The sequence below is a fragment of the Vibrio sp. A37 genome, assembly GCF_059777565.1.
Genome location: NZ_JBLNLI010000008.1, coordinates 173014 through 230684 on the forward strand (window position 1 = coordinate 173014; position 57671 = coordinate 230684).

Below are 57671 nucleotides of genomic sequence, written 5' to 3' on the forward strand. Positions count from 1 at the left end.
GAGTAATATCGGTAGCTTGGCCTTTTTCCATAACGTCCTGCTCGACCAAACTTTCAAATATACGAACATTGTCTGACCATTCCGTTAACTTCGGCTTTTCAGCACTAAAGTTAAGCACCAAATACTGGGCAAGGAATTCAATGTCAGTAATACCACCACTATCTTGCTTGAGTAAAAAACGACCCGGTTTTTGAGAAGCTAAGTGCTTGTACATTTTCTCGCGCATCTCCACCACTTGCGTTTTTAACTCACGTTGATCACGTTGTTGAGTTAAGACATCTTTTCGCGTCTTTTCAAAAGTTTCCGCTAGTTGCTTATCGCCCCAAATCACTCGCGCTCTGATCAAAGCTTGATGTTCCCATGTCCAAGCATCTTGTTTTTGGTACTCATCGAAGGCTTGTGCTGAACTGACTAGCAACCCAGAACTACCTGATGGCCGTAATCGGGTATCTACTTCATATAATATCCCAGAAGACGTTCTAACAGAAAATATATGAATGATGCGCTGAGCCAAACGCAAATAAAACTGTTTCCCATCAATCTCTTTCTTACCGTCGGTGTATACGTTGGATGGGCAATCGTGCATAAATACCAAATCTAAATCAGATTTGTAACCAAGCTCCCACCCACCTACTTTTCCATACCCAACAACAGCAAACCCTTGCCCTTCGCGATCTTTTATATGCGTTGGCTCACCATACTTTTCCGCCATTTGCGACCAAGCTTGCTGAACGACTTCTCCAACGATAGCTTCGGCTAAATAGGTAAGATGGTCGCTTACTTTCATGATCGGTAGCACGCCTGCAATGTCAGCAGCAGCGATACGGAGCATACTAATCTGCTTAAACTGTCGCAGTGCCTCCATCTGCTGTTCCATGTCACCTGCGGGAATACGAGCTACATAGTCACTCAGTTCTGATTTGTAGGCGGAAAAAGGTGGTGGGTTATAAAGATGTTGAGGGTCTAGCAGCTCATCGAGCAGAATTGGATATCGGCCAAGTTGACGTGAAATCATAGGGCTAGCAGTACAAAGCTTAACAAGTTGACCAAGTGCAGCGCTATGTTCATCTAACAGCTCTAAGTAGGTTGTTCGAGTCGCTATCTTATTGAGCAGGTGTAGTACGCGCTCAAGGCCAAACTCAGCATCTTGGTTGCTAAAAATAGCCGCAAACACCTTAGGCATTAGGTGGTTTAACACTTCTCGACCACGAGGGCCCAACGTTTTCTTGGCTAAATCTCGCTTAAATTGGACGATTTGGTCGGCAAGTGCTTCACTTTGAGCAACTGCGATATCGTGTTCCAACACCTGTCGAATGGTTTCTAGCTTATCTGTCATATCCCACAAATCGTGGAATTTTGAATCAACATTTGATCCTTCTTCAGGTTCTTCGCCAATTAATTGCTCAAAAACCTTATGTACACCAGCCATATGATTTGCTGTTTCTTCTGCTAATTGAGACCAACCTTGGTAGCCCATTGCAGTGGCTAATTTAAGCTGTTCTAGAGAATCTTCGGGTAGTGTTTGAGTCTGTTTGTCATCGAGCGCTTGAAGTAAGTTTTCTAACTTGCGCAAATAAAAGTAGGCGGATTTAAGAGTATCGAACTCTTGGTCTTCAATTAACGCAAGGGTTTGGATTCCATCTAATGTTTCAAGCAAACCTCGTTGTCTTAAGCTTGGCTCTCGTCCGCCTCGAATCAGTTGAAATACCTGCGCGATAAATTCAATCTCTCGTATGCCACCAGCTCCGAGCTTTATGTTGTTTTGCATACCACTACGGCGAACTTCGCGGCTGATCATCGACTTCATTCTTCTAAGGGATTGAATGGCACTAAAGTCAATATAACGCCGGAAAACAAATGGGCGAAGTAGTTGCCTGAGCTCTTGGTATTGAGAGTACATTTCTTTTCCCATTACTCGAGCTTTGATCATGGCATATCTTTCCCAGTCTCTTCCTTGCTCCTGATAGTAATCTTCTAATGCGGCATAACTCATAACCAAAGGACCGCTCTCACCAAATGGACGCAAGCGCATGTCTACCCGGTAGCAAAAACCATCCACTGTATGATGAGAAAGCGCTTTGATAATCCGCTGACCAAGCCTTGTAAAAAATTGCGCATTGGCAATGCTACGACGAGCACCTATCGTTTCGCCGTTTTCAGGGTAAGTAAAAATGAGATCGATATCAGAGGAAAAATTTAGCTCGCCACCACCAAGTTTTCCCATGCCAATAATGAGCATTGGCTGCGCTTCGCCTGATGAATTAGTCGGTGTTCCCCATTCATGACAGCAAACTTGATATTGCCATTGATAGGTTTCAAATATCAGCGCTTCAGCCAGCAGTGATAAGTGTTGCAGGCTGTCTTTGAGTGACCAAGATTGGGTAAAATCTCTCCAAGCGATGTATACCATTTCCCTATTACGGAATCGCCTCAGAGCTCTGTACGCTTCATCGTCATTATTACACTGCTTAAGTAGCTCTTCTAATCGACATCGATACTGTACTGTTCTTGATTCATCTTCCAACATCTGAGGCAGCAATATGGATAACTCATCATCTTTGACTAACGTATCGCCAACAAATTTGCTAAGCCCCAGGACATACTTTAGTTCTTGTAAACGCACTTTTGACCAATTTGATATCGATTGGCTGTGAGTTTGCATGATAGCCTCTAGGGCAGCTTCTGAATCAGAAAGGAGTGGCTTCGGAAGTGACATTTTCTATCCTTGATTCTAAGCACCGTCGTGCCTGAGTAAGTGAGAGTATTAAAGCACTATACCCAAATAAAAGGCATTAAAAAACGCCCATAATGCTATGAGCGTTTGTTTCTTTTACAATTTGATTAAACTATCTCTAGGTGAGGGTTTAGACGGTAAAGGAGGTAATTTTCTGATCGAGTTCTTCGGCATTCCTCTGCATGATCTCTGACGTTTCGAGAAGTTCCCCAACCACAGTCACCGAAGCTTCAACCAGCCCTCTCACATTGGTTAGGTTTTGGTTCATTTCCTCTGCGACGCTACTTTGCTGGCTTGCGGCCGTCGCTATCTGGAAGTTCATATCGTTAATTTGATTTACTTGGTTAACGATACCATCCAACTCATTGCCTGCGTTGGTAACCAAATCTACACCCTCCGCCGCCTCTTCAACGCTTTTTTCCATCAAAGATACTGCAGACTTAGCGCTCGCTTGCAGTTGACTAATCATCTCTTGAATTTCGACCGTCGCTTGCTGAGTACGTTGGGCTAAGTTACGAACTTCATCTGCAACAACAGCAAAACCGCGACCAGCTTCACCTGCACGCGCAGCTTCGATTGCGGCATTGAGTGCTAACAAATTGGTCTGTTCGGAAATACCTTGAATTGTTCCAACAACACTACCGATCGACTCTACACTTTCTTCTACTTGATTAACCGCATTGGCAGAAGACGATATATCGTCTGAGAGCTCACTAATTTTTGAGACAGTGCTTTGCACAAACTCCTGACCAGTTTGTGCTTGCTGTGAAGCATTTTCTGTCAGGGACGAAGCGTTGTTTGCGTGATCGGCCACAGTTTGCACCGTTGAGCTCATTTCACTCATGGCCGTAGCAAGTTGGTCGATTTCGTTAAATTCTTCCTGAGCAGACTCTTTTGTTTCCGACATGCTCATCGTCATCGTTTCCGTCAGGCCAGCAAGTTGGTTTGAAGCGTCAATTTGCATCTTGATCATTTCTTGTAGCTGCAAACGAGTTTTTTCAAGCTCACGCGAAACATCACCATATTCGTCTTTACATTCCATACTAATTGGAACAGACAAATTTTTGCTCGCCATTTGACGAATAGATTCACTGATATAACGAGTTTGCCTCAGCATAATGTTGGCGGCGGCCATGAGTAGAACAACAAAGATAACGATTAAGAAAACCGTTTGCCAAGCTCCTTGGATGAGGTAGGCTTCATAATGTTTCTGTGCTAATTCAGGATCTTGTGTCGATGCAAGGAGCGAACTGTAAAAAGTACTGGCATCCCAAAGCTGTTTAATAATAATAAGGATTGTGCTAAAGACCATTAACATAACCATTTTGGGAACTAACCGAATATCTGTGATCAACCGTTCCCATGGCTTAAATGACATCGTTGCCATTGCTTTTCTCCAAGTAGCTGAGATTCAATGCTTCATTCTTACACTGATAATCCATTGATATAAATTATACTTTGATGTACTAAAAAAGTAAGGTGAGACTTCAAGCCAAAAAACACCAGTCACACTATTTTATAGTGAACGTAAATAGATGCTCTCTAATCTTGCTACTTAGGTATATCGGCAATAAATCGGAAACTTGAGTAAGATATGCAATAAAACATTGATTATTAGATCAAAGTACCAGCGCTACTCTAACTATTCTATCGTCAATTTTTTTCTATCGCAGTTAGAATTTCTACTCTACCAAAATTGGCTGTTCTTAGTGCTGCCAATAGCGAGTCGCTTCTAAACAAATCTGCCTAGTTTGCTCCATTGCATGAAGAATCGAGTTCGTTTTTCTCTCCAGCCACTTTTCCAACTGCATCTGATCATCACTTTCTAAATTGGGAACTTGTTGCTCCATTGGCTCGAGCATAAGAAGATCATCAATACCTTGCAATAAGTCAGCCCAAGGTAAACGGTACTGCTCACGCTCTTCAACATCAAACAAGCTGGCAAATGAAATTCCGGTATACAAATTACGTCGAAGAAGTTCTTTTTGCTCAATATAATCCTGCTTCGAAAGGTTGAGCTCTGGAGCAAACTTCTCAGATAGTTCGCCCCACGCTCTATCAAGCTGACGAATCGCAAATACGTAAACATTACTCGACATCTCAAATTCAGAACGATCGTCTAAAAATGGTCGCCAACCACTCGTTAAAACCCAACGACTGAGATCTAAAAGTAAACCGGTGTAGCGTGCTGAGCTCATGAGTTCCAGAATATCTTCTTCGGGCGGGAACCGTAAAGATTGCTCGCTCAAAGAAGCAAGTATGCCTTTACGAGCATCAAGCTTACGCAAGGTATGACCCTTTTCTGCAGTAAGTTGTTCTAAATAAACACGCTCATCTAACCACTCAAACTCTCGTTCTAACCACTTAAGCTCTTGGCGCAAAATAGCGCTGGCTTTACGCGGCACAACAGAGGCAAAAGTCGATAAGATTTGCCGAATAAAACTGACCGAATGGCGAACCTGTAAAAGAGCTTCAGTTGTCGGTTTATCGCTGTACAACTGTTCGTGTTGCTGCCAATGCTTCAACCCATGTTCTAAGGAATTGATAAAGCATTTTTCAATGCTATCGCTTTCTTGGGTATTCACTAAACCGATGGCTTTGGGCTCATTTGGCTTAGCACCTAATGCTAAGCGATAACCTTTGGCCGCTTTGCTGACACTACCCAGTCGAGCACCACCTTGATCGCATATCGATCTTGCTAATGCGAATAGTGCATCGGTTTGGCCCGATCTTAGCTCTAATTCAACCTCACAAATTGGAACTTGCTTGTCACCTGCCACGACACTTCCGCTGTCGAACGCCACCTCAATTTGACTGCCATCTTCCATCGCGATTAGCCATTGCTCACGAGTGAAATCGGTCGTAAATAGCGGAAGTAGTGCATCATTAATCGAATCCACTTGCTTGCCTGCGGGCCAAATGTCTTCAGGGTGTAATGAGAGATCTGGGATATTGCTACTATGTTCAGCATTATATTCAGGCCTTTGATGTAAACCAGCCACCACTCGACCAGAGGTTTTTACTGTCTGCACGTATACATCATCAAAGCGACGGATTCTTAGTCCAATATCGTGTTGACGTAGCCAGTGCTCTGGCGTATCAAAGTAGGTGTTTTCCAGCTGTTTGACACTATGCTGTAATAGCTTTTTTTGAGAAATTTTGTTGCGTAAATATTGAGAAAAATCCTCAGAGACCAAAAACTTTAGCTCTATCTCAGTTTCCATAGTCATACCTTTCCAAGCAGTTAAAAACAGGATATGGCCAATCTTGCCAGTGAGCAAGTAGAGAAATATCTTCGATAAGATGATTTAAAACTATTTTAATGATCGATTTTATAGGTTACCATGCGCGCCTTTATAGCCATCGCTCAACATTTCGCCATGAGTTGGTGTATGTTATTTTAAGGTTATATTTATCAGGTTGAACAACCATGCCAGTAAATACAATTTTGGGGTTATTTGCAAAGTCCCCTATTAAGCCTTTGCAACGTCACATTGTTTGCGTAAATGAATGTGCTTCACACCTAGTTAACTTTTTTGAAGTGAGTTCAAAAGGTGACTGGGAAAAAGCTGGAGAGATCCGCGCACAAATTTCTCATTTAGAGAAAGAAGCTGACGTCCTAAAACGTGAGATTCGCTTGAAGCTTCCTCGCGGCCTATTTATGCCCGTAGACAGAAGCGACATGCTTGAACTTCTTACTCAACAAGACAAACTTGCCAACCTATCAAAAGATATTGCAGGCCGAGTATTCGGTCGTCAGTTGGTGATCCCCGAGCCACTTCAAGAAAACTTTATTGCTTATGTAAAGCGTTGCCTAGATGCAGCGGATCAAGCTCAGAAAGTGATCAACGAGCTCGATGAATTATTGGAAACTGGATTTAAAGGCCGTGAAGTAACGCTTGTGGCTGAGATGATCCATCAACTGGACGTGATTGAAGACGACACCGATGCTATGCAAATTGAGCTTCGTCAGCAACTGATGGCGATTGAATCAAAGTATAACCCTATCGATGTCATGTTTTTGTACAAAATTTTGGAATGGGTTGGTGGTATTGCCGACCAAGCACAGCGTGTTGGCGCTCGCTTGGAAGTAATGCTTTCTCGTTCTTAATTTTTGTAAATTAACCACTTAAGCAACAGCTTGGCCTAAATCAGTAATTAGAGTGAGGAAAACTTCGCTCGTGGTTTATTCGTGCCCAGTTTTGCTATTTATGTTTTTAACAACTAGGTAATACGATGGAAATCCTTGCGCATTACGGTTCTGTCCTGATTTCATTGGCAGCAATTTTCGGTCTTTTAATGGCTATCGGTATTGGTGCAAATGATGTGGCGAATGCTATGGGCACTTCAGTGGGCTCAAAAGCACTAACCGTAAAACAAGCGATCTTAATTGCAATGGTCTTCGAATTTGCGGGAGCTTATCTCGCAGGCGGCCAAGTCACCGACACCATCCGAAAGGGTGTTATTGAACCTTCTCTTTTTGCTCATCAACCTCAAGTTCTTGTATACGGAATGCTTGCAGCCCTACTTGCCGCCGGCGCATGGTTGCTTATCGCTTCCTATATGGGCTGGCCTGTATCAACGACTCACTCAATCATCGGCGCCATCATTGGTTTCGCCTGTGTTTCTGTGGGTTCTGACGCAGTCAACTGGAGCTCATTTAAAGGCATTGTAGGCAGCTGGATAGTGACGCCTATCATTTCTGGTTTCCTCGCCTATCTAATATTTGTCAGTGCCCAACGACTAATATTTGATACTGAAAAGCCTCTGCAAAACGCAAAAAGATTTGTACCTGTGTACATGTTCATCACTACGATGGTTATCGCATTAGTTACTATAAAGAAAGGTCTAACCCATGTTGGCTTGCACCTTACTAATGTAGAAGCTTGGATTTGGTCGGTTGGTATATCTGCACTCGTGATGCTTGGTGGCTACCTGTACATCCATAAGAAATTTGCGCACCGTGAAGACGATCATGGTTTCGCTGGTGTAGAGAGCATCTTTAGTATTCTTATGGTTGTCACCGCTTGTGCGATGGCATTTGCTCATGGTTCAAACGATGTGGCTAACGCGATTGGTCCACTAGCAGCGGTTGTTTCTACTGTTACTCAACTTGGCGCTGTGGCAGCAAAAAGCTCTATCGCTTGGTGGATTCTACCACTAGGTGGATTCGGTATCGTTGTTGGCTTAGCAACAATGGGGCACCGTGTTATGGCAACAGTAGGTACTGGTATTACTGAACTAACGCCAAGCCGAGGCTTCGCTGCTCAGCTTGCAACAGCTTCAACCGTTGTATTAGCATCAGGTACTGGATTGCCAATTTCAACCACTCAAACACTCGTTGGTGCTGTTTTGGGTGTGGGCTTTGCTCGCGGTATCGCGGCTCTAAACCTTGGCGTGGTGCGCAACATTGTTGCTTCGTGGATCATTACACTGCCTGCCGGAGCTCTATTGTCCGTTATCTTCTTCTACGCGATTCGCGCAGTATTTGGATAAATCAGGTCAATGCAGTGTAAACACACTGTCATTATTGACTCAAACGCACAGAAAGGGAGGTTTTGCCTCCCTTCTTTGTTGCACAACCTCAAGAAACTTCTTACTATTTCTGCACAAACTCAACACCCAAATAAATAAGAAATATACCTAAGTAACATAAAGGTATGGCTAGCACTATTCGAAAACTCTTTTCGCTGCTAAAGTACAAGGCAGATTAAGTACCTCGAATATAAAATTTGAAGAAAAGTTAAAGGATTTACCGTGAACAAGCTGATTTGCGTCGTTTTAGTCTCAATGCTAACTGCCCCTCTTGCATTCGCTCAGGACCGATATATCGCAGACAAATTATTTACTTATATACACTCAGGCCCGAGTAACCAATATCGAATCATTGGTAGTGTTGATGCTGGGCAAAAAGTGCAATATCTTAAAACCGATAAAGATACTGGCTACACAGAAATTGTCGATGAGAAAGGTCGTACTGGCTGGGTAGAAAGTCGGTTTGTTACTACTCAAGAAAGTATGGCTGTCCGTCTGCCTAAGCTTGAAAAAGAGCTAACAGATGTGAAAACTCAGCTAGCCAATGCGAAAACCAACTCTGACAATGAAAAAGCAGGCTTAATTGAATCCTTAGATGCTCGTAACCAACAAATTTCTGAGTTAGAGCAAAACTACAGTGATATCAGTCAAAAACTTACTGCGTCTCAGTCTGAAATCCGCAAACTACGCGCACGAATTGATACACAAAAAGAAGACTTGTTGATGAAGTACTTTATGTATGGCGGCGGTGTTGCTGGTGGTGGCTTACTCTTTGGCTTACTTCTTCCGCACTTGATTCCTCGTCGCAAGAAGAAGCACCCAGGCTGGAATTAATCTTAGAAAGAACAAACCATCGAATAGGCTACAATATCGTGGCCTATTTTAATTAGCTTACCTCTTTTTCTCGCTAGGTCGAATTTACGTATTACCTATACTTGAAGTACCTTTAGCTCCATGCAATTTCAGGAGACAGTATGAAAACGTATTTAGTTGGTGGAGCCGTTAGGGATAAACTTCTCAACCTCAGTAGCCATGATAGAGATTGGCTAGTCGTAGGTAGTACACCTGATGAAATGCAATCACTTGGCTACTCATCTGTTGGTAAAGACTTTCCTGTATTTCTACATCCAGAAACAAAAGAAGAACATGCCCTTGCCCGCACAGAAAAAAAGGTTGGGAAAGGATATAGCGGATTTGAATGCTACTTTTCTCCAGACGTCACTCTCGAAGAGGATTTACTTCGACGTGACCTGACCATCAACGCCATTGCTCAAGACTCATCCGGAAAAATTTATGACCCATATAATGGACAGCAAGACATTGCGGATAAAGTGCTACGCCACGTCTCCACAGCCTTTAGTGAAGACCCTTTAAGAGTACTTCGAGTCGCTCGGTTCGCTGCAAAGCTTCATCACCTTGGTTTCAAGGTCGCTGACGAGACAATGTCGTTAATGCGGTCTATGAATCAAAGTGGAGAACTCCGCCATTTAACCGCTGAACGAGTATGGCAAGAGTGGCACAAGTCTCTATTAACGCCTGCCCCCCAAATATTTCTATCGGTCCTTAGAGAGTGTGGTGCTCTGTCTACCATTCTGCCAGAATTAGATAGGCTATTTGGTGTTCCTCAACCTGAGAAATGGCATCCAGAAATCGATACAGGAATTCATACATTAATGGTTGCGGAACAAGCGGCAAAATTGAGCCAATCCACCACCGTTCGCTTTGCAGCGCAGATGCATGACTTAGGCAAGGCTGCTACCCCTCAAGCGGAATGGCCAAGCCACAAAATGCATGAATTACGTGGTCTAGAAATCATAAAGCAGCTCTGCGAACGTTTACGCGTACCGAAAGATCACAAGCAGCTCGCATTGCTTGTATGCGAGCAACACACCAATATACATCGTGCAAAAGAGCTTAAAGCCACCACCATAGTCAAAGTCCTTAATAAACTCGATGTCTGGCGCAAGCCCGAACGTTTAGAAGAAGTGTTGACTTGCTGTCAAGCTGATCATGCAGGCAGACTCGGTTTAGAAGACTTGCCCTACCCACAAAAACAAATATTTTTAAATGCTTATCAAACGGCTAACTCGCTTACCGCCAAAGAAATCATTGCGGATGGGGTTAGTGGCTCTGAAATACGTACAGAATTGGACAAAAGGCGAGCAAAAGCTATTCAGTCAAATAAAGCAAATTGGTGAATCATCATTCAATGTTAAGAATGTAAAAGATTTCTACCTCTTTGTATTTTGCTTTTTTCAACATAAAAAGAGATTTTTATACGAGCTTAACAAACTTAAATGCTCATTTTATTTTTAAATAGATTCAATCCGTTAGGCTTAATTTATATTTTATCTAGGTATAAAAAAATAAATAAAAATAAATAACCCCTCTCTATGACAATGAATCAATGTATACTCCTTCGGCTAATTTTCAATAAACTTGTAACAGAGATCAAATAATGAACCAAGGTCGAGAACAGCTGCGCGATCATGAGCAAGAAGTGAGGCTCTTTCGCAGACGTGCTTTCATGGCATTTTTCGGTTTGATCTTGCTAGTTGTTGCACTCATCAGCAACCTATATAAATTACAAGTTGATGACTTCAAAAGTTACACGACCCAGTCAAACGATAACTGCATTCAGATTTTACCCGTACCTCCTCCACGAGGTCTGATCTATGACCGAAATGGCCATGTATTAGCGAAAAACATAACGGTTTATAATTTGGACGTCATCCCAGATAAAGTGGTCAATGCAAAAGAAACTATTCAGCGCTTACAAAAATACATGACCCTTACGCCTGATCAGGTCAAACAGTTTTATACTCTAACCCACAGCTGGCATCGCCGATTCAGCAAAAAAGACTTTTTAACCGATCTAACGGATAAACAAGTCGCTGAGTTTTCTGTACACGAATACGAATTCCCTGGTCTATCTATCGTAGCGGGCCTAAAACGTTATTATCCATATGGTGAAGTGCTTACTCATGTACTTGGCTATGTAGGACGAATTAACGACCGTGAGGAAGCTGAGCTCGAAAAAGAGGGCAAAGCTGACAATTATGAAGGCACCAAATACATCGGTAAAATCGGTATTGAAAAGTACTATGAAGATATGTTGCACGGCAAAAAGGGCTATGAGAAAGTCGAAGTAAATAGCCATGGTCGTATTGTTCGTGTACTTCAATACGTGCCGCCCGTTCCAGGTAAAGATATCGTGCTGAATATCGATATCAACCTTCAGGAATATATTTACAAACTGATTCACGAGAAGAAGCACCCCGGTAGTGCCATCGTAATAGACCCTCGCGACGATAGTGTATTAGCTATGGTTTCTAGTCCAAGTTATAACCCTAATCCGTTTGTAGATGGCATTTCGAGTAAAGCGTACCGCAAGCTATTAGATGACCCTCAACATCCACTTTTAAACCGAGCGACTTTGGGGATTTACCCTCCTGGCTCTACGGTTAAGCCATATATTTCGGTAGCAGCTCTCGATACGGGAACCATTACACCATCAACAACACGTGATGACCATGGTCAATGGCGCATACCACACTCGAAAGACAAACACATCTACCACGATGCAGATAGATGGGGCTATGGCAAAGTAAATGTGACTAAGGCAATAGAAGAGTCTGTCGATTCCTTCTTCTACCAAATCGCTTATGATATGGGAATTGACCGACTGTCTAAGTGGATGAACAAGTTTGGCTTTGGTGAAAACACTGGGCTTGATATCGACGAAGAAAGCAGTGCGAACATGCCAACAAAGGCTTGGAAACGAGCAAGACACCACAAACCATGGTATGTAGGGGATACGATCCCAGTTGGTATCGGTCAGGGCTACTGGACTGCGACAAACATGCAGTTAGCTAAAGCGCTCGTCACTTTAATTGACCATGGCAACATCGAAGAGCCTCATTTACTGCGTGCTACCATCAACCACGGCGCTCAGTTTAAAGACTTAACCATGACTAAATATAAAACATTACATCTGATGCAAAACGTTCCAACTAAAGATTGGGACATTGCATTAAATGGCATGCGTTTAGTTGATATGGGACCACTAGGTACAGCGAGAAGAGTATTTAAGGGCGCACCATACTCGAGTGGTGGTAAAACGGGTACCTCTCAGGTGTTTAGTTTGAACAACAAAAACTACGACGCGAAGAAAATAGATGTTCACCTACAAGACCACTCATTGTTCGAAAGCTTCGCACCTTTCAAACACCCTAAGTTCGTTGTCACTGTTATCATTGAGCACGCAGGTTATGGTGTTCAATCTGCCGCTCCAATGGCAAGAAAAGTACTCGATTACTGTATGGCAAACCTAGATGGTAAAAGTGCAGGTATGTAAGAGAGAAAGCACCTAAGCTATCTCTCTTTTAGAAGCAAACAAGCGTCAGGCCGAGTGACCATGACTAGACATTGGTGCATTACTTGGCGTTTTTTTGTTGACTAAATGCTTGTAAATCCAAGCATCAATTGAAAAACGCCCTGGGCCACACAACAACACCGATAAATAAACAAACATATAAATCGCGGCGTCTTCAGCCCCCATTAAACCACCTTTCCCTATCGAGAACCAAACTGCGATGAACATGGTAAACGTCACTGCAATCGCAGAAAGCCTAGTAAACACACCAAGTAAAACCGCTACCACACCCACTGTCTGACAGAATGCAGCCATCCAAAGTGACACCGGTGAGCTAATACCTAACGGATCAGGGAACGTTGCAGCCTTTGCCGCATAGTGTGAATATTTATCCCAACCATGAGTAAAAAGATACAGCCCAGGTAGTACTCTCAAACACAGTAGACCTAAATCATTAAGTGTATCTTGCGATTTGTTCTTAAAATCAAAACGGTAAATCAACTGCAATAGATTTTTCATAATTTCACCTTCCACGTTGTAAAAGCCAATCAACCCATTACTACGGATTCATTGCACTACATGCAAAAAGGTAAAATATTGAGGTGAATTAAAAGCAGTCGAATTACATTCGGTATCTGTTGGGGAATTGAACTGTGCGACAAATTTATACCATTCTAAGTAAGAATATGATCTAAGTGAATAAGCTTCACAGACCAATGCTTTTCTCGATTGGTATTGGACCTATGCCAGCAAAAATTACTGGCACAAAAAAAAGCGCCCCTTGAAGGGACGCTTATCAATTAGTATGAGGTAGCTAAATCAGATGATTAAGCTTGACCTTTAACTTCTTTAAGACCGTTGTAAGGAGCACGCTCACCTAGTGCTTCTTCGATACGGATTAGTTGGTTGTACTTAGCAACACGGTCAGAACGGCTCATAGAACCAGTCTTGATTTGACCTGCAGCAGTACCTACCGCTAGGTCAGCGATAGTTGCATCTTCAGTTTCGCCAGAACGGTGAGAGATTACAGCAGTGTAACCAGCATCTTTAGCCATCTTGATTGCAGCTAGAGTCTCAGTTAGAGAACCGATTTGGTTGAACTTGATAAGGATAGAGTTAGCAACACCTTTCTCGATACCTTCAGCTAGGATCTTAGTGTTAGTAACGAATAGGTCATCACCTACTAGTTGAAGCTTGTCACCTAGTAGTTCAGTTTGGTGCTTGAAGCCATCCCAATCAGACTCGTCTAGACCATCTTCGATAGAAACGATTGGGTATTGGTTAGCTAGTTCAGCTAGGTAATGGTTGAACTCTTCAGAAGTGAAGATCTTACCTTCGCCTTTCATGTTGTAGTTGCCAGCTTCTTTGTCATAGAACTCAGATGCAGCACAGTCCATAGCTAGAGTAACGTCTTTACCTAGTACGTAACCAGCAGCTTCTACAGCTTCTTTGATTGCAGCTAGAGCAGCAGCGTTAGACTCTAGGTTAGGAGCGAAACCACCTTCATCACCTACAGCAGTGTTAAGACCTTTAGCCTTAAGAACTTTAGCTAGGTTGTGGAATACTTCAGAACCGATACGTAGACCTTCTTTAAGAGTAGAAGCACCAACTGGTTGAATCATGAATTCTTGGATATCAACGTTGTTGTCTGCGTGCTCACCACCATTGATGATGTTCATCATAGGTAGAGGCATAGAGAATTGGCCTGGAGTGCCGTTTAGTTCAGCGATGTGCTCATATAGAGGCATGCCTTTAGCAGCTGCAGCTGCTTTAGCGTTCGCTAGAGAAACAGCTAGGATAGCGTTAGCACCGAAGTTAGATTTGTTTTCAGTACCGTCTAGGTCGATCATTAGAGCGTCGATTGCTGCTTGATCTTTCGCATCTTTACCAACTAAAGCTTCAGCGATTGGACCGTTTACAGCAGCGATTGCTTTAAGTACGCCTTTACCTAGGAAACGTGACTTGTCGCCATCACGAAGCTCAAGAGCTTCACGTGAACCTGTTGATGCACCAGATGGAGCAGCAGCCATACCTACGAAACCGCCTTCTAGGTGAACTTCAGCTTCTACAGTTGGGTTACCACGTGAGTCGATAATTTCACGACCTAAAACTTTAACGATCTTAGACATCAATGTTTCCTCTCGTTCTATAAATGTCAATTCAATTGGGTAGCAGCATATAAGATGCGGCTACCTGTATCTAGTTATTTTTCCATCTCATCACGCTGGAATTCACCTGCCGCTTTTACAAAGCCTGCGAATAACGGGTGTCCGTCGCGTGGAGTGGAAGTAAATTCTGGGTGGAACTGAGCTGCAACAAACCATGGGTGGTTTGGGTTCTCAATTACTTCAACCAGTTTCTTGTCCGCGGATAAGCCTGACACTTTCAAGCCCGCTTTTTCGATTTGCGGACGTAATATGTTGTTCACTTCATAACGGTGACGATGACGCTCATGAATCTTAGTATTGCCGTAAAGCTCATGCGCTTTGCTGCCTTTAACTAAGTGACATAGTTGAGAGCCTAGGCGCATTGTGCCACCAAGATCAGACGCTTCTGTGCGCTCTTCAACTTTACCTTCACCATCAACCCACTCAGTGATCAAACCAACCACTGGGTATTTTGTCTCTTTATCAAACTCTGATGAGTTTGCGCCTTCCATTCCCGCAACATTACGAGCATATTCAATCAGGGCAACTTGCATACCCAAACAGATACCTAGGTAAGGTACTTTGTTTTCACGAGCATACTGTGCAGCACGAATTTTACCCTCAATGCCACGATCACCGAAACCACCCGGAACTAAGATTGCATCTAAGCCCGCTAACGCTTCTTCACCTTTACTCTCAACATCTTGAGAATCAACGTATTTGATCTTCACGTTTAGACGGTTCTTAAGCCCTGCGTGTTTTAGCGCTTCGTTAACTGATTTGTATGCATCTGGAAGTTCGATGTACTTACCAACCATCCCGATAACGACTTCACCTGTCGGGTTCGCTTCTTCATAGATAACTTGTTCCCACTCAGAAAGATCAGCTTCCGGAGCGTCGATACCAAAGCGAGTACAAACTAAGTCATCAAGACCTTGTGATTTGATTAGCTGTGGAATCTTATAGATAGAGTCGACATCTTTCATCGAGATAACGGCTTTCTCTGATACGTTACAGAAAAGCGCGATTTTCTTACGTTCATTCGCAGGGATCATGCGATCAGAACGGCAAACCAAGATATCTGGTTGAATACCGATAGAAAGAAGTTCTTTTACAGAGTGCTGCGTCGGCTTAGTTTTTACTTCACCGGCTGCTGCCAAATATGGAACTAAGGTTAAGTGCATAAACATTGCACGCTCACGTCCTAGCTCAACGGCTAGCTGACGAATAGCTTCCATAAATGGTAGAGATTCGATATCACCAACTGTACCGCCTACTTCAACGATAGCCACATCGTGACCTTCGGAGCCAGCAATCACACGATCTTTGATCGCATTAGTAATATGAGGGATAACCTGAATAGTCGCGCCTAAATAGTCTCCGCGACGTTCTTTGCGTAGTACATCTGCGTAAACACGACCCGCTGTAAAGTTGTTACGCTTAGTCATCTTGGTGCGAATAAAACGCTCGTAGTGACCAAGGTCTAGGTCAGTTTCTGCGCCATCTTCGGTCACGAAAACTTCACCATGCTGAGTTGGGCTCATTGTACCCGGATCAACGTTGATGTAAGGATCAAGCTTCATCATGGTCACTTTAAGACCGCGAGCTTCTAAGATCGCTGCTAACGATGCTGCTGCAATACCTTTACCTAGTGAGGATACAACCCCGCCAGTAACAAAAATGTAATTTGTCGTCATGTTTAACCTGAAATTGGTTGAATGAGGGAAATGGGTTTCTTCTGGACGGGATGTAACTATACCAGAAGCCCTTTATCGCCACAACGTGAAATCTATCACACTGCTGTTAATTATTTTTTGCTTCAAATCAATTTGTCAATCAACCCAAGCAAGGTAAATTTCTCAATACATATTTAATCTTTATGTTTCACAGCGTTAACATCTTCTTGGCTCTTCACCTTATCCCAAATCTCGTCCAATTCTTGTAGATTGAGCTGCTGTAATTGTTTGCCATCTTGCTTGACACACTGCTCCAAAGACTGAAAGCGACGCGAAAATTTCTGGTTCGCCTTGGTCAAAGCGACTTCAGGATCTTTACCTAAATGACGAACTAAGTTCACCGTGGCAAACAGTAAGTCACCTAGCTCTTCTTCTAGTTTGTCCGAGTCATCTGACTCCACTTCTTGCAACACTTCGTCAATTTCTTCTCTGACTTTATCGACAACCGGAGGCAGTTCAGCCCAATCAAAACCTACTTTGGCACACTTCTTTTGGATTTTGTTTGCTTTTGAAAGCGCAGGAAGCGACTGAGGAATCGAATCTAAGATACTCTCTTCAACCTGACCTAATCGCTGTTTTTCTTTCCGCTTTTCTTGTTCCCAGTTCGCATTTAGTTGCTCTTCATTTTGTACATTCAGATCAGCAAACACATGCGGATGACGCCGAGTCAGCTTTTCATTGACTGTCTCAACAACCTCTTGAAAGTTAAACAGTTGCTCTTCTTTTGCCAGCTGACTATAAAAAATTACCTGAAACAGCAAATCACCCAACTCTTCTTTTAAATTGTGCCAATCTTTATTGCAAATGGCGTCAACGACTTCAAAAGTTTCTTCAATAGTATGGGGAATAATGGTGTCGAAGGTTTGCTTTTTATCCCAAGGACACCCACTTTCTGGGTCTCGGAGTTGGGACATAATTTCTTCTAGTTGTTCGATAGGGTGATTCATATAAATTTCCTAGAAAAAAGACGAGCTTTCACTCGTCTTTACACTTAATTCAGGTTGTTGATGACGCTAACCAAGCCTTTTGACTGTCATAACGTCTTTGATTTGTTCAACGCGCTTAGTGACTCGTGATAACACTTCCACATTGGTCACTTCTAAATCAAAGTCCATCACTGACAGTTGGCGCTTATAATCCGTTCGGCTGCGCATGCTAGTGATCTTCATTTTTTCATTGGCTAGTAAAGTGGTGATATCTTTCAACAGCCCGCTACGCTCCATCGCCTCCACTCGAATAGTCAGAATATAAGAACCAACAAAGCCACTGCCCCACACTGTATCAATGATTCGCTCTGGCGCATGATGACTCAGCTCTTCAAGCTGCTCACAATCACTGCGGTGTACAGAAATGCCGCGCCCTTGGGTAATGTAGCCTTTGATATCATCGCCTGGAATTGGCTGACAACACCTTGCTAAGTGGGTCATTAAGTTATCGACACCTTCAACCACAACCGCGTCTTTTTTAGGTCTACTGACTGGCGCCGCTTTTTGCTCGGACTCTTGCAGTTTCTCTAGGGCTTGCTGATCTTCCTCTTCGGCTGTTGGCTTATTCACCAGCGCATTAATATGATTAACTATCTGGTTAATACGTAAATCGCCAGTGCCTACACCCGCATACAACTCATCAGGTGTATTTACATTGAAGCGCTTCAATGCATATTCATCAGCATCTTTTAACGTAGCACCAATCTTCTGTAATTCGGTCTCGAGGATTTCTCGCCCAGCTTCAATATTCTTCTCGCGGCCCTGCTTTCTAAACCAAGCGTTAATTTTCGCCCGAGCACGACCAGAATGAACAAACCCCATTGATGGGTTTAGCCAATCACGAGAAGGGTTGGGTTCTTTCGAAGTGATAATTTCAACTTGATCGCCCATCGACAGTTTGTGAGTAAATGGAACGATTCTGCCAGCCACCTTAGCACCAATGCAGCGATGCCCTACCTCAGAGTGAATGTGATAAGCAAAATCGAGCGGCGTTGCGCCCATCGGTAAATCGACAACATCACCTTTTGGCGTAAAGGCGTATACACGATCATCAAAAACTTGGCTGCGAAGTTCATCGAGCATTTCGCCAGAGTCTGACATCTCTTCTTGCCAATCAATCAGCTTACGTAACCAAGTAATTTTCTCATCGTAACCGCTTCGACTGCTACTGCCTTCTTTGTATTTCCAGTGTGCCGCAACACCAAGTTCAGATTCTTCATGCATCTGTTTGGTGCGGATTTGGATTTCGATGGTTTTGCCTTCCGGCCCTAGTACCACAGTATGAATTGATTGATAACCATTGGGCTTGGGGTTCGCCACATAATCGTCAAACTCATCAGGAAGGTGTTTATATTTGGTATGGACAATACCTAAAGCGGCGTAACAATCTTGTAAGCGGTCGGCAATAATTCTTACTGCACGCACATCAAACAGCTCATCAAACGCTAAGCTTTTCTTCTGCATCTTACGCCAGATGCTATAAATATGTTTCGGCCGGCCGCTGACTTCCGCTTGGATATGCGACTCCTTCATTTCGGCAGAAAGATCATCTACAAAGTCATCGATGTACTGCTCACGAACAATACGCCTCTCAGAAAGTTGCTTGGCAATTTGTTTGTAAGTGTCAGGCTGTTGGTAGCGAAACGCGTAATCTTCAATTTCCCATTTAAGCTGACCGATACCTAGTCTGTTGGCAAGAGGAGCATAAATATTGGCACACTCTTTTGCTGCTGCTCGGCGAACCTCATCAGGCTCTTTTTTAACTTCAATCAGATTACAAATTCGTTCAGCGAGTTTAATTACCACGCACCTAAAATCATCCACCATGGCAAGTAGCATGCGACGAACATTATCCACCTGCCCAGAAGCGGCAGATCCTTCTAATGTCGCATTGAGCTGACCGATAGCGGCCATCTCTTCAACACCATCAATGAGTTTGATGATCTCTTTACTAAAACGCTCTTCAAGCAACTCTCGGTCGTAAATACCACTGGTCACGATAGGAAACAATTGCGCTGCAATTAGCGTTGCACTATCCATCGACAAGGTGATTAAAATTTCAATCATCTCTCGACCACGCCAAAGCAATACCGCTCCCTGTTCAAGGCCTTCTACCATAGCTTCACATTGACGATATACCGCCGTTAGCTTATTCGCTGTTTTACTATCTTGCCCGAGACTAGAGATCCATTTCTCTAATTCAAATTGTTCGTCTTGGATTAAATGCGCACTTCGTACCGCGACCATTGTTCTATCCTAGTGTCATAGTTCGTTTTCATAGCCAACCAAATGTTTTGGTTCAAATATATTATTGGGTATTATTTTTAACAAACAAGGCCATCGATTCTAAGTGGCTGGTATGTGGGAACATATCCAGCATACCAAGCTTTTTCAGTTGAAAACCTTGCTGATATAGAGTCTGGCTATCTCTGGCCAATGTAGCAGGATTACAAGAAACATAAACGACTTTTGAAGCACCTAGTTTGCCAATTGAATCAACAATACCACTTGCGCCAGCTCTTGCCGGGTCGAGCAGTATTTTATCAAATTTTTCTTTCGACCACTCGGCTGTGTCGATATTTTCTTCTAAGTTTGCATGGAAGAATTTAGCATGAGTAATAAGGTTAAGTTCTGCATTGGCACTTGCTTGTTTGACCATTTCAGGGACGCCTTCCACTCCCACTACTTTTTCCACTACTTTAGCGATTGGCAAGCTGAAGTTTCCCACACCACAGAATAGATCCAGTACCTTGTCCTGCTCTGTCAATGCAAGCCATTCCATCGCTCGGTTTACCATCTTTTGGTTTATTCTTTGGTTTACTTGAATAAAACTGTCTGGGCTAAAAGCAACTTTGCAACTGTTCTCTTGATAATATGGTTCATCACCAGTTATTTGAGTCAACTCGCCAGAATTTGGAATAAGAAACAGAGATAGCTGATGGGTTTCAGCAAAAAGTGTCAGTAGGTTAAGATCTTTATTGGTAAGTGCTTTGGTATGTCGAACTATCAGTACATTACCATTGTCTGCTTTTACTAACTCAACATGTCCTAGCGATTCTTGCTTGCTAAATTGGACCAGGGTCTGTTTTAAACCGGGCAACAGTGCATTCAGTGATGGTTCTAAAACAGGGCAATCAGTAACTTCAATAATTTGGTTACTCGATTTTTTTCGAAAGCCAAATTGGAGTGTTGACACCTTTTTGTTGAAAAAGACGCTAATACGAGCGCGGCGACGATAACCTTTATCTTCATCAAAAATAGTAGGTTCCAAATCCTGACAGGAAAAAGAAGGCACATCCATTAAATGTTTTAAGGAAGCTTGCTTGTATTCGATTTGAGACTTATGGTCGAGATGCTGCATGTTACATCCACCACATTGGCTATAGTGTGGACAAAAAGGCTTCACACGCTCAACACTTGGTTTTAGAAGCTTAATCAGCTTGGCTCTCGCATACTTCTTTTTACTTTCAGTGAGCTGCATCACTACTTGCTCATTTGGTAATGCTCCTTCAATAAAAACTGGTTTTCCAGACAGATAACCAATACCTGCTCCATGATGATCCAATTTTTCAACTAATATTTGTTGATGTTTAGTGTTTAACTGCGCTTTTTTAGGTTGAAAAAATTGAGCCATGGTTTTGCCTGAAATTGTCATAAAGTTTGGTTAAATCATCTGCGAACTGCTACTGGTCTTAGGTTGATTGTCGCACAACCCTAACTTGATTAAGCTAAGCATCTAATTTAATGTTTCGTATAGACCCTCCAATCTCCTTTGTAGAGAAAGTTTGGGCATAGAGCGTTATTTTCCCATATCCAAGAGATGATGTTTAGACAATAATGACAAGATACGGCTTACGTGCCCGCGTAATTACTCTAACCCTTGCGCCAACCCTAATCATTGGTTTGCTTCTGAGTGCATTTTTTTCCTTCAGTCGTTATCACGATCTAGAAAAGCAAGTGATCAATGAAGGCCTAAGCATTATCGAACCTTTGGCTATTGCCAGTGCCGAAGGGTTAAAAACTCAGAACCGAGAGTCCGTACGCCGGTTGATCAGCTACGCTCATCGCAAAAACTCTAAATTTGTTCGCAGTATTGCTGTTTTTGATTACAACCACGATTTATTCGTAACGTCTAATTTTCATCCAAATTTTCAGGAATTAACCTTCCCTAAAGACAAACCTATACCTTTGGTAGGCACCTCTGAGCTACACGACAACACGCTAATATTAAGAGCTCCGATACTGGCAGAAGGAGGCTATATTTCCAACCTATCTGGGCAAGCAGGACCAAATCAGGCGTTGGGTTATATCGCAGTAGAACTCGATCTTTCGTCGCTGCGATTACAACAATATCAAGAAATATTCTTTGCATTCTTGGTATTACTAGCGGGTTTAGGGCTTTCGAGTATCTTTGCCTTTAGGCTGCTTCATGATGTAACCCGACCAATCACACACATGAAAAATATGGTGGACAGGATCAGGCGTGGTCATTTAGATGTTCGAATAGAAGGTAAGTTACATGGTGAGCTAGATGCACTTAAAAATGGTATCAATGCAATGGCAGTGTCACTGTCGGAATACCATATTGAAATGCAGCACAGCATTGACCAAGCAACGTCAGATCTTCGCGAAACATTAGAACAGTTGGAGATTCAAAACGTTGAGCTCGATATTGCTAAAAAGCGCGCTCAAGAAGCGGCAAGAGTCAAATCAGAGTTTTTGGCCAATATGTCTCATGAATTAAGAACCCCATTAAACGGTGTGATTGGCTTTACTCGGCAGATGCTTAAAACCAGCCTGACTAACAGCCAAACTGACTACCTTATTACAATTGAAAAATCAGCAAATAACCTGTTAGCCATTATCAATGACATATTAGACTTCTCTAAGCTCGAAGCAGGAAAGTTAGCCCTCGAGAATATACCTTTTGAGTTCCAAGATAACTTAGAAGAAGTCATTAGCCTACAAGCGACTAGCGCACATGAAAAAGGCCTAGAGCTCACCTTAAAAGTGGATCCAAAAATCCCTTCTGGCTTGGTTGGCGACCCACTACGTATCCAGCAAATCATGACCAACTTAGTCGGCAATGCTATTAAGTTTACCGAGCATGGTAATGTAGATATCAGCGTGGAAATGCGTTCGCAAAAAGACGAATTTGTAGAGCTACAGTTTATGATTCGAGATACAGGGATCGGTATCTCAGAGCGCCAACAAGCACAGCTATTCCAAGCCTTTAGTCAAGCAGATGCCAGTATTTCGCGCCGCTACGGAGGTACAGGGCTAGGACTCGTAATCACGCAAAAATTGGTGACGCAAATGGGAGGTGAAATCAGCTTAACCAGTCGTTTACACCAAGGATCAACGTTCTGGTTTACTGTGCGAATGCTGGCAACCGACATGCCAGTGAGTGATTTCCTTCACTCTGAAACGTTAAAGGATAGATCATTACTTCTGATTGAGCCCAATACCCAAGCCGCTCTAGCAACTCGAATGCAGCTTGATCAGTTTGGACTGCGTGTTACTCATATATCTTCTATTACTCAAGTTGAAGATCACTTCGACTACATCTTACTATGTTTGTCTCCTGCCACAGACCACCAAACAGACAATATAGAAAAACAAATTGCATGGGCACAAAGCCTTGCGACAACCGTCATTGTTAGTACACCAAGTACGACTTTAGCTTTAGCCGATCACTTAGTACAGAATTACCAGATTCCTTGTGTCACAAAACCTTTGCCAAAGAAAAAACTGCTTCAAGCATTGGTTTCAGACAAACCCATCATACCTCCACCAGCCGTTGTTAAGCAGGTGAAGCAAGAAAAGCTAGAAAAAATGCCAATTTCCGTTATGGCCGTGGACGACAATAAAGCAAACCTCAAGCTAATTGGAGCTCTACTTGAGGAGCGCGTTGATCTTGTTGTGGTATGTACCAGTGGCCCAGAAGCCATAGAACAGGCAAAGGAGCAAAAGTTTGACGTGATACTGATGGATATCCAAATGCCTCAAATGGATGGTGTCACCGCATGTAAGCATATTAAGCAGACAGAATTTAATGCCAATACTCCCGTAATTGCGGTTACTGCGCACGCGATGAGTGGGGAACGAACTCGGTTACTTGATGCGGGAATGGATGATTACCTAACTAAACCTATAGAGGAAAGCCGCCTACAGAAAACGTTAGATTACTGGAGCAACCAATCCAGCAATATTGGCGACAATGAAGTTGAACCAATGCCTGTAGAAAATGAGCCAGAAAATACGCAACAAAATGAAACTGAATCAGCGAATCCCAATCAGGTAATCGACTGGCAACTCGCGTTGAAACAATCAGCATTTAAAGAAGACTTGGCAAGAGATATGCTGAAAATGTTGATTGATTATTTCCCTGAAGTTGTGCCAGTAATAGAAGAGTCACTGTCTAATGCAAAAGAAGCGGACATCGACGACCTGTTGCATTATATCCACAAACTGCACGGCAGCTGTGCCTATAGCGGTGTTCCTCGCCTGAAGTCTGTTTGTGCAACGATAGAGAGGGCTCTACGTTCAGGCTCAAGTATCGAAGATATAGAGCCTGAGCTTTTTGAACTACAAGATGAGATTGATAAAGTGAGTGAAAGCTCAGTGGAATACTTAGCTTAAGACTCAAAAATCACGGTTGCCACAGCGTAGTGCCTTTCATCGGACAATGATAAATGAAAGTTTATTGCACCTTGCTGCTCTGCGATATCCTTAGCCTTATTACTAAGAGTCAATATGGGCTTACCTTTGGCATCATTTGAGACTTGAAAGTCTTGAAAAGTCACCCCACCAGCGATACCTGTCCCTAGAGCTTTTGACGCAGCTTCTTTGGCGGCAAAGCGCTTAGCTAAAAAGCGGCTTTTGTTGTTCAAATCTATATAGGTAGCGTACTCAAAGTCCGTCAGAATCCGACGAGCAAAAGACTCCCCCGACCTTTCCAGTGCTTTGTCGAATCTTTCAATTTCAGCGATATCAGTACCTATCCCAACAATTGCCATAGTTCTTATCTCCGTGCGGCATCCATCGTTTCTTTCATATCTGAAACCGCCTTGGCAAGCCCATCAAATACAGCTCGGCCAATAATCGAATGCCCAATGTTTAATTCATAAATCTCTGGCAGCGCCGCAATTGGGGCTACATTATGATAGGTTAGACCATGACCTGCGTTAACGGTAATTTCCAAGTCTCGCGCATAACTGGCAGCAGCAGCGATTTTCTTCAGCTCATCCTGCATATCTTCTTCTGTTTCCGCGTCCGCATAATGCCCGGTGTGAAGTTCAATAAACGGTGCCCCGCAAGCTTTGGCTGCATCAATTTGCTCTCTATCAGCATCGATAAATAATGAAACTCGAATTCCTGCAGCGGTCAGTTTTTCAGTGGCAGCTTTAATTTTTTCTAATTGTCCGACGACATCGAGACCACCCTCAGTAGTCAGTTCTTCCCTCTTTTCGGGAACGAGACAGACAAACTCAGGCTGAGTGTTCAGCGCGATTTCAACCATTTCATCGGTAACAGCCATCTCTAGGTTCATTCGTGTTTGCAGCGTTTCACGAAGAATGCGGACGTCTCTGTCGGTAATATGACGACGGTCTTCGCGTAGGTGAACTGTGATCCCGTCTGCGCCTGCTCTTTCTGCTATCTCAGCTGCATGCACTGGATCGGGATACTTTGTCCCTCTAGCATTACGCAAAGTAGCAATGTGATCGATGTTAACGCCAAGAAAGATTGGGCTCATTTTAGTTACTCCGTAATTTAGAAGCTGTGGAATACGTGCTAAACAGCTCCCTACTTTTTAATGGTTTGCCGCCAAGATACGGCTTTAAGGCTATACGAGTAAAGCGTTTAGCCGCTTTTAATTGGTTTTTGCTAACGAAACGCCGCTCTCCCATTGCGATAAGCTCATCACCAAGGAAAGTTAAATGGTCTTTCCTCACAGACGCAAGAAAACCTTTTTGCTCTCTGTACCGGTAAGTCATTTCCGGTTCAATGGCGTTACCTGTTCCAGCACAGCAGAAGAAGTCGACACCATACCCTAGAACATGAAGCAAGGACAGTTCAAAACGGCGCAAAGCAGGTTCTGGGTTCTCACTCTGAGCAAGTTCGGTTAATGCATTTAAATAGTCGTGAAATAAAGCTGGCATAGGAACTTCAACAGACAATACTCGCCCTACCAGTTCGTTGAGGTACATAGCAGAATATAAGTTAATACCAGTGAGAGGCATTGCTAAACTGATTGGCTCGGCTTGACGTAGGGTTTTCATTTCACCTTTACCTGACCACTTCATTAACAATGGAGTAAATGGCTGCAATGCACCTTTCAACGCTGAACGTTTGCTTCTCGCCCCTTTCGATAGCACACAAACTCGCCCTTGCTCTTCGCTGAATACATCGAGAATCAAGCTAGTTTCGCTGTATGGGCGTCGATTTAATATAAAGCAGCGCTGCAAATCCTCAGTCAATAACTTTTCCTCAATTTATATAAAAAGAGAGTCTATAAGACTCTCTTTTTACTGTCATTTCCTTAGATGTCGTCAATGTAACCTAGTGAGCGAAGGGCTCGTTCATCATCCGCCCAACCTGATTTCACTTTTACCCAGGTTTCTAAGTACACTTTGCGACCGAACAACTCTTCCATATCAAGTCTTGCTTCACGGCCAATGGTTTTGATCTTTTCGCCACCTTTACCAATGACCATTTTCTTTTGACCACTTCGTTCAACTAATATTAGACCATTAATATGGAAGCCATCTGTCTCTGGGTTATAGTCAAAGCGCTCAATCTCAACGGTGACAGAATACGGTAATTCATCGCCAGTAAAGCGCATAAGCTTCTCGCGAAGAATCTCTGAGGCCATAAAACGTTGTGAACGATCTGTCACATACTCTTCTGGGAAATGATGGGTTGCTTTCGGTAAATACTCTCGAACATGCTTACGTAAAACATCAATGTTTTTACCGTGCTTAGCCGAAATTGGCACTACATCGACAAATTCCATTTTTTTCGACATCTCCGACATGTGTAGCATCACGTCATTGCGATCCTTTACGTTATCAACTTTGTTGACGCAAAGAACTACCGGAAAGTTAGACTTACTGAGCTTGTTTAGGACCATTTCATCATCTTTAGTCCATTGCGTACCGTCAATCAAAAAGAATACAAGGTTCACATCGCTCAGCGAGCTGTTAGCCGCACGGTTCATTAAACGGTTTATTGCGCGCTTTTCTTCGATATGAAGGCCCGGTGTATCAACATAAATGGCTTGATAGTCGCCATCAGTGTCTACGCCCATAATGCGATGTCGTGTTGTCTGTGGCTTGCGAGATGTGATTGAAATTTTCTGACCAAGAATTTTGTTCAGCAGTGTCGATTTACCCACATTTGGGCGGCCCACTATGGCAATAAATCCACAGTGCTGGTTTTCTGGAGAGGTGGCCTCGCCATGAGATGCGAAATAAGCATCGATATCAAATTCTTTATCAGACATTGGTTAACTTCTCTAACGCCGATTCTGCCGCCGCTTGCTCTGCTTTACGGCGACTAGTTCCTATACCAATAATAGCCTCTTTTAAGTCGACTACATCACAAGAGACGGTAAACTCTTGGTTGTGAGCTTCACCTTTTATCTTGGTCACTGTATAGACAGGAAGTGGTTTTTTCCGTCCTTGCAGATATTCTTGCAAACGTGTTTTCGGATCTTTTTGCGATACGCCAGGCTTGATAGAATCTAATCGGCTGGCATACCAACTCAATATGATGGCTCGTACGGCCTCGATATCACTATCTAAGTATATCGCACCAATAATGGCTTCCACTGCATCGGCCAAAATCGAGTCGCGCCTAAATCCACCACTTTTAAGTTCACCTGGACCTAATTTTAAGTAATCTCCTAACTGAAACTCACGACCTAGTTCTGCCAACGTATGACCTCGAACTAAAGTTGCGCGCATCCTGCTCATATCCCCTTCATTCACTTTAGGAAAGCGGTGATAAAGCTCATCTGCAATAACAAAACTTAAAATTGAATCGCCCAGAAACTCAAGACGTTCATTGTGTTTACTGTCGGCACTGCGGTGAGTCAGTGCTAAATGAATAAGCTCAGCATCATCAAATTGATAGCCGAGCTTTTTTTCTAACTTACTAATAGGAGTATTCATACTCTCTCAACTGTTACTGTCTAGAATGTGCTAACCACATAGGTCAGCACACTTTGTTCATAGACTATTTAATACTACCGATACGACTGAAGCGAACACCTGTTGGAACCCAAGAAGGTAGAACACTATTAGGACTACGGTCAAACTCAAAGCTCATCCAAATCGCCACTGCTTTTCCAACCAAATTTGCTTTGGGCACGAAGCCCCAGTAACGACTATCAGCACTGTTGTCACGGTTATCGCCCATAACAAAGTACTCGCCTGGGGGTACTACCCACTCATCAACACCCGGGCGTGGTTGGTATTCATATGTTCGATCTCTACGTAGAGGGTTAATCAAAATATGATGCTCAACTTTGCCAAGGTGCTCAGTCTTCTCTATTAAATGCACACCATTTTGAACAAAACGGCTTTGATGCACATTGGTATCCACCACATTCGTACACTTAGTGGCACCTTTAGGCTGAATACATAAAACTTTATTGCTGTTATAACGAATCACATCACCAGGCAAACCTACGATACGTTTTATGTAATCGATACTAGGGTTTGGCGGATAACGGAAAACGGCAATGTCTCCACGCTTCGGTTCACCAGTATTAACTAGCTGGTGGTGCCAAACTGGATCTTTTAATCCGTAGGCAAACTTTTCCACTAAGATAAAGTCACCAACTAACAGAGTTGGCATCATAGAGCCTGAAGGGATCTGAAAAGGTTCATAGATAAATGAACGTAATATCAGCACAAATGCAATGACAGGAAAAATAGCAACGCTGTTTTCAATCCACCATGGCTGAGTTTTCAGTTTCTTCGCTGCACTTTCATCAAGATCTTTCGCTTCTTCTGCTTGTTTGATCTTTTCTAAACGCTTTTTACTCCATACCCACTTTTCTAACGCCCACACAATACCAGTCACTAACGTGACAATGACAAGTATGATTGAAAAAGTATTAGCCATCGATTGTCCTTACATTCAATATGAAAATGAAAGTGCACCAGTAATCTGGCCACTTTCATTGTGAAAAGGTCTGTAATATCTAACGGAAATTTTAATCTTTACCTACGTGTAAAATCGCAAGGAAAGCTTCTTGAGGCAGTTCAACGTTACCGATCTGCTTCATACGCTTCTTACCTTCTTTCTGCTTCTTCAACAGTTTTTTCTTACGGCTCACGTCACCACCATAACACTTCGCAATCACGTTCTTTCTTAACTGCTTAACCGTTGAACGAGCAATAATGTGGTTCCCGATCGCTGCTTGAATTGCGATATCAAACATTTGACGAGGGATGAACTCTTTCATTTTCTCAACCAATAATCGACCACGGCCTTGAGCTTGATCTTTGTGAGTGATAATCGCTAGTGCATCCACTTTATCGCCGTTAAGCAGTACATCAACCCGCACCATATTCGACGCTTCAAAACGTTGGAAGTTATAATCCAAAGAAGCGTAACCGCGAGATGTCGACTTTAATCGGTCGAAGAAATCTAAGACAACTTCCGCCATCGGAATATCATAAGTGACTGCGACTTGGTTACCGTGATACACCATGTCTACCTGCACACCACGCTTTTCAACACACAAAGTAATCACATTGCCCAAGTAATCCGAAGGCACCAAAATATTACAACGTGCTATTGGCTCACGAATTTCTTCTAAGTCATTAACTGCTGGAAGCTTGGCTGGGCTATCAACATAAAGTAGCTCACCATCACTCTTTTCAACTTCATACACTACCGTGGGTGCAGTAGTAATTAAATCAAGATCGTATTCACGCTCTAAACGCTCTTGAATAATTTCCATGTGCAGCATACCTAAGAAGCCACAGCGGAAACCGAAACCAAGTGCTGCTGAGTTTTCTGGCTCATAAAATAGCGAGGCATCGTTTAAACTCAGCTTACCGAGAGCATCACGGAAGTTCTCATAGTCATCTGAAGAAACTGGGAAGAGGCCAGCATAAACTTGCGGCTTAACCTTTTTAAATCCAGGAAGGGCTTCTTCACAACCATGCTTAGCTAGCGTTAACGTATCGCCAACTGGTGCACCGAGAATGTCTTTGATGCCACATACAACCCAACCTACTTCGCCAGTTTTAAGCTCAGTGGTATCTTGCTGTTTTGGAGTAAAAATACCAAGACGATCAACACCCCATACTTGGTCGGTACTCATCACCTTAATTTTATCGTTTTTCTTTAGCACGCCATTTTTAATTCGGACTAGAGATACAACACCGAGGTAGTTGTCAAACCACGAATCAATAATAAGTGCTTGGAGTGGCGCTTCTGGGTCACCTTCTGGTGCTGGTATTGAAGAAACGATGTTTTCTAAAACATCCTCAACACCTAAACCAGTTTTAGCTGAGCAACGAGTCGCCTCCATTGCATCAATGCCAACGATTTCTTCAATTTCTTCCGCAACACGTTCAGGTTCAGCAGCAGGTAAATCGATTTTGTTCAGGATTGGCACCACTTCCAAATCCATTTCAATGGCGGTGTAACAGTTGGCAAGAGTCTGTGCTTCTACACCCTGACCGGCATCAACCACCAGCAGCGCACCTTCACAGGCAGCAAGCGATCGGGACACTTCATAAGAGAAATCCACATGTCCCGGAGTATCGATAAAGTTAAGCTGATACGTTTCACCATCTTTGGCTTTATAATCCAACGTCACACTCTGCGCTTTGATAGTAATACCGCGCTCGCGCTCTAGGTCCATTGAATCCAATACTTGAGCTTCCATCTCGCGATCGCTAAGTCCTCCACAGACTTGAATTAAGCGATCGGAAAGAGTGGATTTACCGTGGTCAATATGGGCGATAATCGAAAAGTTGCGAATGTGCTTCATAGGTTTGGCGTGACTAAACTCGTTGCATTAAAAGAAACTATAATGCCGCAATCATGCGGCATTTTACACAGGTTGGCAGATTCTACCCAATTTCTGTCCAATACACTAGTTAATTGGCTCACCGAGTACACGAAGCAATACCACTTCTCTAGCTGAATCTTGCTCCGCTTTGTGGGATAACTTTTTCGCAAGCACAATACCTAGGAAAAGAAACAGTGCAGATATTAAAATAGTCAAACCCTCACCGGTTGCAAACAAGGGTACTAAAAACCATTGGGAAATTAATGCACCAATAAACAGCATGACGAGAGGAGTGATATAAACGATAGAAGCAGACCAAAGCAGGCTTTTTTCTGGAAAACCGATTTCAACCACTTGCCCTTCTTTAAGCATTTTATCTGTAGAAAGCTGCCAAAATAGGGTTTTATTGCCAAAAGCCTTACTGACGATACCGGTTCCACAGCTTTTTTGTGACGAGCAACTGGTGCAACTGGTTTGTTGCTCACAACTCAACTCAACCTCGTATTCTTTGCCAGTCGAATTCACCGAGCTGACTGTTGCCAGAGCGGTCATCATTGGGCACTAGTCTCTGTCGTCGTTTTCTCTACTGAGTTGGTAGAATTTGAATCAGTCAGCTTTTTCGTGGTACTGACTGGAGAAAATGTTACAGAGCGAGCGATTCTCAGCGCTGTTTCTGGTGGAATGTCCCCAATCACTGCCACTTCGTTTTTACCATTGGCATAAATTTGCAAAGTTCTACGACCCTGCCTAACCAATTGGCTTTTTAAAGACTGATCATTTCGATCAGAAACATATACTGAAAAATCAAATAACCCATCGGAGTAGAGTTGGCTTTCTACCATATTATCGGTACCAGAGAGTCTATAACGGTTGAGCTCTTCAGGTTTAAAACCATTAGGAACCCAAGTCACTTTCCAATACGTATGTTTGAGGTTACCTCTTGGCAAAGACAAAACTTGTGGTAATCGAACGGTTTGCAAACTACTCAACGCTTTTGCAACACTGTCTCCGACTGCAAGAGAAATAGTTCTAAACTGCTCTAAAATATCGCCATCCCTATCGACTAAATCAGCCCGCAGCGGCAGTTTTGTTTTTTCGTCCACCCATAAAATATACGAGTAACGCATGCCATCCTTAGAAACCACTCGTAGAACTTGGCATGTCGCCCCAGCTTCACGAGCTTTACCTAAAGGAATGAAATCATAATACTGACTCAACTGTTTGATATCGCTATTTAGTAGAGGGATCGTTGGCGCAACCATGTAGTTTGCACGAATAGTAAATGGCTCTGAGCTGGAATCAATATAGCTCACTTCACCACCTCGGCGGATAACTTCTCGCATTGGTCCACTTAAATAAACCAAGTGAGCCAATTGGATATTGTTATCGATAGCATGGCTGTACTGAAGAGGCTCAATAGTATTACGGTTTATAACGATATATGACAGTTGATAATTGAGTTGCTGGCTGGCTTTATTCATTTCAGTTAATAAAGCCTGAACCGAAGGTTTGTCAGCAGCGTAGGCTGCTACTGAACTTAAGCAATATACAACGAGCGCACAAATTAAAGGCTTCTTCATTCGGCTACCAGTTTAGTGTATTCATAATTATAATGCGCTTTTCCTTTTCGCAGAGTTAACGTCACTCAGATTGGCTTCTCATTAGTTTCTGTTTATCCAAATCACTGTTGTAACCTCGAATAACATTCAACTTATATTGAGAATCTGACTGTTCACTATTGTTTAAAGTAAAGCTTGCTGGTGATGTTGTACCAAAAGCTAATGTCTTCAACTGGCCAGTTCCATCTGTTGTTGACTGATTTGACGTCGTTGGGTAAATCATAACCGCGGAGACTACTGCAAGTGTCACGCTCGCTGCGACAGCAACTTGACCAAACGGAGACAGCCATTTTGGCAAGCGTCGGCGAGCCGAAACTGGATTAGGCTGAGACTCTAACTTTGCATCATGCAGATTTGATACCTTATCTGACAGCAAAGGGTTGTGTGCGGGTTCGCTTTCCAACGCTAAGGCAACACTTTCAGCAATATTCCATTCTGGTTGCTCAGGAGCTTCACCGCGCATAACATCACCGATCAAGTGATAATTTTTCCACGATTGAAGGCCTTCATGATCATTCTCTAATTCAGTGATTAGAGACTTATCGATCATCTCTCCATCCATGAGTGCTGAAAGCTTTTCTTTGTCAGCCATTATTTCCACCATTTTCATTAGTGCTACTAGCGTTGCAAAAGAGGTTTGATTTTCTTTTCCACCGCTTCGCGAGCACGGAATATACGGGAACGTACTGTTCCCACTGGACAATCCATCACTTCAGCAATTTCTTCATAACTTAAGCCATCTAGCTCTCGCAAAGTCATTGCTGTTTTCAAATCTTCTGGTAGTGCCTCGATAGAACTAAAAACAACGCTTTTCAATTCTTTGGACAACGTTAAGTTCTCCGGGTTCGATATTTCTTTCAACGCACTACTCGTTTCGTAATACTCTGCTTCTTCAGCATCCACATCGCTTGCTGGTGGCCTCCTGCTCTGTGCAACAATGTGATTTTTAGCGGTATTGACAGCTATCCTATATAACCAAGTATAGAACGCACTTTCACCACGAAAACTGGGGATTGCACGATACGCCTTAATAAATGCTTCTTGGGCGACGTCGGCAACGTCTCCAGAATTGCTCACGTATCGAGAAATAAGATTGCATACTTTGTTTTGATATCGTAAAACCAAAAGATTAAATGCTTGCTTATCTCCGCTCTGTACTCGCTCTATCAATACTTGATCGGTCAGTTGCTCGTTCATTCGAGCGTGTACTCCTATTGTTATTTACCCCATCTAGTTCTAGACATGAGCTTTAATTATGCAAAATGTAGTATTGACACCACCGCTAACATGAGCAGTATTGTGACCTAGGAATGCAAAAAAAGTTCAAAACTTTCGTAAATTTTTTACCCACTGCACTCATCACTATGATGTAATCTTTATGGGTTCGCTTAACACAAATCTAAAGTCGAACTCGGTGAAATGCAATGGGAGATAAAAATAATTGTATTCTTTTCAACTGTATTTATAGATTTTCTTTATATAAGCTGAATGCTATTTCATCAGCTCAGGACCGAACAGTATTATGAACGCACACCGTGAACATGTATGTGACGTATTAGTAGTGGGGAGCGGAGCGGCCGGTCTCTCACTTGCCCTTCGTATCGCAGAGCATGCCAAAGTTATCGTACTCAGTAAAGGCCCTCGCAGCGAAGGAGCTACCTATTATGCCCAAGGGGGCATTGCTGCTGTATTTGACGAGTCAGACAGTATCGAATCACACATTCAAGATACCCATATCGCTGGCGCCGGCATCTGTGAGCAAGACTCGGTAAAGTTTATCGCTGAAAATGCAAAAGAGTGTGTACAGTGGTTAATCGATGGTGGAGCGCCATTTGACTTAGAAGGCAACGATAATGATGGCCAACCTAAATATCACCTCAATCAAGAGGGCGGCCATAGCCACAGGCGCATTTTGCATGCGGCTGATGCCACAGGTATGGCAATGCAAACCTCTCTCCAAGACAACGTAAACAACCACCCAAATATCGAGATTTACGAACGCTACAACGCATTGGATTTAATTACAGAAGATAAAATTGGTGGGAATAAGAACAAAATTGTTGGTGCTTACATCTGGAACAGGGCTGACGAACATGTTGAAACGGTAAGAGCTAAGTTTGTTGTTCTCGCAACAGGAGGCGCATCTAAGGTATACCAATATACTTCCAACCCTGATGTTTCATCCGGAGATGGCATTGCTATGGCTTGGAGGGCAGGATGTCGAGTTGCCAATTTAGAATTCAATCAGTTCCATCCCACTTGCCTTTATCACCCTGAAGCAAGAAATTTCTTATTAACAGAAGCTCTCCGTGGAGAAGGCGCTCATTTACTTCGTCCAGACGGCACTCGATTCATGCCCGACTTTGATGAAAGAGAAGAACTCGCACCTAGGGATATTGTCGCGCGCGCAATCGACTTCGAAATGAAACGCCTCGGTGTTGATTGCATGTACCTCGACATCAGCCACAAACCCGTTGAGTTTATTGAAAAGCACTTCCCAACGATCCACATGCGCTTGCAAGATCTCGATATCGACATGACTAAGGAACCCATACCTATTGTTCCTGCTGCTCATTATACCTGTGGTGGTGTGGTGGTAAACAAAAGCGGAGAGACGGATCTAAACCAACTCTATGCTATTGGTGAAGTAAGCTACACCGGCTTGCATGGCGCGAACCGTTTGGCTTCAAACTCTCTACTAGAGTGCGTGGTTTATGCTTGGTCAGCAGCAAAAGATATTTTGGAAAAACTACCAGAAGCCACTTTACCAAGCTCACTTCCAGCATGGGATGAGAGCCAGGTATCTAATTCCGATGAAGAAGTGATCATTCAACACAACTGGCATGAGCTTCGACTATTTATGTGGGATTACATGGGCATTGTAAGAACTGATAAACGACTAGAGCGAGCATTGCGGCGTATTCAACTCCTCCAGCAGGAAACTCATGAGTACTACAGCAACTTTAGAGTTTCCAATAACTTGTTAGAGCTTAGAAATTTGCTGCAAGTTGCAGAATTAATGGTGCGATGTGCAATGCAAAGGAAGGAAAGCAGAGGTTTGCACTACACATTAGACTACCCAAATTTAATCGAAAACAGCGGACCGACCATCCTGACGCCAAAACAATAGTGATGCCAGTGAGTAGGGAGCACCTCCTCTCTACTCGCGATTTTCTCTTTCATAACGTAAGTAAATGATCAAATTACGATAATCGGTATCATTCACACTATCTCGCCAAACACTTACTTTCTTTCCCTTCATATCTGTAAATACAATGAACACTGAAGCATAAGCCAGCAACACATTGCTAACCTTATGATTATTTTTAGAAAAAGTAAGCACTCTACCTTGAGAAATACGTAAAAAACCCGATATCACCTGCGGAATAAAAGTATCACGCAAAGCGTAAGCAACCAGCAGGCCTAGTAAATAAAGCGAAGCGGGTAATGGTAAAGGAGAAACAACACAGACGCACATTGCAATGTTTAAAATCAGTAAGTTTGCAATGTGCGCATTAAGGGAAGGTTTAGCAAATAAACTAACGGACTTTGCTGAGGTTATAGGCAACAATTTTGTCAACCATGGAAGCGTGACCTAAGTTTTCGCTTCTTCCGTGTCCCATAACCCAAGTAAATAGATCAGGGTCATCACACTCCAATAGCGATACAAAATCTTTCTGCTCATTTTCGGACAAAGAATCAAAGCACTCTTCAAAAAACGGCATAATAACAACGTCCAACTCTAGCATACCTCTACGGCAAGCCCATTTAATTCGCGCTTTCTCTTCATCTGTGTACATACTGCCCTCACAAGACTTATCCTGATATTTGGCAAAGTGTAACAAGCAGCTTGCTTTCCAACTAGTGTTGAAATCACACTCCGTGACCAAGCCAATAATTTGCTATGCTGATGTCGCTAAAATTCCCTCTAAAGCCACTTGCAGTTTTTGGTCTATTGGCCTTACCATGAGAGGCAAATAATAGCTACTACCAAAGGTACAAAAAATGAGCTGGCAAAGTGAGTTTTCATCGCTAGAAATCACCGAAAATGACACTCTCCCTGAGCTGATGATCTCACACTTAACATCTTGGGGAATCATTACCGTTAACGGAAATGACAAGAAATCCTATCTACAGGGGCAATTAACCTGTGATGTTGTGACGTTACCAGAAGATCAAAGTACCCTTGGAGCCCACTGCGACGCTAAAGGCAAAGTTTGGTCGATATTTCGATTGTTTGCCCACCAAGATGGCTATGCGATGGTTCAGCCTGTTTCTGCTATTGAGAAAGAGCTCACTGAAATTAAGAAATACGCCGTTTTCTCACAAGTAGACATAGCGCAATCTAGCGATATATTACTTGGCGTCATGGGGAAAAACGCCGACAGTTATATTGACTCAATTAGCGATACAACAGGGGATGTGAGAAAGTTAGCCAATGGCACCGCGGTAAAATACAGCGAACAACGCTGGCTGTTACTGATAGAGTCAGAGAATGCTGAAGCTTTGATTGCTGATATCAATGCGGAAAAAGTAAACGAAGACTTGTGGCGTCTGTATGAAATAAAACACGGTATGCCTATTGTCACCAAAAACGCACAAAATGAGTACATCCCACAAGCGTTTAACCTTCAAGCACTCAACGGTGTGAGCTTTACTAAAGGCTGTTACACAGGACAAGAAATGGTCGCCAGAGCCAAGTATCGTGGCATCAACAAACGTGCGATGTTCATTGTAAAAGGAAAACTCAGCGAACCACTGACTGAGCCTCAAATTGAAATGGAACGCTCTGTTGGAGAAAATTGGCGTAAAGCTGGCTCGCTAATGGCCTATTATCAGTACTCCGACAACCAAGTTATTGGACTTATCGTATTGCCTAACAATTTAGACTCTGAGACTGAATTAAGAATGACCTCCCAACCAAATTCTATCTGGTCGATTCAAACCCTTCCTTACTCAATTAGTGATGAGTAACCTTTCTACGCCAATCACTCAATACCTCTACGATAGAGGTATTGAGTTCAAAGTGCTATCGCAATCAAAACCAACTACGTCCATTGAAGAAACAGCTGCACAACGTGGTATCAATGCCAGTAGAATGGTCAAGTCGATATTGCTAAGAGATATGGACAACAACTACCTTCTAGCTTGCGTACCCGGAAATCAGTCGATTTCTCCAATTAAAGTGCGAGCTCACCTTTCATGTAGAAGAGTGACATGTGTACCAAGAGACCAAGTATTCACTATCACTGGATTCGAAGTAGGTACAATTACCCCTTTATTACTTCCCAGCAACATTACAATTCTGTTCGACAAAGCATTATCTAACGTAGACAAAGTTACTATAAGCAGTGGTGACAAAATGTTTGGTTTAGAGCTAAGTTGCCAATCTTTACTCTCCCTTTGCTCCCCGATTTGGGCTGATATAATTCGCGACTAAATAAAAGATAGCACATCGTAAACCCAATATTTTACATACATAAAATCAATAATAGATTACGTAAAAACATCAAGATAAATATATTGAACTTCCGTTGTACCTAGCAGTCAATTACATTGAGAAATGTAGCAATATAGGCACCAAATCAGCTTAAAATTTAACCATAATTGGTATCAGTCATAAAAAATAGTCTATTATTTATACTGCCATGACAGTTAAACATGGGAAGTTAGCTTTAATAGCAAACTATGACCACCATCAACATAAGAGGTAAGATTTTATTCAAGTTGCAAATGTATTTGCTGAATTCTCCTAAATTGACAGGATTAATATCTAACAAGGTCAGTAACTACTACGTTTTTCCCCAGTGCTATCACAAAAATAAAATGGGGTGTTGGTATAATCAGCGGTGCTAGAGATTAGGAAGGATATCGTATGAGACTGTTTAAGCGCTATATTCCAAGTATGATTGCTAAACATATAAGTCGGCTATTTAAAGGAAGAATTTATATTTATGGTATTGGTGGATTCGAGTTTGATAACGGAAAATTAATATTACCCGCCAAAGCAGAGCCGAGACATTTTCAAGCAGTAAAAGAAGTGAACCAAGAAATAATGAAGCTTCGCTGCGCTTATGTATAAATTTACCTTTAAGTGAGACTGGCTGCTTCCCAGCCTCACTTCTAAATCGATTTAGAGCACTCAGTTTTGTACATAGCATCGACTATTGTTTAGCTAAATCAGGCAAATTTCCTTTTACGCCAAGTGCATGCTTCATCACTTCATCTCTCGCACCAGGTAAATGAGACATCGCAGTTAAACCTATACCACGTACAAGCTTTTTAATCGGATTCTCACCTGCAAATAAATCTTTGAATGCCTGCATCGTCGCTGCCATTTTTGCAGCTTCCGCCTTCCTCCACCGCTCATAAACGCGTAAGTTTTTCTTCATGCCTATATCTTGGCCTTGCTCCCAAACAGAAAGAACTTGCTGCGCTAAACACGCAGCATCTAAGAAACCCAAATTCACCCCCTGTCCCGCTAACGGGTGTATTGTATGTGCAGCGTCTCCTACCAACGCAACCCTATCAGATACAAAATCTCTGGCGTAACGCATTTTTAATGGAAAAGCATTGCGCTCTCCTATCACTTTGCAAAGCCCTAATCGACTATCAAACTCAGACGTCAAAACTCGATTAAACGCTTCATCTGGCATATCAACTAGTGAGTTTGCTCGCAAAGACTCAGTAGACCAAACAATTGAACATAAGCTTCCCGATCCCGAAGTGCTCGAAGACTGCATAGGCAAGAAAGCAAGTGGACCATCTGGAGTAAATATCTGCCTTGCAACACCTTTGTGTGGTTCAGCGGTTTCGATATTCGCGACAACAGCACTATGGCCATAGTCCCAATGGGTTAGAGGGATATTAAAGTGTTCTCTCACCCAAGAGTTCGCGCCATCAGCTCCGACAACAAGCTTGGCTGTAAGCATTTGTCCGTTCTCAAGTGACAGCCAAGCTTCACTCTCTCCTACATTGAGAGATTGAATTGTTGTCGGCATAAACAAGGAGACGTTTGCACATTGGCGTACCTTATTTAGCAACGCAAGTTGAATAACCCGGTTTTCAACGATATGCCCCAAGTCCGACTGGGCAATATCTTGAGCAGCAAAACTAATTTTACCAAAGCTGTCTTTCTCCCACACTTCCATTGCTTGGTATGGTGATAGACGCTTTTGCTCTATAAACCTCCAAGCACCAACCTTGCGTAAGATATTTTCACTGGCACGATTCAGAGCCGAAACTCGAACATCAGGTAAGTCAGAGAAGTCTTCGTTAGGAATCTTGCTTTCGACAACGGCAATTCGCAGCTCAGAATCTTCAAGTGCTGCTGCCAAAGCCAAACCAACCATACCGCCGCCTACTATGGCAATATCAACATTTTGTATCATGCATCGAACCTTATAATTATCAGCGGTTAATTAAACCCAATGTTTGTCTCAATAGAGGGGCTTTCAAGGGAGAAAAAGTATCCATAGCAAATAAACCCAGATTCCTAGCTAATTTTAAAGTAGGTAAGTCATTTGAGAATAGATGCACCAAACAAGAAGTTAATTGAATGGTGTTTTGACGATCTTCTTGTCTACGCGAACGAAAGCGAGAGAGCAACGCATATTGGCCAGGATCTTTCGTATCCTTTGTGATTTCATCGACCAAGCCTGCTACATCACGTATACCCAAATTAAACCCTTGTCCAGCTATAGGATGAAGCGTTTGTGCAGCATTACCCACAATAGCAAAACGATGAGACACATTTTGCATTCGAGATCGTAATGTCAACGGATAGCTGACTCGTTTTCCGACTTGAGTTAGTACTCCCAGTCGCCAGCCGAAAACAGATTGTAGTTGCGAAAGAAACTCTTTGTCGTTCAACAGCAAGACCTTTTGTGCTTGCTCGGGTGACATACACCAAACGAGAGACATTCGATTCTCGCTTAAAGGTAGCAACGCAACTGGCCCTTGATCGGTAAATCGTTCAAATGCTCGGTTACCATGCTTTTCATTCGTCGCAATATTAGCGATAACAGCAGTTTGCTCAAAATCGTGTTCAGTATAGGGAATATCGAGAAGATCACAGCAAGTCGAGCCTGCACCATCTGCTGCAACAAGCAATTTTGATTGAATTTGACGGCCACTCGTTAAAGTTACCGTGACAGACTGAGAAGTTCTATCTATCGCTTCCACACTTTCAGGACAAAGATAATCGATATTATCTATAGCGTTTGCTCGCTTATTAAACTCCCAGCCCACATGCTCTAGCTCAACAACGTAACCTAGAGCATCTAGGTTTAATTCATTGGCCCGAAAGTCGGTCATACCTAGATGATTTTTATCAGAGACATGAATGTGATCAATAGCAGTTGCGATGGGCTCCAATGCTTGCCACAAACCGTATTTTTCTAAGACCTTAGCCGTACCAAAAGAAAGAGCGATACAGCGAGAATCAAAACCAGGATGCTCGGACTGTTCTAACTGATAAGCCTCGACAACAGCAACTCTTAGCTTTTTTTGGCTTGCTTTACTCAACGCAAGAGCTAACGTCATACCAGCCATTGCTCCACCAACAATGACAACATCATATTTAGTCATTTGAACAACTTCTCAAGTATTTCTCTAATGGATTGTTGGCTTTTGATTTTGGTTTGAGCTAAGAGATGGCTTTACCCCCAACTCTGCATGAATGGTCAAAACGCAGATTTTAGCGTGATCCATAACTTGCTCTAATAGTTGAGCTTGCTCTTCGAGGTCATCTTCTTCATCAATACCTAAGCGGGCAATTTCTTCTAAATCTGTTAATGCCTCTTTGACTTCTTTCGATGCTTTTCTCAACTTAGCATCGGCTAGACCTAGCCCTGATATAAAATGATTCACCCAATCAGAAAAGCTATCAGCTACATCAAACAGACTATTTTGATCAAGTTCAGGAGGAAGAAGTAAAGACAGTTCGAACCCCTTTCCCGTCAGTTCTTTCTTTGTGAAATCATATAAAGATTGCGCTTTTTCCAAAGCATTCAAAGGCCAACCCATCCCATCATTGGTATAATCAAATAGCAGTGACTTCCAAGTTTCTTCATCTGGATTCAAACCTCCACTGAGCATTCCAACCAATAAGCCGTGCAATTCTGCTGGCGTGACTGAAAGTGAGCAGGAATTTAATGCCTCAGAGAAAGTGACATAATCTGGAAGTGTCTTGTTAGTCATATGGGAGCCTAAATCAAAAAAGTTTCGTGAAGCGACCGACCTTTAAAGTCGACAGCTCCTAATAATAGCATTACCAGGACATCGCTGAAATATTCACGTCACGAAATATGAATAGCTTGTATCCAATTTGCCCATTTCCTGTGTAATTGACCTATCATTTAAGAACCAACGAGTAGAAAAGCTTGAATCTTATAGAGCGTTTAAATTATAGTTTCTACCTCGGTGGTCACGTATGATAATCACCATAAAAACAGCGCGTATAGAGTTCATGGATAATGAGTAATCAAGCGGTAGAAGTTGAAATTTTAGGAAAGTTAACTCGAGTAAATTGTCCCGAAGGACAAGAAGAATCACTTATTGAGGCAGCGCAAGACCTCGATGACCGTTTGAGAGAAATGACCTCAAAAACGAAAGTAACTAATGAAGTTCAGCTTTTAACGATCGCAGCGCTTAACTGTTGCTACGAATTAAAGCAATCAAGCAAGGTATCTAAAACCCAGCAAATAGAACTTTGCGAAAAAGTTGAACAACTTTCTGATTCACTAGAACAAGCTTTAAGTAAAGTAAGATCAGCAAGTTAACTTTACTTTGAAGCGCCAATATTTACCCTGAGGTGTTTGTCTGTGGGATTAAGTCCCTGAGCCGATAAGCAATACTTAAGGATTAGTACTTGCTAGCTATTGAGCAAGCTCGACTTGAATCGAGAAGCCTACGGTTAACATTGCCAATCCGCCTTGAACCAGCTGGTTCAAGGGTCAATATCCTCAACGGCACCCCGGGGTATCTTCTCTCTCCTAACTAGTCGTCGATAAAATTGGGCCAAATTATGACCAATTGCCGCAACTCCCTAAGAAAGACAATTCGCGAAAAACGTAAACAATTAAGCAAAGCTGAACAACAACAAGCCGCGCAAGCCTTAGTAGATACATTCACTCTACTACCCGAATTAAAAACCTCTCAACATATAGCTCTCTATCTAGCTAATGACGGAGAACTTTCCACACAATCACTCATTGAAGCGATGTGGGATGAAGGTAAGCAAATTTACCTTCCGATCCTTCACCCTTTCTCTAAGGGAAATTTATTATTTTTAGGATACGAGAAAACCACACCTCTAATAACAAATCGATACGGAATACTCGAGCCAAAACTGAATCAATTAAACATTATTCCTGTGAATAAGCTCGATATGATATGTACCCCTCTTGTCGCATTTGACGCATACGGGAACCGGCTTGGAATGGGGGGCGGGTACTACGATCGCACATTAGAAAGCTGGCAACTCCACTCCCAAGGGGCTTTTCCAATTGGCATCGCTCACGATTGCCAGCAAGTGGAATCCATACCGACGGAATCTTGGGATATTCCCCTCCCCAAGCTCGTCACTCCAAGCAAAATTTGGAATTGGGATAAATAAGCCAAACAATTCTACGATTGTCTTACTTTGTTTCGACTCTCCTCGTCTATACTCGCAAATTCTGCTTAATTGGGTATATAATCGCGCCAATTCACTTTAATACCAATTATTTTAGGAGATGAGCATGACTCAAGATGAGATGAAAAAAGCGGCAGGCTGGGCTGCGCTAAAATACGTCGAAAAAGGCAGCATAGTTGGTGTCGGTACTGGTTCAACCGTCAATCATTTCATCGATGCTCTTGATACTATAAAAGAAGATATCAAAGGTGCCGTTTCGAGCTCAGTAGCTTCTACAGAACGATTGAAAAAATTAGGCATAGAAGTATTCGATTGCAATGATGTTACTTCGTTAGACGTCTATGTTGATGGTGCGGATGAAATCAATCCAGCACGAGAAATGATCAAAGGCGGTGGTGCCGCATTGACGCGAGAAAAAATTGTATCTGCCATCTCTGATAAGTTCATCTGCATTATCGATGACACAAAAGCTGTAGACATTTTGGGTACTTTTCCACTGCCAGTCGAAGTCATTCCAATGGCACGCTCTCAAGTAGGTCGCGAAATAGTAAAGCTAGGTGGAGATCCTGTCTATCGCGAAGGTGTAGTGACAGACAACGGCAACATTATTATTGATGTACACGGTCTAAGCATTGCCAATCCAAAAGAACTAGAAGACAAGTTCAACTCAATCCCAGGCGTAGTGACGGTCGGCCTTTTTGCTCACCGTGGTGCTGATGTTGTTATCACTGGCACTCCGGAAGGTGCCAAAATCGAAGAATAATCCATTTGTATCACCAAGTAGTAATCAAACTACATAAAGCGCCTTATGGCGCTTTATTATCTTTTATTCTTAAATATTTTCTTTTTTCCTGTAATTTTCTTACCCAAATGTATTAAATTTTGATACTTTAATGAACACAACACACCAAGGAAAACGTTTGCGTCGGGGTAAGATCGCCAAAATCCACGTAAAACTCGCATTCCGAACACAACATACCTTATTTGCATAATAGGACGAGAACAATGGCTAAAGTGTCACTGGAAAAAGAAAAAATAAAAATCCTCCTACTTGAAGGGCCACACTCCTCTTCTGTTGAAATCTTGAAGGCCGAAGGCTACACCAATATCGAATATCACAAAGGTTCTCTGTCTGAAGCTGAACTACTTGATTCTATTAAAGATGCACATTTTGTTGGTATTCGCTCTAGAACTAACTTATCTAAAGAAGTCATTGATGCCGCGAAAAAACTGGTCGCGATTGGTTGTTTTTGTATTGGCACCAATCAGGTTGACCTAAAAGCCGCAGCAGCACGTGGTATTCCTGTCTTCAATGCACCGTTTTCAAACACTCGCAGTGTCGCAGAGCTCGTCCTTGGTCAGCTTTTACTGCTACTTCGTGGGATACCAGAAAAAAATGCTTTAGCACATCGTGGGATCTGGCAAAAAAGTGCAGACAGCTCATACGAAGCTCGTGGTAAAAAACTTGGCATTATCGGTTACGGACACATTGGTACTCAATTAGGTATTATCGCTGAAAACCTAGGTATGCGAGTCTACTTCTACGATATTGAGAACAAACTTTCTCTTGGAAACGCGACACAAGTTAGCTCAATGGCTGAGCTTTTAAACCAGTGTGACGTTATCTCTTTGCATGTTCCCGAGACAGCAGAAACAAAAAATATGATGGGAGAAGAGCAGTTTGCTCTGATGAAACCAGGTGCAATTTTCATCAATGCGGCTCGTGGAACAGTAGTCGATATTCAAGCGTTAGCATCGGCAATAGAATCGAAACAAATTGCTGGTGCCGCGATCGACGTATTTCCAGTCGAACCTAAAACCAATGCAGATCCGTTTGAGTCACCACTAATGCAGTATGACAATGTTATCCTTACCCCACACGTTGGAGGTTCCACACAGGAAGCTCAGGAAAACATTGGAATTGAAGTGGCAGGCAAGTTAGCGAAGTACTCTGATAATGGCTCTACACTATCGAGTGTAAACTTCCCAGAAGTATCGCTACCTATTCATAGAGACTGCTCAAGATTACTGCACATCCACCGTAATCAGCCAGGTATTTTGACGCAAATAAACACCATTTTTGCAGATGAAAGCATCAACATTGCAGGGCAATATCTACAAACTTCAGCTGATATTGGCTACGTTGTCATTGATGTTGAATCAGCTCGCTCAAATGAAGCTCTAGAAAAGCTGAAAAAAATTGACGGAACCATCAGAGCGCGTATCTTGCACTAGTTGCTTCACAAGCTTTCAAACATTAAGGCCACAGAAACTTCTGTGGCCTTAATATTTCTGTATGTTAACGGCTTATGCTTTTAGAGCTCTCTCGCCACGCGCGATGCCGACGACTCCACTTCTAGCCACCTCAATCACTTCAGTTGCTTCAGATAGTGCTCTAATAAATGCATCCAACTTTTCACTGGTCCCAGCCATTTGAACTGTATACTGAGTCGCGGTCACATCAACGATCTGCCCACGAAAGATATCTGCGGTACGCTTGACCTCATCTCGTGATAGGCCGCTGGCTTTTACTTTAACCATCAGCAATTCACGTTCGATATGATCTAACTCAGTCACTTCTTGTACCTTCAGCACATCGATCAACTTGTGTAACTGCTTCTGAATTTGCTCTAGCTGCATTTCAGTCGATTTGGTGGTGATATTAAGCCTAGAAAGCGTCTCGTCATCGGTTGGCGATACGGTCAATGACTCTATGTTGTAGCCGCGCTGTGAAAACAGTCCGACAACACGTGACAAAGAGCCTGGTTGGTTTTCCATTAGTACTGAAATTATATGTCTCATATCAGGTTCTCTCTGTCTTACTTAACCACATTTTGTCCATTCCCTCGCCTTTGATCTGCATTGGGTAGACATGTTCGGTTTCATCAACGCTGATATCAACAAAGACTAATCTATCTTTCATGCTTAAGGCTTTTTCTAAACCAGACTCCAATTCATCCGGAGAGGAGATACGCATTCCTACGTGGCCATAGGCTTCTGCTATAGCTGCAAAATCCGGTACTGAGTCCATATAAGAGTTAGAATGGCGCCCTTGATAAATAATGTCTTGCCATTGTTTTACCATGCCAAGAAAACGATTGTTCAAGTTTATGATCTTAACTGGAATATTGTACTGAAGAGCAGTTGAAAGCTCTTGAATATTCATTTGAATACTGCCATCTCCAGTGACAACAATCACTTCTTCATCTGGGTTAGCAAACTTCACCCCCATTCCAGCTGGCAGACCAAACCCCATGGTTCCAAGGCCTCCGGAGTTAATCCACCGACGAGGTTTATTAAATGGGTAGTAAAGTGCAGCAAACATTTGGTGTTGGCCCACATCTGAAGCTACGTAAGCATCACCATTAGTCAACCGATGTAGGCACTCAATGACCTGCTGAGGCTTTATTCTTTCGGAAGAAGTTTCATACGCTAAACAGTTGCGGCTACGCCATTCATCAATATCTTGCCACCAGCTATTAAGCGCTTGTTCACTGTTGCTTCCCCCATGCTCAACAAGTAAATTGAGCATGCTTGAAAGTACTTTCTCTGCCGAACCTACAATGGGTAAGTCGACTTTGACGTTTTTTGATATCGATGATGGATCAATATCGATATGCATTACTTTGGCGTTGGGACAATACTTTTCTAAGTTGTTCGTCGTTCGATCATCAAATCGCACGCCAACACCAAATATTAAGTCAGCATTGTGCATCGCCATATTCGCTTCATAGGTGCCATGCATGCCCAGCATACCTAATGAATTTCTGTGGGTACCAGGAAACGCTCCCAACCCCATTAACGTGCTAACTACTGGCAGATTTAGCGCATCTGCAAGTTTTGTGATGTATTCAGAGGATTCAGAGATAACCGCACCACCACCAACATACAAAACAGGCTTTTCAGCCTCGAACAGGGCTTTCAGTGCTTTTTTGATTTGCCCTTTATGTCCTATGGTCGTTGGGTTGTAAGAACGCATTTTAATTGTTTCTGGATATTGATATGGAAACTTCACCAATGGATTCATCACATCCTTTGGCAAATCAATAACAACAGGGCCTGGTCTTCCTGTCGAGGCAATATAGAACGCCTTCTTGACGGTTTCAGGAATATCTTCAGCCTTTTTAACAAGAAAACTGTGTTTGACAATCGGTCTAGAAACACCAACGATGTCACACTCTTGGAAGGCGTCGTTCCCGATAAGGTTATTTGGTACATTGCCAGAAATGACAATCATCGGAATGGAATCCATATAAGCGGTAGCAATACCAGTAACTGTATTCGTGGCCCCAGGGCCAGAACACACTAGCACAACTCCCGGCTTTCCTGTCGCTCGGGCATAACCATCAGCCATATGGGTCGCAGCTTGCTCATGACGAACAAGTACGTGTTTGATTTTCTCAGTTTTTGCATGCAGAGCGTCATAAATATCCAAAACAGAGCCGCCTGGATAACCAAATATTTGCTCTACACCTTCTTCAATCAGAGATTGCACAACCATCTCTGCGCCGGATAGCGTTTCCATATTTTCTCCTTAACCAGCAATAAGTTTATCGGATAAATAAGTTATTCTGGCGTACATAGTCGTAGGTCTTATTCGTAGCCTATTATCGAAACCATAGTAACGACAATGAGTCTTCGGCTATGTACTTACCTCCTAGATATCGAGGTAAGCTAACGGAGTAACTTTAACGCTTAATTTGATTTAGGTCTAATTGCATATCCCTCACAAAAGGATAAAAAACCCAAAATTTCTAATTACATAGAATTAGAAACTAGAAAAAGCAATCAAGAATAGTTAAATAAACAATGAAACGGAAGAAATAAGGTTATATATTTTACAAACATAAAGAAGAAAAGCTCTGAAAACGTTGTTTTCAGAGCTCATTCAGTAAATCAGGACTGCTATTACTTCAAATTAGTTAAGCGCAACCACTTCACCACAAATAATCATTAGCTGATCACGCAGCCAAATGTGGCCTTTGTCTTTTTCGCTAGATTCATGCCAGCTTAGGTAACCACTGATACAAGAATTTTCAAATGGGAAATCTAAAATTTGTAGTTGATCCTTGTTCGCAGCATTTTCGACCATCCAACGTGGTGCAATAGTGACAAGCTCTGATTGTCCAACAACATACAGTACATTACTTAAACTTGTACCTTCATAATATGCCTGAACATCAATTTCACTGTAAGCTTGCTCTGAGAAGCTTCGCTGTCCGTGAACTTTAGAAAGTTTGGCATGCTTTTCTGCCGCCAGCTCTTCTGCAGTAACTGAGCCCTGAATGCGTGAGTGTCCTTTAGAGACAACAACGACTAGCTCGTCTTGGAAAATTTCAGTACTTGAGAAGCCTTGCTCGTCAAAACGTGCATAGTCGATAACGAAATCAATTTCTTGATAGCGCATTCTTTCTGCTAACAAGCGATCAAACTCAGCATCCAAATGAAGCTGAACATTCGGAGCTTGCTCATGGACTGTTGACATGATTTTTGGAGCGAAGCGCATATCGCAAGGGCTGCAAATAGCGAGTTTAAATAAACGAGTTGATGTTTCTGGAGAGAAGATAGAACTAGGTAGCTCGTTTCTAATCAATTGTAAGGCTTGACGAATTGGACCAAATAGCTGTCTCGCACGTTGAGTCGGTTGAATACCACGACCTTGACGCATAAACAGCTCGTCATTAAACATCACTTTCAGTCGAGCAACTGCATTACTCACCGCAGGTTGAGACATACCGAGATTGTGAGCTGCTCGGGTAATGTTTTGTTCTTGCATAACTGCATCAAATACAGTTAATAGGTTTAAGTCTACTCCACGTAATGTGCTTTCCATTCGATAACTAGCAATAGCACTCATTGCATCTTTTTTGTCCAACATTGGTTACGCCTCTTCATGGTAATCAATAACAATATTTAACAATTCATTTTCGCTATAAATAGCGTGTTTGGTTAGGAATAGATAACCTGCATTTTTTATATTTATCACCCAGATACTTCTGAGATATTCATTACTATCAACTAATCAATTGCAGCTTGGCAACAAGATTGATAATTAATCAGTATTTTTTACTTACTATTCACCATTCTATTTATCTTTCATATAGTTAGTCAATTTATAAAAATATATAAATACATCATTTATAAAAATCACATATATATTTAGGTAAAAGCATGCGCAAAAGATAATCAATGAGCAAGTAGAATAAAAACACTTAATTTATGTGTAAAGGTGAATATTTCAGAATAGGATAAAAATGAGCACAAGATATCTAAATTGGTAATAAAGCAAAGAAACGAATTTAGACTTTAGTCTTATTGCTTGTCTAACTCGTATCTGTTGGCGTTGAAGTTGAACATTGTTTGAGAGCCAGCTTTTTTGAATTGTAGTACCACCTCCACATTTACTTTGAGAAGTAATAAACCTACGTAAAACCGCTGTAAAGAGTCTAGAGAGTGTTGTTCTTTTACGATGGCTTCAGAACATACAACTGGCCTTTCAAACGACCAAGCAGGTTAACTCTGATTAGACAGAAAGGATACCGTAATCAGTACTGAATATTTGTACTGCACTAAAAAATAACAGAGTTCTGATTCGTATAAAAACTATTGAGCATTTAAGGCAGGATAGCCCTGTAGAAGTCCTTTTAATGGTATATATAAGACTCTAGGAAAGGAATATTCAATCAATATAGGAAACGTAACTTGGAAAATCGACCTGTTCCCACAAGCTGCGGCTGAGCTTTTCTGTACTACCCCAATCACTTGCTATAACCCAATCAACCAGTGGTGATGCTACATCAGGATAATGGATACTTTCAGCGCCACCTTCATCTAGCCAATGCCTGACTTTAGATGCGTCAAGGCACTCCATAGAGCTCGCTAAACCGAGAGTTTCTAAAGTATCCGCATTACTCACTTGCTCAAATTGACCCGATAAAGGTTTGAGTAGCAGTTTTTTTCCACGAATGAGTGCTTCAGAAGGCAATTCAAATCCACCATTGGCGATAACTCCTAAGCAGGAATCCAAGTGTTTCTGAAAACCCACATAGTTCAATGGCCTAAGCTCTATATTGTCGACCGATTGAGGTATGGTGATCTCCGGGTGATAGCACACGAATGTACGGGTAACAAAACGGTGACATAGCTCCATCACATCTTCCAAGCTCTCGAATGGTAAATAGATGAGTACATAATCATCGTCCTTATTGAAGCCACGTTGGTCATCGATAATTGGGGGCAAAAGTGGCTGATCAAAGTGATACCAATGTAAGCCAATATGATGATTCGAAGGCGCAAAATATTGAAGAATTTGCTTGTCAAACCACCCGGCCCCTCTGGTAGGCACCGCATAACGAAAAGCATTTTGATGGCAAATACTGATACAAGGAACATTGTTACGTTTCGCAGCCCAAGCTGAGACTGGTTCAAAGTCGTTAAGTACGATATCGTAGCAACTTAAATCAAGTCGTTTTACTTCTTTTCTAAACTGGAAAGCACTGTTGTTTAGTGCCGAGCGTACATAGTCGACCCTGCCTTTTTCTGTCGCAAAAGTTAGGCCTCGACAAGTTTGATAGTCACCAAAGTCATCCATAGAAAAGTACTTTTCTCTAGGGCGACCAGAGAACAACATATCGACGACTACACCTTTCTTTTTTAACGCACGGCACATAACTCTTGCTCTAGCAATATGTCCGTTGCCAGTTCCCTGTACTCCATACAATACTCTCATTCACTTTCAACCCAGTAATGCTATCGACACTGAAGCACACAAAACGCCTAGAGCCGCTCCTAACAAAATATCTGAGAAAAAATGAACTCCAAGCAATATCCTAGATACTCCTATACTAACAGCCCAAACTAATGCGAAAACAAATATAGAAGGATAAAAGTGACCAATGAGAGTCGCCATCAAAAAGCCAGCCGCAGTGTGACCAGAAGGCAAGCTATACTGATCTGCCGGAGTAATAAATGAAGGAAGCAATGAGGAAAACTGTCCAGGCCTACGGCGTTTAAATAACTTCTTTATCGCAGTGTAGGCTGGGAGTTCAAAAGCGAACGCTAGTAGCCCCGCAGCAAAAAAGCTCGCCCCATGAGACTTGTCCACTAGACTGGCAAGTAAAGCCATCACTAAATATAGGTGGCCGTCCCCAGTATGGGAAATTGCTTTACATACACTGGCGACCTGATGGTTAAACCGGTGACGTAAACAAAATGATGAAAATGCGAAGTCAAACTTTACTATAGGATCTAACGTACGCATAGTTGCCTCCCCAATATATAGCTTGCTGTACGATAGCAACATAGTTATGTCAGGTGGCATTACTGTGAAGCTTTGTTGACAAAAAAATGAAAGCTTCAGACAAACTACTTCAGTAGGCGTGAAAAATATGTCTTCGAGATCTACGCTTCTTCTACTGCCAAAAAACCATGCTTCATAATCTCGATATTGTGCTCAAAGAGCTCAATTAGAAACTCTTCTGTAAATTCGATGTTATGAATTGAATAAATTGCAGGAGGAGTAATAAATGGAAACACCATCAAGCTGATATAGGATAAACGGCAAAGTACGGGATTCATGCCTTTTTTAATGACCCCGGAGTCAACTAATTTATCAAAAATCACTTCACGCATTGGCTCACTTAGCTCAGTGAAGACACTCTTCATAATTTGATACTGAACATCCGATGGAGGCAGTAACATTGTTTGTACCATCAAGCGAGGGAAAAGTGGTACTTTGATCATCTCTTTGTAGTAAGTGCGAAGCATCCCCAAAAGAGATGAATGATTGCTCTGCTCAACCATTTCTTGCATTTTTACTTTCAATGGGTCTAGGGTTTCACGCACCATAGTCTCAAATAGACCTTCTTTATTACCAAAGTAATAGCGAATCATAGAGCTGTTAACGCCCGCTTTTTTCGCAATAAGACGAGTAGAGACTTTCCCATAACTCAACACAGTAAATAACTCTCTAGAACTTTGAATCAGTTTTTCCCGAGCATTGAGTTCTATATTAGGTCTACCAGCTTTACGTTTTTCCAGTTGCATAATTACTACAAATACTTTCAATCGATTGATTAATTGTATTTTCTCCTTATTGAATAAGGTATCGATATAATTACTCATATTCCCCAAAAGTGATTGATTTTACGATTTGGCGTTTTGTTTAAGCAAAACATCAGAACCAAATTATATGCTGATTAGACTTGACGCCTTCACGTTAGTCATGTACTAATTTGTACAGCACAAAATTAAAGGAAAGAATTCCGTGAACCGTTATACTTCTCGACTACTGAGCCTCCTCCTTATCGTGACAAGATCGCGCGGGTAGGCAGTGGACGAAAGATAACCACACAAGATTTACGAAAGCCCGCATTAAAATGCGGGCTTTTTTTATAATACTTATCAGGCCACTATAGATGGCCTCTGGAAAAAGGAAGCAACAAATGAGTGATCAGGTAATTATCTTTGATACAACGCTAAGAGACGGCGAACAGGCGTTATCAGCAAGCTTAACCGTTAAAGAAAAGCTACAAATTGCCTACGCTCTGGAACGACTAGGTGTCGATATCATCGAGGCAGGCTTCCCCGTTTCTTCACCCGGTGACTTTGAATCTGTACAAACCATCGCAAAGCATATTAAAAATAGTCGGATATGTGGCTTATCTCGCGCAGTGGAAAAAGACATTGACGCAGCTGCAGAAGCATTAAAAGTCGCAGAACAGTTCCGTATTCACACTTTTATTTCAACCTCCACAATACACGTTCAAGATAAACTTCGCAGAGATTACAACGATGTTGTAGAAATGGCAGTTCATGCTGTAAAACATGCAAGGAAGTATACTGACGATGTTGAGTTTTCTTGTGAAGATGCAGGTCGCACACCAATAGATAACCTATGCCGAATGGTTGAAGCAGCCATAGATGCTGGGGCAAATACTATCAATATTCCCGACACTGTAGGGTACACCGTACCAAACGAGTTTGGTGGAATCATCCAAACCCTGTTCAATCGCGTACCGAATATTGATAAAGCAATCATCTCCGTTCACTGCCATGATGATCTTGGGATGTCAGTCGCGAACTCAATTGCCGCTGTACAAGCGGGGGCTCGCCAAATTGAAGGCACAATAAATGGAATTGGTGAACGCGCTGGCAACTGCTCTTTAGAAGAAATCGCAATGATCATAAAAACGAGGCAGGATCTATTAGGTGTAGAAACCAAAATCAAACATGACGAAATTCACCGTACAAGTAAATTAGTTAGTCAACTATGCAACATGCCAGTACAGGATAATAAAGCGATTGTCGGCGCAAATGCTTTCAGCCACTCGTCAGGTATCCACCAAGATGGCATGTTGAAAAACAAAAATACTTACGAAATTATGACGCCAGAGTCTATTGGCCTTAAAAATAAAGTGCTAAATCTAACTAGTCGCTCAGGTCGCGCCGCTGTAAAAAGCCATATGGATGCAATGGGTTACAAAGAAGATCAATATAACTTGGATACTCTGTATGAAGACTTCCTAAAACTAGCAGATAGAAAAGGGCAAGTTTTCGATTACGACTTAGAAGCGCTTATGCATTTCGCAAATCTTCGTGAAGAAGATGACTTTTACAAAATGAGCTATCTAAGCGTTCAATCTGGTAGTGTTATGGCGACAACCAGCATTAAGCTGCAGTGTGGCAAAGAAGAAAAATGCGAAGCTGCTGTCGGTAATGGCCCTGTCGATGCTTTGTACCAATGCATTTATCGTATCACTGGATATGACATTGTATTGGATAAATTCGATCTCACTGCTAAAGGTGAAGGTGAAGATGGCTTGGGTCAAGCAGACATTATTGCCAATTACAAAGGTAGAAAATATCACGGTACTGGTGTCTCAACCGATATTGTTGAAGCTTCAGGACAAGCACTATTACATGTTATCAACAGCATTCACCGTGCTGATCGTGTAGAAGAAATAAAATCAGGCAAAATAGAAACCGTATAATTTTGCCTTCAAATGAATATGACTATAAAGATATAAATACCAAGGAAAACAATGACTACTAAAACACACAAGATCGCAGTCCTACCAGGTGATGGTATTGGCCCAGAAGTAATGCAACAAGCATTGAAAGTACTAAAAGCCATCGAAGATAAACATGGCATGGCTTTTAGCTACGAGCATCACGATGTAGGTGGTATTGCAATTGATAATCACGGTACTCCTCTTCCAGAGTCAACATTAATTGCCTGCGAAGAGTCTGACGCTATTTTATTTGGTTCGGTTGGTGGCCCGAAATGGCAAGATCTTCCACCAGATAGTCAGCCAGAACGTGGCGCTCTACTACCGCTACGTAAACACTTCCAACTGTTTTGTAATCTAAGGCCTGCCCAAATCCACACTGGTCTAGAAGCCTTTTCTCCACTTCGTGCAGATATCTCTGATCGTGGCTTTGATATTGTGGTCGTTCGTGAATTGACAGGTGGTATTTATTTCGGCCAACCTAAAGGTCGTGAAGGTGAAGGCGAAAATGAAAAAGCCTTCGATACTGAAATCTATCACCGCTTCGAAATCGAGAGAATTGCTAGAATCGCCTTCGATTCAGCCCGCCTAAGACGCAAGAATGTTTGCTCTATTGATAAAGCCAACGTATTGAGAAGTTCAATCCTATGGCGTGAAGTCGTAGAAGAAGTGGCAAAAGACTATCCAGATGTCGAACTGTCACACATGTATATCGACAATGCGACCATGCAGCTAATTAAAGATCCATCTCAGTTTGACGTCATGCTTTGCTCAAATATCTTCGGTGACATCATCTCCGACGAATGTGCAATGATCACTGGCTCTATGGGCATGCTACCTTCAGCTAGCTTGAACGAAAGCAAGTTTGGTCTATACGAGCCAGCTGGTGGTTCTGCTCCTGATATTGCCGGTAAAAACATCGCTAACCCAGTGGCACAAATCCTATCTGCTGCTCTGATGCTTCGATATAGTTTAGGCGAAGAAGCGGCTGCACAAGATATTGAATCAGCAGTATCTAAAGCGTTATCTGCAGGAGAACTTACTGCTGACTTAGCTGGTGATAAGCCTGCATTATCGACTTCAGAAATGGGCGACAAAATCGCTCAGTATATTACTCAATCATAACAATATTTATAATCAACGTACCTCAACTCCTATACCAACAATTGAGTGTTGAGGGCTACAGGAAGCTAAGATGGGCAAAACATTATACGAGAAAGTCTACGACGCACACGTCGCCGTAGCAGCAGAAGGCGAAACACCAATTTTATATATCGATCGCCATCTAGTTCATGAAGTAACTTCTCCTCAAGCCTTTGACGGCCTGAGAGAAAAAGGTCGTAAAGTTCGCCAAGTAAGCAAAACCTTTGCAACGATGGACCACAATGTTTCAACCACAACCAAAGACATCAACGCTTGTGGTGATATGGCCCGTATCCAAATGGAGACACTAGCTAAAAACTGCGAAGAGTTTGGCGTTACCCTTTATGACATCAATCATAAGTATCAAGGTATTGTTCACGTCATGGGACCAGAGTTAGGTATCACTCTTCCCGGTATGACAATCGTATGTGGCGATTCTCACACGGCAACACACGGCGCATTTGGCTCTTTGGCATTCGGTATCGGCACCTCTGAAGTAGAACATGTTTTAGCAACACAAACATTGAAACAAGCTCGCGCTAAAACAATGAAAATTGAAGTCAAAGGCAAAGTTAAGCCAGGTATCACCGCAAAAGATATCGTACTAGCGATTATCGGTGAAACGACAGCGGCAGGCGGTACAGGCTATGTTGTAGAGTTCTGTGGTGAAGCGATTACTGACCTATCAATGGAAGGCCGTATGACAGTTTGTAATATGGCTATTGAATTGGGAGCGAAAGCGGGTTTAATTGCACCAGACGAAACCACATTCGAATACATTAAAGGGCGCAAATTCTCTCCAGCTGAAAGTGACTGGAATGCTGCTATCGAGTATTGGAAAACACTAAAAACAGACGAAGACGCAACCTTTGATGCAACAGTCACTATAAACGCTGCTGATATAAAACCACAGGTCACTTGGGGGACTAACCCTGGCCAAGTTATTTCTGTTGATACTCCAATTCCAGCACCAGAGAGTTTTAACGACCCAGTCGAAAAAGCATCTGCTGAGAAAGCATTAGCTTACATGGGTCTAGAAGCTGGCAAGTCATTGTCTGATTACCCAGTAGATAAAGTCTTTGTTGGCTCTTGCACTAACTCTCGAATCGAAGATATTCGCGCTGCTGCTGCCGTTGCGAAAGGCAAGAAAGTAGCAGAGCATGTACAAGCAATGATTGTCCCTGGCTCAGAGCAAGTGAAAGCTCAAGCAGAGTCTGAAGGGCTGGATAAAATCTTCCTTGAAGCAGGTTTTGAATGGCGTTTGCCTGGCTGCTCTATGTGCTTAGCCATGAACAATGACCGCTTAGGTCCAAAAGAGCGCTGCGCTTCGACCTCAAACCGCAACTTTGAAGGCCGTCAAGGTCGTGACGGTAGGACTCACCTTGTTAGTCCAGCCATGGCAGCAGCGGCTGCAATTGCAGGGCATTTTGTTGATATCAGAGAGTTGGACTAAGGAGCCATTATCATGACTGGATTTAAAAAACATACTGGTATTGCTGTTCCTCTAGATGCAGCAAATGTGGATACCGACGCTATTATTCCAAAGCAATTTCTGCAAAAAGTGTCTCGCATTGGCTTTGGTAAACACCTATTCCATGACTGGCGTTTCCTAGACGATGCAGGTGAACAGCCAAACCCTGAATTTGTTATGAATGCGCCTCGCTATAAAGATGCGTCTATTCTAATCGCTAGAGAAAACTTTGGTTGCGGCTCTTCACGTGAACATGCTCCGTGGGCACTAGCAGACTATGGCATCCGCGCAATGATAGCTCCAAGCTTCGCTGATATATTCTATGGCAACTCGATCAATAACCAACTTGTCCCTGTTCGATTAACAGAACAAGAGGTAGACGAAATCTTCTCGTACATCGAATCTATAGAAGGGGCAGAAATAACTGTCAGCCTTGAGGAAATGGTCGTTACTGCTAATGGTAAATCATACAGCTTTGAAATTGACGAGTTCCGCCGTCACTGTCTACTGAACGGTTTAGACAATATTGGCTTAACTCTTCAACACGCTGACAAAATCGATGACTACGAGCAGAAAATCCCGAACTTCTTGAAGTAGAAAACTATCACTTCTTATGAACAATTAAGCTGGCACCTCTTCGCCAGCTTTTTTGTGAAAGTAAGTCGCTAAAAGCTCGGTCTATAAAAGTTAATGTTACTTTTTCGAGCAAATTAAATGAGATACTTAATTTATTTTTTGATAGCTTTCACTTCTTTTCCCCTGTTAGCCGCACCCAAATCTGAGCTTTGGCCTTATTGGAATAGCAGCAATGAACAGAACACCTCGACTATTTCCTACCAAGACTGGCAAACTTTACTAGACAAGTACCTTGTTGCTAAAGGCGAAAATAATCTATTTAAGTACAATCAAGTCTCTAGAGAAGACAAAGATAAGCTAAAACAGTTTTTATCAAACATGTCACAAATAGACCCGTTGAAGTACTCAAAAGCAGAACAATATGCCTATTGGGTTAACTTGTATAACGCTATCACCGTGAACCTAATATTGGAGAACTACCCTTTAAAGTCGATTACAAAATTGGGTGGATTTTTTAGCTTTGGTCCATGGGATGAAAAAGTCATCACCATCAATGGAAAAGAGCTGACACTCAACGATATTGAGCACCGAATTTTGCGCCCAATTTGGAAAGATCCTCGTACTCATTATGCCGTAAATTGCGCCAGCTTAGGCTGCCCAAACTT

The 57671-nt window shown here is 42.4% G+C and carries 49 protein-coding genes, 1 other RNA gene and 1 pseudogene (2 of these 51 only partly in view); 20 read left to right on the forward strand and 31 right to left on the reverse strand.

What is annotated here, in order from left to right; all coding sequences use genetic code 11:
- From glnE to ACM2FC_RS15285, 3 genes are all read right to left on the reverse strand, one after another.
- Positions 1–2716 carry the 5' portion of a bifunctional [glutamate--ammonia ligase]-adenylyl-L-tyrosine phosphorylase/[glutamate--ammonia-ligase] adenylyltransferase gene (gene glnE / locus ACM2FC_RS15275; protein ID WP_498481823.1) on the reverse strand. Its footprint begins 134 nt before the window's first position, so only the first 2716 of its 2850 coding nucleotides appear in the window; it begins with the start codon at positions 2714–2716; the stop codon falls past the left edge of the window.
- A 148-nt stretch (positions 2717–2864) separates the two neighbouring features.
- Positions 2865–4121: a methyl-accepting chemotaxis protein gene (locus ACM2FC_RS15280; protein WP_498481824.1), complete on the reverse strand. Its 1257-nt coding sequence runs from the start codon at positions 4119–4121 to the stop codon at positions 2865–2867.
- Between the two features lie 319 nt (positions 4122–4440).
- Positions 4441–5958 (reverse strand): CYTH and CHAD domain-containing protein, encoded by a 1518-nt coding sequence (locus tag ACM2FC_RS15285; protein WP_498481825.1) that lies wholly within the window; start codon positions 5956–5958, stop codon positions 4441–4443.
- A gap of 206 nt (positions 5959–6164) precedes the next feature.
- Between ACM2FC_RS15285 and ACM2FC_RS15290 the strand changes: the two genes are divergently transcribed.
- From ACM2FC_RS15290 to mrdA, 5 genes and pseudogenes are all read left to right on the forward strand, one after another.
- Positions 6165–6845 (forward strand): TIGR00153 family protein, encoded by a 681-nt coding sequence (locus tag ACM2FC_RS15290; protein ID WP_498481826.1) that lies wholly within the window; start codon positions 6165–6167, stop codon positions 6843–6845.
- A 125-nt stretch (positions 6846–6970) separates the two neighbouring features.
- Positions 6971–8230 (forward strand): inorganic phosphate transporter, encoded by a 1260-nt coding sequence (locus ACM2FC_RS15295; protein WP_498481827.1) that lies wholly within the window; start codon positions 6971–6973, stop codon positions 8228–8230.
- A 261-nt stretch (positions 8231–8491) separates the two neighbouring features.
- A complete protein-coding gene (locus ACM2FC_RS15300) occupies positions 8492–9103 on the forward strand; it encodes a TIGR04211 family SH3 domain-containing protein (protein WP_498481828.1) in 612 nt (203 codons plus the stop codon).
- 146 nt (positions 9104–9249) lie between these two features.
- Positions 9250–10467 (forward strand): annotated as a pseudogene (locus tag ACM2FC_RS15305) (multifunctional CCA addition/repair protein); the annotation flags it as partial.
- A 260-nt stretch (positions 10468–10727) separates the two neighbouring features.
- Positions 10728–12626, forward strand: coding sequence for a penicillin-binding protein 2 (mrdA, locus tag ACM2FC_RS15310; protein ID WP_498481829.1), 1899 nt, complete (start codon positions 10728–10730; stop codon positions 12624–12626).
- A 45-nt stretch (positions 12627–12671) separates the two neighbouring features.
- Here the strand turns inward: mrdA and ACM2FC_RS15315 are convergent, their stop codons facing one another.
- From ACM2FC_RS15315 to rlmD, 6 genes are all read right to left on the reverse strand, one after another.
- Positions 12672–13163 carry a DoxX family protein gene (locus ACM2FC_RS15315; protein ID WP_498481830.1) on the reverse strand — a complete coding sequence of 164 codons (492 nt, stop codon included), beginning with the start codon at positions 13161–13163 and terminating at the stop codon, positions 12672–12674.
- A 308-nt stretch (positions 13164–13471) separates the two neighbouring features.
- Positions 13472–14773 (reverse strand): phosphopyruvate hydratase, encoded by a 1302-nt coding sequence (gene eno / locus ACM2FC_RS15320; protein ID WP_498481831.1) that lies wholly within the window; start codon positions 14771–14773, stop codon positions 13472–13474.
- Positions 14774–14847: 74 nt separating this feature from the next.
- Entirely contained in the window at positions 14848–16488 is a 1641-nt protein-coding gene (gene pyrG, locus ACM2FC_RS15325) for a CTP synthase (protein WP_498481832.1), read from the reverse strand.
- Positions 16489–16661: 173 nt separating this feature from the next.
- Positions 16662–17474 carry a nucleoside triphosphate pyrophosphohydrolase gene (gene mazG / locus ACM2FC_RS15330; RefSeq protein ID WP_498481833.1) on the reverse strand — a complete coding sequence of 271 codons (813 nt, stop codon included), beginning with the start codon at positions 17472–17474 and terminating at the stop codon, positions 16662–16664.
- Between the two features lie 66 nt (positions 17475–17540).
- Entirely contained in the window at positions 17541–19760 is a 2220-nt protein-coding gene (gene relA / locus ACM2FC_RS15335) for a GTP diphosphokinase (RefSeq protein ID WP_498481834.1), read from the reverse strand.
- A gap of 61 nt (positions 19761–19821) precedes the next feature.
- The gene (gene rlmD / locus ACM2FC_RS15340) at positions 19822–21147 is read right to left on the reverse strand and encodes a 23S rRNA (uracil(1939)-C(5))-methyltransferase RlmD (protein WP_498481835.1); all 1326 of its coding nucleotides are present in this window, start codon (positions 21145–21147) and stop codon (positions 19822–19824) included.
- Between the two features lie 203 nt (positions 21148–21350).
- Between rlmD and barA the strand changes: the two genes are divergently transcribed.
- Positions 21351–24155 carry a two-component sensor histidine kinase BarA gene (gene barA, locus ACM2FC_RS15345; protein WP_498481836.1) on the forward strand — a complete coding sequence of 935 codons (2805 nt, stop codon included), beginning with the start codon at positions 21351–21353 and terminating at the stop codon, positions 24153–24155.
- Here the strand turns inward: barA and acpS are convergent.
- The 11 genes from acpS to rpoE form a co-directional block, all read right to left on the reverse strand.
- Positions 24152–24532: a holo-ACP synthase gene (gene acpS, locus ACM2FC_RS15350; protein ID WP_498481837.1), complete on the reverse strand. Its 381-nt coding sequence runs from the start codon at positions 24530–24532 to the stop codon at positions 24152–24154. The two genes, barA and acpS, sit on opposite strands and share 4 nt — an antisense overlap.
- Before the next feature lie 5 nt (positions 24533–24537).
- The gene (pdxJ, locus tag ACM2FC_RS15355) at positions 24538–25269 is read right to left on the reverse strand and encodes a pyridoxine 5'-phosphate synthase (RefSeq protein ID WP_498481838.1); all 732 of its coding nucleotides are present in this window, start codon (positions 25267–25269) and stop codon (positions 24538–24540) included.
- A 1-nt stretch (position 25270) separates the two neighbouring features.
- On the reverse strand, positions 25271–25993 hold the full coding sequence (recO, locus tag ACM2FC_RS15360) for a DNA repair protein RecO (RefSeq protein ID WP_498481839.1): 723 nt from the start codon (positions 25991–25993) through the stop codon (positions 25271–25273).
- Between the two features lie 62 nt (positions 25994–26055).
- Entirely contained in the window at positions 26056–27018 is a 963-nt protein-coding gene (gene era, locus ACM2FC_RS15365) for a GTPase Era (RefSeq protein ID WP_498481840.1), read from the reverse strand.
- Complete coding sequence (gene rnc, locus ACM2FC_RS15370) at positions 27011–27688, reverse strand: ribonuclease III (RefSeq protein WP_498481841.1); 678 nt, start codon at positions 27686–27688, stop codon at positions 27011–27013. Before rnc ends, era begins: the two co-directional genes overlap by 8 nt.
- Positions 27689–27752: 64 nt before the next feature.
- Positions 27753–28646, reverse strand: a complete 894-nt coding sequence (gene lepB, locus ACM2FC_RS15375; protein ID WP_498481842.1) for a signal peptidase I — start codon at positions 28644–28646, stop codon at positions 27753–27755.
- A 91-nt stretch (positions 28647–28737) separates the two neighbouring features.
- Positions 28738–30531, reverse strand: coding sequence for a translation elongation factor 4 (lepA, locus tag ACM2FC_RS15380; RefSeq protein ID WP_498481843.1), 1794 nt, complete (start codon positions 30529–30531; stop codon positions 28738–28740).
- Positions 30532–30636: 105 nt separating this feature from the next.
- The gene (locus tag ACM2FC_RS15385) at positions 30637–31107 is read right to left on the reverse strand and encodes a SoxR reducing system RseC family protein (RefSeq protein ID WP_498481844.1); all 471 of its coding nucleotides are present in this window, start codon (positions 31105–31107) and stop codon (positions 30637–30639) included.
- Positions 31104–32132 carry a sigma-E factor regulatory protein RseB gene (rseB, locus tag ACM2FC_RS15390; RefSeq protein WP_498481845.1) on the reverse strand — a complete coding sequence of 343 codons (1029 nt, stop codon included), beginning with the start codon at positions 32130–32132 and terminating at the stop codon, positions 31104–31106. Before rseB ends, ACM2FC_RS15385 begins: the two co-directional genes overlap by 4 nt.
- Before the next feature lie 61 nt (positions 32133–32193).
- Complete coding sequence (locus ACM2FC_RS15395; protein WP_498481846.1) at positions 32194–32763, reverse strand: sigma-E factor negative regulatory protein; 570 nt, start codon at positions 32761–32763, stop codon at positions 32194–32196.
- A 26-nt stretch (positions 32764–32789) separates the two neighbouring features.
- Positions 32790–33368, reverse strand: a complete 579-nt coding sequence (rpoE, locus tag ACM2FC_RS15400) for an RNA polymerase sigma factor RpoE (RefSeq protein ID WP_498481847.1) — start codon at positions 33366–33368, stop codon at positions 32790–32792.
- 325 nt (positions 33369–33693) lie between these two features.
- Between rpoE and nadB the strand changes: the two genes are divergently transcribed.
- Positions 33694–35301 (forward strand): L-aspartate oxidase, encoded by a 1608-nt coding sequence (nadB, locus tag ACM2FC_RS15405; RefSeq protein ID WP_498481848.1) that lies wholly within the window; start codon positions 33694–33696, stop codon positions 35299–35301.
- Between the two features lie 30 nt (positions 35302–35331).
- Here the strand turns inward: nadB and ACM2FC_RS15410 are convergent, their stop codons facing one another.
- Together ACM2FC_RS15410 and ACM2FC_RS15415 are read right to left on the reverse strand one after the other, a co-directional pair.
- Entirely contained in the window at positions 35332–35742 is a 411-nt protein-coding gene (locus tag ACM2FC_RS15410) for a protein YgfX (RefSeq protein ID WP_498481849.1), read from the reverse strand.
- Positions 35711–35971: an FAD assembly factor SdhE gene (locus ACM2FC_RS15415; protein WP_498481850.1), complete on the reverse strand. Its 261-nt coding sequence runs from the start codon at positions 35969–35971 to the stop codon at positions 35711–35713. The genes ACM2FC_RS15410 and ACM2FC_RS15415 overlap by 32 nt, the downstream gene beginning before the upstream one ends.
- A 205-nt stretch (positions 35972–36176) precedes the next feature.
- Here ACM2FC_RS15415 and ygfZ point away from each other — a divergent pair, with 205 nt between their 5' ends.
- From ygfZ to ACM2FC_RS15430, 3 genes are all read left to right on the forward strand, one after another.
- Entirely contained in the window at positions 36177–37145 is a 969-nt protein-coding gene (gene ygfZ, locus ACM2FC_RS15420; protein WP_498481851.1) for a tRNA-modifying protein YgfZ, read from the forward strand.
- Positions 37138–37611 carry an aminoacyl-tRNA deacylase gene (locus ACM2FC_RS15425; protein ID WP_498481852.1) on the forward strand — a complete coding sequence of 158 codons (474 nt, stop codon included), beginning with the start codon at positions 37138–37140 and terminating at the stop codon, positions 37609–37611. Before ygfZ ends, ACM2FC_RS15425 begins: the two co-directional genes overlap by 8 nt.
- Positions 37612–38046: 435 nt before the next feature.
- Positions 38047–38253 (forward strand): DUF1107 domain-containing protein, encoded by a 207-nt coding sequence (locus ACM2FC_RS15430; protein ID WP_498481853.1) that lies wholly within the window; start codon positions 38047–38049, stop codon positions 38251–38253.
- A gap of 82 nt (positions 38254–38335) precedes the next feature.
- On the opposite strand, the gene ACM2FC_RS15435 is transcribed toward ACM2FC_RS15430, so the two are convergent.
- From ACM2FC_RS15435 to ACM2FC_RS15445, 3 genes are read right to left on the reverse strand one after another with little or no spacing between them, the layout of a single operon-like run.
- Positions 38336–39562 (reverse strand): FAD-dependent 2-octaprenylphenol hydroxylase, encoded by a 1227-nt coding sequence (locus ACM2FC_RS15435; RefSeq protein ID WP_498481854.1) that lies wholly within the window; start codon positions 39560–39562, stop codon positions 38336–38338.
- A gap of 19 nt (positions 39563–39581) precedes the next feature.
- Positions 39582–40760, reverse strand: a complete 1179-nt coding sequence (gene ubiH / locus ACM2FC_RS15440) for a 2-octaprenyl-6-methoxyphenyl hydroxylase (protein ID WP_498481855.1) — start codon at positions 40758–40760, stop codon at positions 39582–39584.
- Positions 40761–40784: 24 nt separating this feature from the next.
- Complete coding sequence (locus ACM2FC_RS15445) at positions 40785–41372, reverse strand: YecA/YgfB family protein (RefSeq protein WP_498481856.1); 588 nt, start codon at positions 41370–41372, stop codon at positions 40785–40787.
- Between the two features lie 275 nt (positions 41373–41647).
- Between ACM2FC_RS15445 and ACM2FC_RS15450 the strand changes: the two genes are divergently transcribed.
- The 5 genes from ACM2FC_RS15450 (at position 41648) to serA (ending at position 45042) form a co-directional block, all read left to right on the forward strand.
- Entirely contained in the window at positions 41648–41953 is a 306-nt protein-coding gene (locus tag ACM2FC_RS15450; protein ID WP_498481857.1) for a cell division protein ZapA, read from the forward strand.
- Positions 41954–41974: 21 nt separating this feature from the next.
- Positions 41975–42158, forward strand: a non-coding RNA gene (ssrS, locus tag ACM2FC_RS15455) — 6S RNA.
- Between the two features lie 40 nt (positions 42159–42198).
- Positions 42199–42789, forward strand: a complete 591-nt coding sequence (locus ACM2FC_RS15460; protein WP_498481858.1) for a 5-formyltetrahydrofolate cyclo-ligase — start codon at positions 42199–42201, stop codon at positions 42787–42789.
- Positions 42790–42913: 124 nt separating this feature from the next.
- Complete coding sequence (gene rpiA / locus ACM2FC_RS15465) at positions 42914–43570, forward strand: ribose-5-phosphate isomerase RpiA (protein WP_498481859.1); 657 nt, start codon at positions 42914–42916, stop codon at positions 43568–43570.
- A gap of 242 nt (positions 43571–43812) precedes the next feature.
- A complete protein-coding gene (gene serA / locus ACM2FC_RS15470) occupies positions 43813–45042 on the forward strand; it encodes a phosphoglycerate dehydrogenase (RefSeq protein ID WP_498481860.1) in 1230 nt (409 codons plus the stop codon).
- 72 nt (positions 45043–45114) lie between these two features.
- On the opposite strand, the gene ilvN is transcribed toward serA, so the two are convergent.
- The 6 genes from ilvN to ACM2FC_RS15500 all read right to left on the reverse strand — a co-directional run bounded on the left by ilvN (position 45115) and on the right by ACM2FC_RS15500 (position 51852).
- Complete coding sequence (ilvN, locus tag ACM2FC_RS15475) at positions 45115–45609, reverse strand: acetolactate synthase small subunit (protein WP_498481861.1); 495 nt, start codon at positions 45607–45609, stop codon at positions 45115–45117.
- A gap of 1 nt (position 45610) precedes the next feature.
- Positions 45611–47332, reverse strand: a complete 1722-nt coding sequence (locus tag ACM2FC_RS15480) for an acetolactate synthase 3 large subunit (protein WP_498481862.1) — start codon at positions 47330–47332, stop codon at positions 45611–45613.
- Between the two features lie 393 nt (positions 47333–47725).
- Complete coding sequence (gene leuO, locus ACM2FC_RS15485; protein WP_498481863.1) at positions 47726–48685, reverse strand: transcriptional regulator LeuO; 960 nt, start codon at positions 48683–48685, stop codon at positions 47726–47728.
- A gap of 801 nt (positions 48686–49486) precedes the next feature.
- Positions 49487–50536 (reverse strand): MJ1255/VC2487 family glycosyltransferase, encoded by a 1050-nt coding sequence (locus tag ACM2FC_RS15490; RefSeq protein ID WP_498481864.1) that lies wholly within the window; start codon positions 50534–50536, stop codon positions 49487–49489.
- A gap of 6 nt (positions 50537–50542) precedes the next feature.
- Positions 50543–51067, reverse strand: coding sequence for a phosphatase PAP2 family protein (locus ACM2FC_RS15495; RefSeq protein WP_498481865.1), 525 nt, complete (start codon positions 51065–51067; stop codon positions 50543–50545).
- A 140-nt stretch (positions 51068–51207) separates the two neighbouring features.
- On the reverse strand, positions 51208–51852 hold the full coding sequence (locus ACM2FC_RS15500) for a TetR/AcrR family transcriptional regulator (protein ID WP_498481866.1): 645 nt from the start codon (positions 51850–51852) through the stop codon (positions 51208–51210).
- Between the two features lie 398 nt (positions 51853–52250).
- Between ACM2FC_RS15500 and leuA the strand changes: the two genes are divergently transcribed.
- The 5 genes from leuA to ACM2FC_RS15525 form a co-directional block, all read left to right on the forward strand.
- Complete coding sequence (leuA, locus tag ACM2FC_RS15505; protein WP_498481867.1) at positions 52251–53798, forward strand: 2-isopropylmalate synthase; 1548 nt, start codon at positions 52251–52253, stop codon at positions 53796–53798.
- A 51-nt stretch (positions 53799–53849) separates the two neighbouring features.
- Positions 53850–54941, forward strand: a complete 1092-nt coding sequence (leuB, locus tag ACM2FC_RS15510; RefSeq protein ID WP_498481868.1) for a 3-isopropylmalate dehydrogenase — start codon at positions 53850–53852, stop codon at positions 54939–54941.
- A gap of 70 nt (positions 54942–55011) precedes the next feature.
- Positions 55012–56412, forward strand: a complete 1401-nt coding sequence (leuC, locus tag ACM2FC_RS15515) for a 3-isopropylmalate dehydratase large subunit (protein WP_498481869.1) — start codon at positions 55012–55014, stop codon at positions 56410–56412.
- 12 nt (positions 56413–56424) lie between these two features.
- Entirely contained in the window at positions 56425–57027 is a 603-nt protein-coding gene (leuD, locus tag ACM2FC_RS15520; protein ID WP_498481870.1) for a 3-isopropylmalate dehydratase small subunit, read from the forward strand.
- Positions 57028–57144: 117 nt separating this feature from the next.
- On the forward strand, positions 57145–57671 hold the 5' portion of the coding sequence (locus ACM2FC_RS15525) for a DUF547 domain-containing protein (protein ID WP_498481871.1). The gene runs 256 nt beyond the window's last position; only the first 527 of its 783 coding nucleotides appear in the window; the start codon lies at positions 57145–57147; its stop codon lies beyond the right edge, outside the window.

Excerpts from the sequence above, each read along its gene's own strand:
- rpiA (WP_498481859.1), top strand. The coding sequence starts at position 42,914 with ATGACTCAAGATGAGATGAAAAAAGCGGCAGGCTGGGCTGCGCTAAAA.
- ACM2FC_RS15285 (WP_498481825.1), bottom strand. The coding sequence starts at position 5,958 with ATGGAAACTGAGATAGAGCTAAAGTTTTTGGTCTCTGAGGATTTTTCT.
- mrdA (WP_498481829.1), top strand. The coding sequence starts at position 10,728 with ATGAACCAAGGTCGAGAACAGCTGCGCGATCATGAGCAAGAAGTGAGG.
- ACM2FC_RS15415 (WP_498481850.1), bottom strand. The coding sequence starts at position 35,971 with ATGTACACAGATGAAGAGAAAGCGCGAATTAAATGGGCTTGCCGTAGA.
- ACM2FC_RS15460 (WP_498481858.1), top strand. The coding sequence starts at position 42,199 with ATGACCAATTGCCGCAACTCCCTAAGAAAGACAATTCGCGAAAAACGT.
- leuA (WP_498481867.1), top strand. The coding sequence starts at position 52,251 with ATGAGTGATCAGGTAATTATCTTTGATACAACGCTAAGAGACGGCGAA.
- lepA (WP_498481843.1), bottom strand. The coding sequence starts at position 30,531 with ATGAAGCACATTCGCAACTTTTCGATTATCGCCCATATTGACCACGGT.
- leuB (WP_498481868.1), top strand. The coding sequence starts at position 53,850 with ATGACTACTAAAACACACAAGATCGCAGTCCTACCAGGTGATGGTATT.
- ACM2FC_RS15445 (WP_498481856.1), bottom strand. The coding sequence starts at position 41,372 with ATGACTAACAAGACACTTCCAGATTATGTCACTTTCTCTGAGGCATTA.
- nadB (WP_498481848.1), top strand. The coding sequence starts at position 33,694 with ATGAACGCACACCGTGAACATGTATGTGACGTATTAGTAGTGGGGAGC.
- ACM2FC_RS15490 (WP_498481864.1), bottom strand. The coding sequence starts at position 50,536 with ATGAGAGTATTGTATGGAGTACAGGGAACTGGCAACGGACATATTGCT.
- ACM2FC_RS15425 (WP_498481852.1), top strand. The coding sequence starts at position 37,138 with ATGAGTAACCTTTCTACGCCAATCACTCAATACCTCTACGATAGAGGT.
- ACM2FC_RS15290 (WP_498481826.1), top strand. The coding sequence starts at position 6,165 with ATGCCAGTAAATACAATTTTGGGGTTATTTGCAAAGTCCCCTATTAAG.
- ACM2FC_RS15280 (WP_498481824.1), bottom strand. The coding sequence starts at position 4,121 with ATGGCAACGATGTCATTTAAGCCATGGGAACGGTTGATCACAGATATT.
- ACM2FC_RS15450 (WP_498481857.1), top strand. The coding sequence starts at position 41,648 with ATGAGTAATCAAGCGGTAGAAGTTGAAATTTTAGGAAAGTTAACTCGA.
- relA (WP_498481834.1), bottom strand. The coding sequence starts at position 19,760 with ATGGTCGCGGTACGAAGTGCGCATTTAATCCAAGACGAACAATTTGAA.
- ilvN (WP_498481861.1), bottom strand. The coding sequence starts at position 45,609 with ATGAGACATATAATTTCAGTACTAATGGAAAACCAACCAGGCTCTTTG.
- pdxJ (WP_498481838.1), bottom strand. The coding sequence starts at position 25,269 with ATGAGCCCAATCTTTCTTGGCGTTAACATCGATCACATTGCTACTTTG.
- ACM2FC_RS15430 (WP_498481853.1), top strand. The coding sequence starts at position 38,047 with ATGAGACTGTTTAAGCGCTATATTCCAAGTATGATTGCTAAACATATA.
- ACM2FC_RS15500 (WP_498481866.1), bottom strand. The coding sequence starts at position 51,852 with ATGCAACTGGAAAAACGTAAAGCTGGTAGACCTAATATAGAACTCAAT.
- lepB (WP_498481842.1), bottom strand. The coding sequence starts at position 28,646 with ATGGCTAATACTTTTTCAATCATACTTGTCATTGTCACGTTAGTGACT.
- pyrG (WP_498481832.1), bottom strand. The coding sequence starts at position 16,488 with ATGACGACAAATTACATTTTTGTTACTGGCGGGGTTGTATCCTCACTA.
- serA (WP_498481860.1), top strand. The coding sequence starts at position 43,813 with ATGGCTAAAGTGTCACTGGAAAAAGAAAAAATAAAAATCCTCCTACTT.
- rseB (WP_498481845.1), bottom strand. The coding sequence starts at position 32,132 with ATGAAGAAGCCTTTAATTTGTGCGCTCGTTGTATATTGCTTAAGTTCA.
- ACM2FC_RS15435 (WP_498481854.1), bottom strand. The coding sequence starts at position 39,562 with ATGATACAAAATGTTGATATTGCCATAGTAGGCGGCGGTATGGTTGGT.
- ygfZ (WP_498481851.1), top strand. The coding sequence starts at position 36,177 with ATGAGCTGGCAAAGTGAGTTTTCATCGCTAGAAATCACCGAAAATGAC.
- leuC (WP_498481869.1), top strand. The coding sequence starts at position 55,012 with ATGGGCAAAACATTATACGAGAAAGTCTACGACGCACACGTCGCCGTA.
- eno (WP_498481831.1), bottom strand. The coding sequence starts at position 14,773 with ATGTCTAAGATCGTTAAAGTTTTAGGTCGTGAAATTATCGACTCACGT.
- leuD (WP_498481870.1), top strand. The coding sequence starts at position 56,425 with ATGACTGGATTTAAAAAACATACTGGTATTGCTGTTCCTCTAGATGCA.
- ACM2FC_RS15295 (WP_498481827.1), top strand. The coding sequence starts at position 6,971 with ATGGAAATCCTTGCGCATTACGGTTCTGTCCTGATTTCATTGGCAGCA.
- ACM2FC_RS15495 (WP_498481865.1), bottom strand. The coding sequence starts at position 51,067 with ATGCGTACGTTAGATCCTATAGTAAAGTTTGACTTCGCATTTTCATCA.
- acpS (WP_498481837.1), bottom strand. The coding sequence starts at position 24,532 with ATGGCAATTGTTGGGATAGGTACTGATATCGCTGAAATTGAAAGATTC.
- ACM2FC_RS15480 (WP_498481862.1), bottom strand. The coding sequence starts at position 47,332 with ATGGAAACGCTATCCGGCGCAGAGATGGTTGTGCAATCTCTGATTGAA.
- rlmD (WP_498481835.1), bottom strand. The coding sequence starts at position 21,147 with ATGGCTCAATTTTTTCAACCTAAAAAAGCGCAGTTAAACACTAAACAT.
- rnc (WP_498481841.1), bottom strand. The coding sequence starts at position 27,688 with ATGAATACTCCTATTAGTAAGTTAGAAAAAAAGCTCGGCTATCAATTT.
- ACM2FC_RS15385 (WP_498481844.1), bottom strand. The coding sequence starts at position 31,107 with ATGATGACCGCTCTGGCAACAGTCAGCTCGGTGAATTCGACTGGCAAA.
- barA (WP_498481836.1), top strand. The coding sequence starts at position 21,351 with ATGACAAGATACGGCTTACGTGCCCGCGTAATTACTCTAACCCTTGCG.
- ACM2FC_RS15395 (WP_498481846.1), bottom strand. The coding sequence starts at position 32,763 with ATGGCTGACAAAGAAAAGCTTTCAGCACTCATGGATGGAGAGATGATC.
- mazG (WP_498481833.1), bottom strand. The coding sequence starts at position 17,474 with ATGAATCACCCTATCGAACAACTAGAAGAAATTATGTCCCAACTCCGA.
- era (WP_498481840.1), bottom strand. The coding sequence starts at position 27,018 with ATGTCTGATAAAGAATTTGATATCGATGCTTATTTCGCATCTCATGGC.
- ACM2FC_RS15315 (WP_498481830.1), bottom strand. The coding sequence starts at position 13,163 with ATGAAAAATCTATTGCAGTTGATTTACCGTTTTGATTTTAAGAACAAA.
- leuO (WP_498481863.1), bottom strand. The coding sequence starts at position 48,685 with ATGTTGGACAAAAAAGATGCAATGAGTGCTATTGCTAGTTATCGAATG.
- ubiH (WP_498481855.1), bottom strand. The coding sequence starts at position 40,760 with ATGACTAAATATGATGTTGTCATTGTTGGTGGAGCAATGGCTGGTATG.
- rpoE (WP_498481847.1), bottom strand. The coding sequence starts at position 33,368 with ATGAACGAGCAACTGACCGATCAAGTATTGATAGAGCGAGTACAGAGC.